The sequence below is a fragment of the Microcella alkalica genome (genome assembly GCF_014595885.1).
Classification (GTDB): Bacteria; Actinomycetota; Actinomycetes; order Actinomycetales; family Microbacteriaceae; genus Microcella; species Microcella alkaliphila_B.
Genome location: NZ_JABUKC010000002.1, coordinates 1 through 54,649, shown reverse-complemented (window position 1 = coordinate 54,649; position 54,649 = coordinate 1). Strand labels below are relative to the sequence as shown.

At 71.8% G+C, this 54,649-nt stretch carries 52 protein-coding genes and 2 tRNA genes (1 of these 54 cut by a window edge); 25 read left to right on the top strand and 29 right to left on the bottom strand.

The window, feature by feature from the left end:
* Together tig and ID804_RS04815 are read right to left on the bottom strand one after the other, a co-directional pair.
* Positions 1–540 carry the beginning of a trigger factor gene (gene tig, locus ID804_RS04820; protein WP_169077866.1) on the bottom strand. It extends 813 nt beyond the left edge of the window, so the window shows 540 of its 1,353 coding nt (coding positions 1–540); the start codon lies at positions 538–540; its stop codon lies off the left edge, out of view.
* 37 nt (positions 541–577) lie between these two features.
* Positions 578–655, bottom strand: a tRNA-Pro gene (locus ID804_RS04815).
* Positions 656–815: 160 nt separating this feature from the next.
* Between ID804_RS04815 and ID804_RS04810 the strand changes: the two genes are divergently transcribed.
* A tRNA-Gly gene (locus ID804_RS04810) sits at positions 816–886 on the top strand.
* 188 nt (positions 887–1,074) lie between these two features.
* On the opposite strand, the gene ID804_RS04805 is transcribed toward ID804_RS04810, so the two are convergent.
* The gene (locus ID804_RS04805; protein ID WP_169077865.1) at positions 1,075–2,628 is read right to left on the bottom strand and encodes a hypothetical protein; all 1,554 of its coding nucleotides are present in this window, start codon (positions 2,626–2,628) and stop codon (positions 1,075–1,077) included.
* A gap of 48 nt (positions 2,629–2,676) precedes the next feature.
* Complete coding sequence (locus tag ID804_RS04800; protein WP_169077864.1) at positions 2,677–3,216, bottom strand: RNA polymerase sigma factor; 540 nt, start codon at positions 3,214–3,216, stop codon at positions 2,677–2,679.
* A gap of 113 nt (positions 3,217–3,329) precedes the next feature.
* Between ID804_RS04800 and ID804_RS04795 the strand changes: the two genes are divergently transcribed.
* Entirely contained in the window at positions 3,330–7,163 is a 3,834-nt protein-coding gene (locus tag ID804_RS04795) for an SCO7613 C-terminal domain-containing membrane protein (RefSeq protein WP_169077863.1), read from the top strand.
* 123 nt (positions 7,164–7,286) lie between these two features.
* The gene (locus ID804_RS04790) at positions 7,287–7,775 is read left to right on the top strand and encodes a Dps family protein (RefSeq protein WP_169077862.1); all 489 of its coding nucleotides are present in this window, start codon (positions 7,287–7,289) and stop codon (positions 7,773–7,775) included.
* Between the two features lie 80 nt (positions 7,776–7,855).
* Here ID804_RS04790 and ID804_RS04785 read toward each other — a convergent pair whose 3' ends face one another.
* From ID804_RS04785 to ID804_RS04770, 4 genes are read right to left on the bottom strand one after another with little or no spacing between them, the layout of a single operon-like run.
* On the bottom strand, positions 7,856–9,343 hold the full coding sequence (locus ID804_RS04785) for an amidohydrolase (RefSeq protein ID WP_169077861.1): 1,488 nt from the start codon (positions 9,341–9,343) through the stop codon (positions 7,856–7,858).
* A complete protein-coding gene (locus ID804_RS04780) occupies positions 9,324–9,959 on the bottom strand; it encodes an FMN-binding negative transcriptional regulator (RefSeq protein ID WP_169077860.1) in 636 nt (211 codons plus the stop codon). The genes ID804_RS04785 and ID804_RS04780 overlap by 20 nt, the downstream gene beginning before the upstream one ends.
* Positions 9,960–9,968: 9 nt before the next feature.
* Positions 9,969–10,982, bottom strand: a complete 1,014-nt coding sequence (locus ID804_RS04775; protein ID WP_169077859.1) for an Fpg/Nei family DNA glycosylase — start codon at positions 10,980–10,982, stop codon at positions 9,969–9,971.
* A gap of 3 nt (positions 10,983–10,985) precedes the next feature.
* Positions 10,986–11,471 (bottom strand): ribose-5-phosphate isomerase, encoded by a 486-nt coding sequence (locus ID804_RS04770; protein ID WP_169077858.1) that lies wholly within the window; start codon positions 11,469–11,471, stop codon positions 10,986–10,988.
* Positions 11,472–11,572: 101 nt separating this feature from the next.
* Between ID804_RS04770 and ID804_RS04765 the strand changes: the two genes are divergently transcribed.
* Complete coding sequence (locus tag ID804_RS04765; RefSeq protein ID WP_169077857.1) at positions 11,573–12,349, top strand: SDR family oxidoreductase; 777 nt, start codon at positions 11,573–11,575, stop codon at positions 12,347–12,349.
* Between the two features lie 36 nt (positions 12,350–12,385).
* On the opposite strand, the gene ID804_RS04760 is transcribed toward ID804_RS04765, so the two are convergent.
* Both ID804_RS04760 and ID804_RS04755 read right to left on the bottom strand, forming a co-directional pair.
* On the bottom strand, positions 12,386–12,733 hold the full coding sequence (locus ID804_RS04760) for a cupin domain-containing protein (RefSeq protein WP_169077856.1): 348 nt from the start codon (positions 12,731–12,733) through the stop codon (positions 12,386–12,388).
* Positions 12,730–14,151, bottom strand: a complete 1,422-nt coding sequence (locus tag ID804_RS04755) for an NAD(P)/FAD-dependent oxidoreductase (RefSeq protein ID WP_169077855.1) — start codon at positions 14,149–14,151, stop codon at positions 12,730–12,732. Before ID804_RS04755 ends, ID804_RS04760 begins: the two co-directional genes overlap by 4 nt.
* A 74-nt stretch (positions 14,152–14,225) precedes the next feature.
* Between ID804_RS04755 and ID804_RS04750 the strand changes: the two genes are divergently transcribed.
* The 6 genes from ID804_RS04750 (at position 14,226) to ID804_RS04725 (ending at position 20,927) form a co-directional block, all read left to right on the top strand.
* Positions 14,226–16,124 carry an alpha-amylase family protein gene (locus tag ID804_RS04750; protein ID WP_223158984.1) on the top strand — a complete coding sequence of 633 codons (1,899 nt, stop codon included), beginning with the start codon at positions 14,226–14,228 and terminating at the stop codon, positions 16,122–16,124.
* Positions 16,125–16,169: 45 nt separating this feature from the next.
* Positions 16,170–16,421, top strand: a complete 252-nt coding sequence (locus ID804_RS04745) for a type II toxin-antitoxin system Phd/YefM family antitoxin (protein ID WP_188219161.1) — start codon at positions 16,170–16,172, stop codon at positions 16,419–16,421.
* Positions 16,418–16,807: a type II toxin-antitoxin system VapC family toxin gene (locus ID804_RS04740; protein ID WP_169077852.1), complete on the top strand. Its 390-nt coding sequence runs from the start codon at positions 16,418–16,420 to the stop codon at positions 16,805–16,807. Before ID804_RS04745 ends, ID804_RS04740 begins: the two co-directional genes overlap by 4 nt.
* A 101-nt stretch (positions 16,808–16,908) precedes the next feature.
* Positions 16,909–19,452: an aminopeptidase N gene (gene pepN / locus ID804_RS04735; RefSeq protein WP_169077851.1), complete on the top strand. Its 2,544-nt coding sequence runs from the start codon at positions 16,909–16,911 to the stop codon at positions 19,450–19,452.
* A gap of 66 nt (positions 19,453–19,518) precedes the next feature.
* The gene (locus ID804_RS04730) at positions 19,519–20,514 is read left to right on the top strand and encodes a mechanosensitive ion channel family protein (protein ID WP_169077850.1); all 996 of its coding nucleotides are present in this window, start codon (positions 19,519–19,521) and stop codon (positions 20,512–20,514) included.
* Positions 20,514–20,927, top strand: coding sequence for a globin (locus tag ID804_RS04725; protein ID WP_169077849.1), 414 nt, complete (start codon positions 20,514–20,516; stop codon positions 20,925–20,927). The genes ID804_RS04730 and ID804_RS04725 overlap by 1 nt, the downstream gene beginning before the upstream one ends.
* A 176-nt stretch (positions 20,928–21,103) precedes the next feature.
* On the opposite strand, the gene ID804_RS04720 is transcribed toward ID804_RS04725, so the two are convergent.
* The 5 genes from ID804_RS04720 to ID804_RS04700 all read right to left on the bottom strand — a co-directional run bounded on the left by ID804_RS04720 (position 21,104) and on the right by ID804_RS04700 (position 27,387).
* A complete protein-coding gene (locus ID804_RS04720; protein WP_317451177.1) occupies positions 21,104–21,949 on the bottom strand; it encodes an HpcH/HpaI aldolase/citrate lyase family protein in 846 nt (281 codons plus the stop codon).
* Entirely contained in the window at positions 21,946–22,410 is a 465-nt protein-coding gene (locus tag ID804_RS04715) for a MaoC family dehydratase (RefSeq protein ID WP_317451220.1), read from the bottom strand. The genes ID804_RS04720 and ID804_RS04715 overlap by 4 nt, the downstream gene beginning before the upstream one ends.
* 68 nt (positions 22,411–22,478) lie before the next feature.
* Positions 22,479–23,627 (bottom strand): acyl-CoA dehydrogenase family protein, encoded by a 1,149-nt coding sequence (locus ID804_RS04710; protein WP_169077847.1) that lies wholly within the window; start codon positions 23,625–23,627, stop codon positions 22,479–22,481.
* Complete coding sequence (locus ID804_RS04705) at positions 23,624–25,846, bottom strand: ATP-binding protein (RefSeq protein WP_169077846.1); 2,223 nt, start codon at positions 25,844–25,846, stop codon at positions 23,624–23,626. Before ID804_RS04705 ends, ID804_RS04710 begins: the two co-directional genes overlap by 4 nt.
* A gap of 5 nt (positions 25,847–25,851) precedes the next feature.
* Positions 25,852–27,387: a carboxyl transferase domain-containing protein gene (locus ID804_RS04700; protein WP_223158998.1), complete on the bottom strand. Its 1,536-nt coding sequence runs from the start codon at positions 27,385–27,387 to the stop codon at positions 25,852–25,854.
* 187 nt (positions 27,388–27,574) lie between these two features.
* Here ID804_RS04700 and ID804_RS04695 point away from each other — a divergent pair, with 187 nt between their 5' ends.
* Positions 27,575–28,201, top strand: a complete 627-nt coding sequence (locus ID804_RS04695; protein ID WP_188219160.1) for a TetR/AcrR family transcriptional regulator — start codon at positions 27,575–27,577, stop codon at positions 28,199–28,201.
* A 57-nt stretch (positions 28,202–28,258) separates the two neighbouring features.
* Here ID804_RS04695 and ID804_RS04690 read toward each other — a convergent pair whose 3' ends face one another.
* The 4 genes from ID804_RS04690 to ID804_RS04675 all read right to left on the bottom strand — a co-directional run bounded on the left by ID804_RS04690 (position 28,259) and on the right by ID804_RS04675 (position 32,684).
* Positions 28,259–29,638: a dihydrolipoamide acetyltransferase family protein gene (locus ID804_RS04690; protein WP_169077844.1), complete on the bottom strand. Its 1,380-nt coding sequence runs from the start codon at positions 29,636–29,638 to the stop codon at positions 28,259–28,261.
* Positions 29,635–30,648: an alpha-ketoacid dehydrogenase subunit beta gene (locus tag ID804_RS04685; protein WP_169077843.1), complete on the bottom strand. Its 1,014-nt coding sequence runs from the start codon at positions 30,646–30,648 to the stop codon at positions 29,635–29,637. The genes ID804_RS04690 and ID804_RS04685 overlap by 4 nt, the downstream gene beginning before the upstream one ends.
* Positions 30,645–31,781 (bottom strand): pyruvate dehydrogenase (acetyl-transferring) E1 component subunit alpha, encoded by a 1,137-nt coding sequence (pdhA, locus tag ID804_RS04680; protein ID WP_169077842.1) that lies wholly within the window; start codon positions 31,779–31,781, stop codon positions 30,645–30,647. Before pdhA ends, ID804_RS04685 begins: the two co-directional genes overlap by 4 nt.
* A gap of 234 nt (positions 31,782–32,015) precedes the next feature.
* The gene (locus tag ID804_RS04675) at positions 32,016–32,684 is read right to left on the bottom strand and encodes a DUF8185 domain-containing protein (RefSeq protein ID WP_169077841.1); all 669 of its coding nucleotides are present in this window, start codon (positions 32,682–32,684) and stop codon (positions 32,016–32,018) included.
* Between the two features lie 94 nt (positions 32,685–32,778).
* On the opposite strand from ID804_RS04675, the gene ID804_RS04670 reads away from it, so the two are divergent.
* Complete coding sequence (locus ID804_RS04670) at positions 32,779–33,627, top strand: acyl-CoA thioesterase (RefSeq protein WP_169078674.1); 849 nt, start codon at positions 32,779–32,781, stop codon at positions 33,625–33,627.
* Positions 33,628–33,680: 53 nt separating this feature from the next.
* Here ID804_RS04670 and ID804_RS04665 read toward each other — a convergent pair whose 3' ends face one another.
* Both ID804_RS04665 and ID804_RS04660 read right to left on the bottom strand, forming a co-directional pair.
* The gene (locus tag ID804_RS04665; RefSeq protein WP_169077840.1) at positions 33,681–34,658 is read right to left on the bottom strand and encodes a permease prefix domain 1-containing protein; all 978 of its coding nucleotides are present in this window, start codon (positions 34,656–34,658) and stop codon (positions 33,681–33,683) included.
* Between the two features lie 2 nt (positions 34,659–34,660).
* Positions 34,661–35,008 (bottom strand): PadR family transcriptional regulator, encoded by a 348-nt coding sequence (locus tag ID804_RS04660; protein ID WP_169077839.1) that lies wholly within the window; start codon positions 35,006–35,008, stop codon positions 34,661–34,663.
* Positions 35,009–35,024: 16 nt separating this feature from the next.
* Between ID804_RS04660 and ID804_RS04655 the strand changes: the two genes are divergently transcribed.
* On the top strand, positions 35,025–35,915 hold the full coding sequence (locus ID804_RS04655; RefSeq protein WP_188219159.1) for a glycoside hydrolase family 16 protein: 891 nt from the start codon (positions 35,025–35,027) through the stop codon (positions 35,913–35,915).
* 20 nt (positions 35,916–35,935) lie between these two features.
* Here the strand turns inward: ID804_RS04655 and ID804_RS04650 are convergent, their stop codons facing one another.
* The 3 genes from ID804_RS04650 to ID804_RS04640 all read right to left on the bottom strand — a co-directional run bounded on the left by ID804_RS04650 (position 35,936) and on the right by ID804_RS04640 (position 39,028).
* Positions 35,936–36,388 (bottom strand): nuclear transport factor 2 family protein, encoded by a 453-nt coding sequence (locus ID804_RS04650; RefSeq protein ID WP_317451175.1) that lies wholly within the window; start codon positions 36,386–36,388, stop codon positions 35,936–35,938.
* Complete coding sequence (speB, locus tag ID804_RS04645) at positions 36,385–37,362, bottom strand: agmatinase (RefSeq protein ID WP_317451174.1); 978 nt, start codon at positions 37,360–37,362, stop codon at positions 36,385–36,387. The genes ID804_RS04650 and speB overlap by 4 nt, the downstream gene beginning before the upstream one ends.
* A 103-nt stretch (positions 37,363–37,465) precedes the next feature.
* Positions 37,466–39,028 carry a purine-cytosine permease family protein gene (locus ID804_RS04640; protein ID WP_169077837.1) on the bottom strand — a complete coding sequence of 521 codons (1,563 nt, stop codon included), beginning with the start codon at positions 39,026–39,028 and terminating at the stop codon, positions 37,466–37,468.
* Positions 39,029–39,112: 84 nt separating this feature from the next.
* Here ID804_RS04640 and ID804_RS04635 point away from each other — a divergent pair, with 84 nt between their 5' ends.
* On the top strand, positions 39,113–39,778 hold the full coding sequence (locus ID804_RS04635) for a cyclase family protein (RefSeq protein ID WP_169077836.1): 666 nt from the start codon (positions 39,113–39,115) through the stop codon (positions 39,776–39,778).
* 54 nt (positions 39,779–39,832) lie between these two features.
* Positions 39,833–40,381: a helix-turn-helix domain-containing protein gene (locus tag ID804_RS04630; RefSeq protein ID WP_211161023.1), complete on the top strand. Its 549-nt coding sequence runs from the start codon at positions 39,833–39,835 to the stop codon at positions 40,379–40,381.
* A 57-nt stretch (positions 40,382–40,438) separates the two neighbouring features.
* Here the strand turns inward: ID804_RS04630 and ID804_RS04625 are convergent, their stop codons facing one another.
* From ID804_RS04625 to ID804_RS04610, 4 genes are read right to left on the bottom strand one after another with little or no spacing between them, the layout of a single operon-like run.
* Positions 40,439–40,903, bottom strand: a complete 465-nt coding sequence (locus ID804_RS04625; protein ID WP_169077834.1) for an acyl-CoA thioesterase — start codon at positions 40,901–40,903, stop codon at positions 40,439–40,441.
* On the bottom strand, positions 40,900–42,201 hold the full coding sequence (locus ID804_RS04620) for a DUF2254 domain-containing protein (RefSeq protein WP_223158995.1): 1,302 nt from the start codon (positions 42,199–42,201) through the stop codon (positions 40,900–40,902). Before ID804_RS04620 ends, ID804_RS04625 begins: the two co-directional genes overlap by 4 nt.
* Before the next feature lie 57 nt (positions 42,202–42,258).
* Positions 42,259–43,941 (bottom strand): energy-dependent translational throttle protein EttA, encoded by a 1,683-nt coding sequence (gene ettA / locus ID804_RS04615; protein ID WP_169077832.1) that lies wholly within the window; start codon positions 43,939–43,941, stop codon positions 42,259–42,261.
* A gap of 4 nt (positions 43,942–43,945) precedes the next feature.
* On the bottom strand, positions 43,946–44,398 hold the full coding sequence (locus tag ID804_RS04610) for a DUF6993 domain-containing protein (protein WP_169077831.1): 453 nt from the start codon (positions 44,396–44,398) through the stop codon (positions 43,946–43,948).
* A 363-nt stretch (positions 44,399–44,761) separates the two neighbouring features.
* Between ID804_RS04610 and ID804_RS04605 the strand changes: the two genes are divergently transcribed.
* From ID804_RS04605 to ID804_RS04590, 4 genes are read left to right on the top strand one after another with little or no spacing between them, the layout of a single operon-like run.
* Positions 44,762–46,159, top strand: a complete 1,398-nt coding sequence (locus tag ID804_RS04605; RefSeq protein ID WP_169077830.1) for a hypothetical protein — start codon at positions 44,762–44,764, stop codon at positions 46,157–46,159.
* A 10-nt stretch (positions 46,160–46,169) separates the two neighbouring features.
* Positions 46,170–46,553 carry a response regulator gene (locus ID804_RS04600; RefSeq protein WP_169077829.1) on the top strand — a complete coding sequence of 128 codons (384 nt, stop codon included), beginning with the start codon at positions 46,170–46,172 and terminating at the stop codon, positions 46,551–46,553.
* Complete coding sequence (locus tag ID804_RS04595; protein ID WP_169077828.1) at positions 46,550–49,246, top strand: hybrid sensor histidine kinase/response regulator; 2,697 nt, start codon at positions 46,550–46,552, stop codon at positions 49,244–49,246. The genes ID804_RS04600 and ID804_RS04595 overlap by 4 nt, the downstream gene beginning before the upstream one ends.
* A complete protein-coding gene (locus ID804_RS04590; protein ID WP_169077827.1) occupies positions 49,243–49,884 on the top strand; it encodes a response regulator in 642 nt (213 codons plus the stop codon). The genes ID804_RS04595 and ID804_RS04590 overlap by 4 nt, the downstream gene beginning before the upstream one ends.
* Positions 49,885–49,958: 74 nt before the next feature.
* On the opposite strand, the gene ID804_RS04585 is transcribed toward ID804_RS04590, so the two are convergent.
* Positions 49,959–50,432 (bottom strand): single-stranded DNA-binding protein, encoded by a 474-nt coding sequence (locus tag ID804_RS04585; protein ID WP_169078667.1) that lies wholly within the window; start codon positions 50,430–50,432, stop codon positions 49,959–49,961.
* Between ID804_RS04585 and ID804_RS04580 the strand changes: the two genes are divergently transcribed.
* The 6 genes from ID804_RS04580 to ID804_RS04555 all read left to right on the top strand — a co-directional run bounded on the left by ID804_RS04580 (position 50,423) and on the right by ID804_RS04555 (position 54,580).
* A complete protein-coding gene (locus ID804_RS04580; RefSeq protein ID WP_169077826.1) occupies positions 50,423–51,781 on the top strand; it encodes a recombinase family protein in 1,359 nt (452 codons plus the stop codon). The genes ID804_RS04585 and ID804_RS04580 overlap by 10 nt on opposite strands.
* 69 nt (positions 51,782–51,850) lie before the next feature.
* Positions 51,851–52,354: a hypothetical protein gene (locus tag ID804_RS04575; protein WP_169077825.1), complete on the top strand. Its 504-nt coding sequence runs from the start codon at positions 51,851–51,853 to the stop codon at positions 52,352–52,354.
* Between the two features lie 103 nt (positions 52,355–52,457).
* The gene (locus ID804_RS04570; protein WP_169077824.1) at positions 52,458–52,736 is read left to right on the top strand and encodes a hypothetical protein; all 279 of its coding nucleotides are present in this window, start codon (positions 52,458–52,460) and stop codon (positions 52,734–52,736) included.
* A gap of 268 nt (positions 52,737–53,004) precedes the next feature.
* Positions 53,005–53,319: a hypothetical protein gene (locus ID804_RS04565; RefSeq protein ID WP_169077823.1), complete on the top strand. Its 315-nt coding sequence runs from the start codon at positions 53,005–53,007 to the stop codon at positions 53,317–53,319.
* Positions 53,289–53,612, top strand: a complete 324-nt coding sequence (locus ID804_RS04560; protein ID WP_169077822.1) for a hypothetical protein — start codon at positions 53,289–53,291, stop codon at positions 53,610–53,612. Before ID804_RS04565 ends, ID804_RS04560 begins: the two co-directional genes overlap by 31 nt.
* A complete protein-coding gene (locus ID804_RS04555; RefSeq protein WP_169077821.1) occupies positions 53,609–54,580 on the top strand; it encodes an AAA family ATPase in 972 nt (323 codons plus the stop codon). The genes ID804_RS04560 and ID804_RS04555 overlap by 4 nt, the downstream gene beginning before the upstream one ends.
* Positions 54,581–54,649: the final 69 nt, after the last annotated feature.

Below are 54,649 nucleotides of genomic sequence, written 5' to 3'. Positions count from 1 at the left end.
GCCGCCGACGGTGGCGACGAGGTCGACCTGCACGAAGTCGCCGCTCTTGGCGGGGCGGTCGACGGTGACGAGCGTGCCGAAGCGGCTGCGCAGGTTCTCGAGCTCGGCCTGCACCTCCTCGTCGGTCACCTCGGCGGCGTCGACGGTGAGCTCGATGCCCTCGTAGGCGGGGATCTCGAACTCGGGGCGGACATCCACCTCGATCTCGACCTTGAGGTCGCCGGAGAAGTCCTTCTCGCTCGGCCACTCGGTCACGTCGGCCGAGGGGCGGCCGAGCGTGCGCAGCTTGTTCTGCTGCACCGCGTCGCGGAAGAACGTGTCCAGACCCTCGCTGACGGCGTGGTTGATGACCTCGCCGCGGCCGACGCGCTGGTCGATGATGGGCGGCGGCACCTTGCCCTTGCGGAAGCCCGGGATGTTCACCGACTCGGCGATGTGCTTGTACGCGTGCTGGATGCTGGGCTTGAGCTCGTCGGGCGTCACCGTGATGGCGATCTTGACCCGCGTGGCGCTGAGCTTCTCAACCGTGGACTGGACCAATTGGGGTTTCTCCTGAAGGTTCTGGGGCTGGTGGGTCTGGTCGGGGCGACAGGATTTGAACCTGCGGCCTCCCGCTCCCAAAGCGGGCGCTCTAGCCAAGCTGAGCTACGCCCCGATGACTGGCGACCATCGACCAGTTGGGCGGAAGACGCGAGGTCGAACGCAAAACGGCCTCGGCAAGTCTAGCCGAGGCCCGGGCGCGCGCCGCCGGGCCCGCCGGGGCGGCCGAGCCGATGCGATACGCTGGCACCCGCACGCGGCCGGAACGGCCTCGTGGGGATGTAGCTCAATGGTAGAGCCTCAGTCTTCCAAACTGATGGTGCGGGTTCGATTCCCGTCATCCCCTCTGTACTAGTGGGTTGGCCGCCACTCCTGCGGCGATCGCCCCGTTGCAGCGGATCGAACGCCCAGGCCCCGGCCGACGCCGACTGCGCTCGGGCTCGACGCGAGCCAGGGCCCGCACACCACACGGTTCACGGCACAGCACACGCTCGGCGGCGCAGTGTGTGCCCGAAACGGTGGTGCGTGCGGCGCTTACTCCTCCGCGGGCAGGGGCATCGGCTCGATGCGGTAGTCGATCGGCTCGGGCAGGGCGATGACGCCCTCGACGAGGGAGACGACCGAGCTCCACCAGCCCTCCTCCATCGGGTAGGCGTAGCCGGGGACGAGCCAGGCGTTCCCCTCCGAGTCCCACATGAGCAGCAGCGTCGCCTCGGCCTCGTCGAGCGTCACGACCTCGACCTCGGGCGTCGGCAGCGGTTCCGGCGTGGGCTCGACGATGGGCTCGCTCGGGTCGATCGGGCTCGGGTCGACCGGCGGCTCGCTCGGCTCGGCCGGCTCCGTGGGGTCCACGGGCGCAGGGTCGGTCGGCGCCGGGTCGATAGGCGCAGGCTCGGCGGGCTGCTCGGGCGCGCTCGGCTGCTGCGGGTCGACGGGCTCGACCGGCGCGGGCTGCGGCTCGATCGCACCGCCCTCAGTGCCGGCGGATCCGTCGACGCCGCCCTCGGGCATCCCCTCGCTCGTGACCGCGCCGTCGCGCGCCATCTCGGCGATGCCGACCATGCCGCCCTGGTAATCGGGGCCGGCGGCGCCGAACCAGCGGCCGTCGGCGAGGCGGGAAACCGCGTCGCGCTCCGAGACGGTGCCGAAGTCGCCTCGGTCGACGACCTCGACCGCGTGGCCGTAGGCCCACGCGATCTCGCCCGTCGGGCCCCACGCGATCGACCAGTCGAGCGCGGTGGTGACGCCGTCGACGACGAGGTTCGCGCTCGCGACCGTCTGCCAATCGTCGGCGGTTACGCGGATGCTCGATGCCTCGACGTCGAGTCCGGTGGCGGCGAGCAGGTCGGCGGCCTGGCCGCGCGCCTCATCCTCGCTCGGCATGACGCCGTCGGCGGGCTGCTCGGGCTCGCACTGCTCGGTGATCGGCTGGTCGGCGGGGGCCTCCGCCGAGCCGTCGGCGGGCTCCTCGCCGGTCGAACCGGGGGCGCTGCACGACCACCAGCCGCTCGCGGCGGGGTCGTTGTACCACCAGCTCGCGGTGCCGGCCCAGGTGATCGTGAGCGCGGGTGCCGTGCCGTCCTCCGGGCCGACGACGTACGAGGGGTACGCGTCGTCGTAGTAGCTGGAGCGCTCGGCGTCGCCGGTGAGCCCGAAGACGTCGGCGAGCTCGGCGAGCGTGCCTTCCGGCGTGCCGCGGCGCTCGAGGGCGTAGACGCCGCCCGAGCCGCCGCTGGAGCCGAGGCCGTCACCGGCGACGTACTCGTACTGCTTCCACACGCCGATGCGGAGGTCGGACGACTCGGCGGCGGCGCCGAGCGTCGCCTGCTCGGTCGCGCCCGCCGCGGTGAACAGCGGCGCTCGGGTCTGCCACGGCTGGGCGACGACGAGCGCGCCCGCCGTGACGGCGGCGACCGCGGCGACCGACGCACCGGAGGCCCGCAGCACACGACCGTGGTTGATGAGGCGGGGGGCGCGGCGCGTGGGCGCCTCGGTCACGAGGGACTCGGACAGGGCCGGGGCGTTCTCGCCCCCGGCCACGGCGCGGCGCAGCCGGGCCTCGACGTCGTCGTGCGGAGTGCTGTTCATACCCGGTCTATGTCGAGCCGGGGTCGTATCTTTCGCGCGCGGTCGCGATCAGCCCGCTGTGCCGCCCCGGGCATCCCCCGGCGTCTCGTCGGCATCGCGCGCCTGCGCGCGCTCGAGCGCCTCGGCGAGCGCCTTCTTCGCCCGATGCAGGCGCACGCTCACGGCGTTGGGCGTGATCGCGAGGGCGACGGCGATCGCGCTCACCGGGATGTCTTCGAGCACGGCGAGGGCGAGCACCTCGCGGTCGCGGGGGCGCAGCTCCTCCCACGCCCGGGCGAGGGCGAGGTCGCCGAGCACGATGTCCTCCGTGCTCGGGGCGGAGTCGGGCGCGGCGAGGATTGCGAGCGCGCTGAGCCGCGAGGCGGCGCGACGCCGGTGGTTGGCGACGAGGTAGCTGGCGATGCGGTACAGCCACGGCAGCTCTTCGCCCTCGGTCACGGCGGCCCGCTTGCGCCAGGCGATCGCGAACACGTCGGCGGCGAGGTCGTCGACGGCGTCGCGCTCGACGCGGCGCGCGAGGTAGGCGCTCACGGCCGGCAGGTAGCGGGAGTAGACGGCCGCGAACTCGTCGGCGGTCGCGGGGGGCATGGGCACAGTCTGCCGCGGCGGATGCTCCTCCCCAGGCTTTGCGCGGCGCGGCGATTCACAGCCCCTGCGCCGGGCACCGCGGCCGGGTGGTGCCGCGCCACTAGGTTGACCGCATGAGTGCCGCCCCGCCCGTGCCCCCGAGCGCCGCCACCCCCCAGCCCGCGGAGCCCGCCTCGTCGCCCGTCGACGCCGACCGCGAGCGGCGCGACCTCGACGTGCGATGGGCCGGTCGCGTCGTCTTCCCGCGCTCCCCCGCCGAGCTGCGCTCCACCTCGATGTGCCCCGCGTGCCAGGCACCGCTGCGCGACGCCCGCTGCCCGCGCTGCGCGCTCGACCTCACGCACGCGGCCGCGATCGAGCTCGCCGAGGTCTCGCAGCGCGCCGCCGATCTTCTGGATGCCCGCGTCGCCCTCATCGGCCGCATCCGCCGAGAGACCACGGCAGCGACCGCGGCCTCGGCCGCGACGGCGAGTACCGACTCGGCTCCCTCCGGGCAGCCCGCCGCCGCGACGACGACCGATCCCGCGCTCGCGCCCGCTCTCGCGCCGCCCATAGTCGCGGCCCCCGTCGCCTCGCGCTCGGGCCGATCGGGGGTGCAGGTCGCCCTCACAGTGGTGGGCATCAGCTTGCTGGCGGTGTTCGCGATCTTCGGCGTGGTCTACGCCTTCGTCACGTTCGGCGAGGGCGTGCGCTTCACGATCATCGCCGCGGGCACCGCCGCGACCCTCGCCGCCGCAGCCATGCTCGCGCGGCGCGGCCTCACGGCGACAGCGGAGGGCGTGGCGCTGCTCGGCACGCTCGTGCTCGTGCTCGACGCCTGGGCGCTCCGAGCGAGCGACGCCGCGGGGCTCGGCGCGCCGAGCGAGTCGGCCTACTGGGGCGTCGCGCTCGCCGTCATCGGCGTCGTGTGCGGCGCATGGTCGCGCTGGGGGCGCCTGGGCGGCCCGGCGCTCGCCGCCGTTGCGCTCGCGCCGCTGGGCACCGCGCTGCTGGTCGGCGACGCCACGACGTCGCTCGACGCCGCGATGGGCTCGACCTTCGTGCCGGCGGCGAGCACCGCCCTCGGAGCAGCGGCGGCGATCGCCGTCGCTGCGGCCCACCCGCTCCTGCGCCGCCCGCAGCGACCCGGGCTGGCGCTCGTCGTCGCGGCCGTCGCGACCGCCGTCGCCGGGTTGCTCGCGATCATCGGGCTGGGCACTCTCACGGCGGCGCTCGGCTCCGCCGCGGCACCGACGGTGCTGCTCGCGGCCGTGCTCGCCGTCACCCTCGCGCTGCACGTCGTCGTGCTCGGTCGTGCGGCCGAGGATGACACGACCGTGCCGCAGGAGGATCTGCCCGTGCACGCGCGCGTCGTGCCCGCCACCGCACGCGTGCATCGGGTGCTCGCGGCGATCGTCGCGGGCCTCGCTGTCGTCGTCGCCGTGCTCGGCTCCCTGCTGGGCTCCGCCCGGTGGGAGGAGCCGTCGGTGGCGCTCGCGGTGCCCCTGCTGCTCGCCGTGCTGCTCGTCGTCGTGCTGGAGCCCCGCAGCGCGAGCAGCGAGGCCCTGGCCGGTCGCACGGTCGGTGCTCCGATCGTGCGCGCGGGCGCGCTGCGTGCGGCGCTGCTCACCGCCGCGGCGCTCGCGGCGATCGCGGGAGGGGTGGCCGGGGTCGTGGCGCTCGGCGCCCCCCTGGAGGCCGCCCTCGCGAGCACCACGCCGTTCGCGATCGGGGTCGACAGCACGATCGTGCAGCCTGAGCCGGGCGTCGTCATCGCGATCGCCGCGCTCGCCCTCGCGGCGGGCGTGCTCGCGGCCGGCTGGGCCGCTCGAGGCCGCCTCCGCGAGCGAGCGCGCGGCCTGGCACCGCTGCTCGGCGCCCTGCTGGTGATCGCCGTACCGCTGCTCGAGACGTGGTGGGCGGTCGTGGCCGCCTCCAGCACGCTCGCCCTGCTCGCCGCGGTCGCCCTCCATCGCGTGGTGCACCTGCCGGGGCGCGACGATCGTCGCGCGCTCGTCGCCGGCCTGTCCCCGGTCGCCGTCGGGGGCGCCGTGCTCTCGCTGCTCGTGGCTCCGGCGGTCGCCGGTGCGTGGATCATCGGCGTCGCCGTGGCGCTCATCACGATCGCTGTCTGCCGCGCGCTCCCGGCGCGCCGCCCCGTGCGCGCCGTCGCCGTGGCGCTCGGCGGGGGCATCGTCATCGCCAGCGCCTGGCCCGCGCACGCCGACCTCGCCGCGGCGGCGGTGTCGGTCTCGATCGGCTCGCTCGTGGTCGCTCTCGCGGCGCTCGTCGTGCTCGTCTCCGCCCTCGGCGCGCTCGTGCCCCAGGAACGCCGGGCGGCGTCCGCCGTGGCGCTCGTCGCGGGCACGCTGGGCGTGGCAGCGCTCGGTGGAGGGATGCCCGACGCCGTGCCGATCGACGCCGCCGCGCGCACCGCGGGGGCCATCGCGCAGGTCATCGCGAGTGCACTCGCCCTGATCGCCCTGGTCGCGGTCGTGCTCCGCGCTCGACGGAGCGACCGGGCGGTGTCGGCGGGCTCCGACGATCGGCGGGTCGAGGCGCTCCTCGCCGCGACGCTCCTCGGGCCTGCGGCGGTGCTGCTCGCCCTCTCCTCGCTCTCCGCCGCTGACAGACTGCCCCGCGGCACCGGCGAGGTGGTCCCGGCGCTCGCGCTCGTCGCCGTCGCCGGCGCCTCCCTCACCGCGGCACTGCGCCCGACGGCCCCGACGGCCCCGACGGCCCCGTCGCCGGGTGCGCTCCGTCGCGCCGCGGATGCCGGAGTCGGGGTCACGCTCCTGCTCGTCGTGGCCTCCGCCGTCGGTGCGGGGCTCAGCGACCCCGGGTTCGGCACGGTGCCGAACCCGCTGCTGCCGCTCGTGCTACTAGCTGCGGCCGTGGCCGTGCTGCTCATCGCCGTCAGTCGCGACGGGCTCGTGGGCTCCGGGTCGCGGCGTCGGCGCCTCGGCTGGGTCGCGCTGGCGCTCGGCGTCGCGGCCCTGTGGGCGCAGCTCGTGCGCGAGGCGGTGCGCGAACCCGAGCCCTTCGCGCTGCCCGTGGCCGGGGCGCTGCTGCTGCTCGCGGCGTGGATCGCTCGGTCGGGCCGCGGGGCGCGCGGAGCATCCGCGCTCGTCGGCGGAGGACTCGTGCTCGCGGGCGTGCCGATCGCGCTCGCGAGTGGCGACCAGCCGCTGCTGCGCGGCGCGGTCGCGGCGGTGGTCGCGGGTGGGCTCGCCCTGCTCGCCGCACACCGGCGCGCGAACCTCGAGCGCCTGCCGGGCAGCGCGCTCGCGGTCGCGGGAGCGACGCTGGCCACCCTCGCCGCCCTCACCATCGCGCAGACCACCGCGCTCGTGGGGTCACCGGTCGGCACCGACGAGCAAGTGCGCGCCGTGCTGCTCGTCGTCGTGCTCGCAGACGTCGGTCTCGGAGCGTGGTTCGCGGCACGCAGCCGCGAGGCGTGGATCGTGACCGCGGGCGGCGTGGGGCTCGCCGCGCTCGCGGCGGGCGCGCTCGGCATCGCGGGCATCGTCGACCCCGTCGAGCTGCTCAGCCTGCCGCTCGCCCTGGCCCTGCTCGCGATCGGCACGCTCGCGCTCGAGCGCGACGACCACACCCGCAGCGGCCGCTGGCTCGGGCCCGGGCTCATCGCCCTGCTCGTGCCCTCGCTGCTCGCCGTCGAGCGCGACCCCGAGCTGTGGCGCGTCGTCGCGCTCGGCATCGTCGCGACCGCCGCCTTCGTCGGCGGCGTCGTGCGTCGGCTGCGCGCGCCCGTGCTCATCGGCGGCAGCGTCCTGCTCGTGCACCTCGTCGTGCAGAGCTGGCCGCTGCTGCGCACGATCGGCGAGAGCGTCGAGTGGTGGCTGTGGCTGGGGCTCGCCGGCATCGCCGTCGTCGCGATCGCCGCCCGGTACGAGCGCCGACTGCAGGATGCCCGGGCCCTCGTGCGCCGCATCCGCGACCTGCGCTGATCCAGCTCGTCACCTGGGAGCCGCGTGGGAGTCCGCTCCACGAGCGGAGCCACCGGCCTAGCGTGGAGGCGGTGCCCACGAGCGCGCCGACCCCACCGACCGACGAAGCGAAAGGACCACGCCATGACCGACGTGACCTCGGCCCCCGAAGCGACCACCGACCCCGACATGGTCTCGGGCGTCGCCCAGTACCTCTCCCCCGTCGTCGTCGACCTCAACGCGCTCGCGCTCGAAGGCAAGCAGGCCCACTGGCACGTGCGCGGGCCCAACTTCATCGGCGTGCACGAGCTGCTCGACACCCTCGTCGACCACGCTCGCGAATACGGCGACACCGCCGCCGAGCGCATCGTCTCGCTCGGGCTGCCGCTCGACGCCCGCACCCGCACGATCGCCAAGAAGACCAGCGTGCCGCAGGTGCGCGAAGGCTTCGCCCGCAGCGAGGACTTCATCGCCGACGTCATCGCCTGCATCGACGCCGCGCTCGTCAGCCTGCGCGCCGCGATCGAGGGCCTCGAGGAGATCGACCCCGTGAGCCAGGATCTCGCTATCGCCATCACCGCCGACCTCGAGAAGGACCGCTGGTTCCTGTTCTCGCACATCGCGGAGGCCTGAGCCGGGCATCCGACGCCTCGTACCATCGCGAAGGGCCGCGCACCGAACGGTGCGCGGCCCTTCCGCGTGCGCAGCGAGCGCTAGGAGCGCGCGAGCTGCGGCAGCGCGGCGTGCGTCACACGGCCGCCGAGCAGCGTGAGGGCGACGGGCATCGCGCGCAGGGCATCCCCCGACGCCGTCAGCGGGTCGGACTCGACCGCCACCAGGTCGGCGCGCTCGCCGACCGCGACGAGCGTGCGGGTGGAGGCGGCGAGCGCCTCCGCGGGCGTGATCGCCTGCTCGCCGTGGAACGGCTCGCGGCCGTCGCGCGAGCGCGAGGTCGCTGCCGCGATCGCCACCCACGGGTCGAGCGGCGCGACGGGAGCGTCGGAGCCGAGCACGATGCGCGCGCCGGCGTCGAGCAGCGAGCGCAGCGCGAAGGCGCGGCGGGTGCGGCCCGGCCAGTAGCGCTCGGCAACGTCGCGGTCGTCCATCGCGTGCTCCGGCTGCACGCTCGCCGTCACACCGAGCGCCGCGAAGCGCGCAAGGTCGGAGTCGTGCAGCAGCTGAGCGTGCTCGATGCGGCCGCCGCGGCCGAGCTTCTGGAAGACGTCGAGCGCGACCTTGTTCGCGCCGTCGCCGATCGCGTGCACCGCGAGCTCGAACCCGGCCTCCGAGGCGCGGGCCAGCAGCGGGTGCAGTTCGCACGGCGGCACCGTGAGCAGCCCGTACGGGTGCTCGGTCTCATCCGGGTACGGGTCGCAGCAGTAAGCGGTGCGCGTGTTGAGCGAGCCGTCGGTGATGACCTTGAGCGGGCCGACCGACACCGTGTCGCTCACGACCGCGCCCGAGCGCAGCCCCTGCTCGATCGCGCGGTCGAGGTGCTGCGGGTAGACGCCGAACTCCACGCGCAGGGCGTCGAAGCCGCCTGCGACGCGGCGGCGCCAGTCGTCGAGATTCCAGCGCATCTCGAGGTCGACGACGCCGACCACGCCGCGCGCCGCGGCCTCGCGCGCCGCCTCGGCGACCCACGCATCGAGCACCTCGTCGGGAGCACCGTCGAGCTGGCGCGTGACCGCGAAGGCGGCCTCCTCGCGCAGCAGCCCGGAGGCGCGCGCGGCCTCGAGCTCGGCCGGCGCGACGTCGGCGCCGTAGCGCGAGAGGGCGCTCGTGTTCAGCCAGGCGCAGTGCACGTCGGCGCTCACGAGCACCACCGGGTGCTCCGGGGCGGCAGCGTCGAGCAGGGCGGCGGTGGGCGCATCGGGCCACAGGCCGTCGCGGAACCCGGCGCCGACGATCGTCTCGCCCGGCGCAGCCACGGCAGCGGCATCCGCCACCCGATCGGCGGCCTCGCGCGCGCTCGACGCCGTCGAGAGGTCGACCCGGCGGCGGTGCTGCGCCCACTGCGTGAGGTGCACGTGCTCGTCCCACAGGCCCGGCAGCAGCCAGCGGCCCTCGAGGTCGACGACGCCGTCACCCGGCGCGATCGTGCCGGCCGGGTGGATGCCCGTGATGACGCCGTCACCGATCGTCACGTCGATCGGCGCGTGGCCCCCCAGCGGGCGGGCGTCACGGATGGCGCGGATCATGCAGTCTCCTCATTTCGCGGGCGAGAGCGGGGCTCGCGTAGGCCCCGTCGCCCTCGAGCTCGCCGACGATGCGGTCGACGACCTCGGGCTTCTTGTTCTGGCTGAGCTTCGCGCGCGCGTCGAACCGGGTCACGCGCAGGCGGATGCCCACCGTGCCCTTCGCGACGCGCGCACTGTACTCGGGGTCGAGGTGCAGCCCGCGCGGAGCATCCACGTGCTGCTCGAAGTGGTCGGTGAGCCGCGAGAGCACCCGCAGGTTCTCGTCGTCGCTCAGGATCTCGGGCGTGCCGTACAGATGGGCGGTGACGTGGTTCCACGTCGGCACGATGTCGCCCTCGGCGTACCACGACGACGAGATGTAGCCGTGCGGCCCCTGCACGATCACGAGCACCTCGTGCTCGCCGAGCTCGTGCAGCTGCTCGTCGGGGCGCCCCACGTGGCTGACGAGCACGATGTCGTCGCCCGTCGACGCCTCGTCGTCGAGCAGGAACGGGTAGTGCGACGCCACGAGCCCCCGCTCGGGCACGTGCGACACGATCGTCGCCCACGGGTGCTCGCGCACGAGGCGGCGCACCTCGTCGGGCTCGGTCATGAGGAAGTGGGGCGTGTGGCGCATGCGTGACCTCTACACCTGGCAGCTGGGGCAGTAGTAGAGCTTGCGGGCGGCGGCGAGCTCCATGACGATGTGCGTGCCGCACACCCGGCACGGCAGGCCCTCGCGCTTGTAGACCCAGTGCCGGTCGGCGCGGTTGCGCAGCGCGAGCCGGCGGGCCTCCTCGTCGAGGCCGTCCATGGTGAGCATCTGGCCGGTGTCGACACCGACGCCGAGCAGGTAGCGCCAGTCGCGCCAGAGGCCCCGGATCACGTCCTCCGGCAGGGTCGCGCCGAGCGCGTGCGGGTCGAGGCGCGCGCGGAACAGCAGCTCGGCTCGGTAAACGTTGCCGATGCCGCTCACGACCGACTGGTCCATGAGCAGCAGCCCGATGGGCACGCGGCGGCGACGGATGCGCTCGAGCATGCGCTCCTCACCCGCGTCGGCGTCGTCGACGAGCGGGTCGGGCCCGAGCTTGTCGATGACCTGCTGCACGCCGGCGGCGTCGAGCACCTCGCACGCGGTCGGGCCGCGCAGGTCGGCGACGGCGCGCTCGGTGAGCAGGCGCACGCGCACGGCGCCGACCGGCTCGGGCGGGAATCCCGCGAGCGCCAGGTCGTCGAGCTCGCTCTCGACCTCGGCCTCGGCCATCCGCAGCCGGGTGCGGCGGGGGGCGCCGATCGACGACAGCGACTCCTCGTGGGCGCCGACGACGGTCGTGGGGCCCGGGTCGTCGTCATCGGATGCTCCGCGCATCCCCGTCTGCCCCATGCGGCCGCGCGCCGCCCGCGTCGTCGCGTCACGGTGCACGTCGCCGCCGAAGTCCCACGCGCCGTAGATGCCGAGGTGGACCCGCAGCCACACCGCGTCGTCGAACTCAAGGAAGAGCTGCTTGCCGACCGCCTTCGCGTCGGTCATGACCCGGCCGTCCAGCAGCGCGGCGCCGTCGGCGAAGCGGCCCTGCGGCGAGGAGGCGCGCACCCGGTCGCCGACGAACGCGCGGCCGAACTGGCGCGCGATGCGGTGGACGGAGTGACCCTCGGGCACGGCTCAGACGATGTCGTGGCCGGCGATGCCGCCCGTCGTCTCGTACTCGGCGAGCTGGGCGATGCGGCGGGCGTGGCGCTCCTCGCCGGGGAACGGGGTGGCGAGGAAGACCTCGATGAAGCGCAGCACCTCGTCGACCGAGTGCTGGCGGGCGCCGATGGCCATGACGTTGGCGTCGTTGTGCTCGCGGGCGAGGGTCGCGGTCGCCTCGCTCCAGACGAGCGCCGCGCGGGCGCCGCGCACCTTGTTGGCCGCGATCTGCTCGCCGTTGCCGGAGCCGCCGAAGACGATGCCGAGCGCCTCGACGCCGGCGTCGAGGTCGCGCACGACGGCGCGGGCGGCGTTGATGCAGAAGCTCGGGTAGTCGTCGAGCGGGTCGTAGTCGGCGGGGCCGTGGTCGTGCACCTCGTGCCCGAGGCTCGCGACGTGCTCGCGCACCGTGCGGCTGAAGTCGAGACCGGCGTGATCGGTGGCGACGTGGATGCGCATGGGCTCGATTCTAGGCCCGCGCTAAGCGGGTCGAAGGTCCCTGGTCGGGCGCCCGCGGGCGGTGCGAAGCTGAGCGCAGATCCGATCACGAAGGAGTCATCATGACCCGCACCTACCTCGTCACGGGCTCGGCGAGCGGCATCGGCGCCGCGACCGCGCGAGCGCTCACCGACCAGGGCCACCGCGTCATCGGCGCAGACCTGCACGACGCCGACATCGAGGTCGACCTCACCACGCATGAGGGCCGCGAGACGCTCGTCGCACGGGCGCGCGAGCTCAGCGGCGGCACCCTCGACGCCGTCATCGCCAACGCGGGGCTGTCGAGCCCGTCGACGGCGACCGTCGCGGTCAACTACTTCGGCGCGCTCGCCACGCTCGAGGGCCTGCGCCCGCTCCTGGCCGGCTCGTCGGCGCCCCGCGCGGTCGCGACGGCGTCGATGGCGTCGCTGTTCCCCGTCGACGACGAGCTGCTGCAGGCGTGCCTCGCGCATGACGAGCCGGCCGCGCTGCACCGGGCGCAGCACCTCATCGACGCGGGCGCGGGCGGCCAGGTGTACGGCACGACGAAGCGCGCGCTGGCCCTGTGGATCCGCCGGAACGCTGCGAGCGCCGAGTGGGCCGGGGCGAGCATCCCGCTCAATGCGGTCGCCCCCGGCATCATCCGCACGCCGATGACGGCCGATCTGACGGCGACGGAGGAGGCGACGAAGGGCCTGCTCGAGATGGTGCCGATGCCGCTCAACGGCATCGCCGACGCGCGCGTCGTGGCCGACCTGCTGGTCTTTCTGACGAGCGAGGCGAACTCGCACCTGTGCGGTCAGGTGATCTTCGTCGACGGCGGCAGCGACGTCGTCATCCGCGGCGACTCCACCTGGTAGCGGCGATCGGGCGGGATGCTCGGGGCGCGCCGCGACTCAGGCGATGTAGATCTTCCGCAGCGTCTCGAGCACTTCCCACTCGGTCTCCTCGCCGTCCTCGAGGCGGCCGACCGAGCCGGGCAGCAGCTCGGTCTCCGAGCCGTCCTCGCGGCGAAGGATCGCCCGGCCGCGCAGCACGACGAAGACCTCCTCGACCTCGACGTCGGTGACGATGCCGGGGGTGAGCTCCCACACGCCGACCTCCCAGTCGTCGACCTCGGTGAGGGCGAGCGAGCCGACGTGGGGCTGGCCGTCGACGACCTGCTCGTCGTCGACGGGCTCGAGCTCGAGCTCGAGCGTGAGGGCCTGCAGCACCGTGGGCGCGTCGAGCGGCAGCGAGGTCATGAGTCGAACCCTAGCCCCACGGCGTCGAGCGTGCGCAGGAAGAGGTTGCGGCGCCCTTCGCGGTGGTCGGCTCGGTCGAGTGCCCAGCGCACCGACTGCACCGCGGGGAAGGTCGCCGGCTCGGGCGGGAACGGCAGCGGCATCTGGTTCACCATCGCCAGCGAGGTGCGCTCGGTCTCGAGCCCGGCGAGCTGGTCGAGCATGACGTTCGCCGCGAAGCGCGTCGCGGCGACGCCGAGGCCGGTGAAGCCCGCCGAGTAGGCCACGCGCCCGCTGTGTGCAGTCGCGTGGAACGCGCAGAACCTGCTCGAGGTGTCGATGACGCCGGCCCAGCGGTGCGTGAAGCGCAGGCCCTCCAGCTGCGGGAAGGTCGTGAAGAAGTGGCTCGCGAGCTTCTGGAACGAGGTGGGGCGATCGTCGTACTCGGGCCGGATGCGCCCGCCGTAGTGGTAGATCGCGTCGTAACCGCCCCAGAGGATGCGGTTGTCGGCCGAGAGCCGGTAGTAGTGGAACTGGTTGGCGGTGTCGGCGACGCCCTGCCGCCCCTGCCAGCCGATCGAGGCGAGCTGCTCGGTCGTGAGCGGCTCGGTCATGAGCACGTAGTCGTACACCGGCACGGTGTGCAGGCGGTAGCGCTTCAGCAGCGACGGGAAGGCGTTGGTCGCGAGTGCGACGCGCTCGGCGCGCACGACGCCGCCGGGCTTCGTCGACAGCAGCACGGCATCCGTCTCGGCGCGCAGCCCGGTCACGGGCGAGTGCTCGAAGACCTCGACGCCGGCCTCGAGGCACGCCCGCAGCAGCTCGCTCGCGAGCTTGCCGGGGTGGGCCAGCGCCGTATCGCGCGTCGACAGCAGGCCGCCCTGGTAGGTCGGTGAGGCGATCTCGCGCTGCATCGCGGCGGCGTCGTAGAAGCGCTCCGTGTCGCCGTCGTGCGCCTCGGCCAGCTCGCGCACCTGGTACGGCTCGGTGGCGACGGCGAACGAGCCGACGCGCTCGAAGTCGCACCGCCAGCCCTCGTCGTGCACGGTCGCCTCGATCTCGTCGAGGTTCTGCATGCCGAGGCGGTCGAGCGTCGCGAGCTCGTCGGGGAACCGCTGCTCGCCGTTCTTCGCCCCGTGCGTCAGCGTCGCCTCGACGAAGCCGCCGTTGCGTCCGGAGGCGGCCCAGCCGATGCGGCGGCCCTCGAGCAGCACTACGCGCGTCGACGGGTCGCGGCGCTTGGCGAGCAGGGCCGTCCAGAGCCCGGCGTAGCCGCCGCCGACGACCGCGAGATCGGCGTGCACCGTGGCGGTGAGCGCCGGCTGCGCGGAGCGGGTCGGCAGGTCGTCGAGCCAGAAGACCTCCAGGCGCGAGCCCTCCAGGGACTGCGCGACGACGCGCTCGTCGGGCCGCTGGCGTTCGAATACCGTGGTCGACATATCGTCATCGTGCCACACGTTGTCCAGATGGACAACAGTCGGGCGGCACGACCGAGCGCGAAGGGATGCCCGCGATGGAGCGAGCACTGCACGACACCCTGGCCACCGCCCGCCTCGCGAGCACGACCGACGCCGACTGGGCGGTGCTGGTCGGCAGGGTCGAGCGCGAGCTGCCGCGCCTGACGACCCTGTTCCGCCGCGTCTACGGCGAGAGCGAGCGCACCGAGCGCGAGCTCGCGCTGCTCGTGACCCAGCTCGCGACGAGCTGGCAGCAGCGCTCCCCCGAGCTGCGCGCCCTCGACGCCGCCCGCGAGGCCGATGCCGACTGGTTCCAGTCGAATCGGATGCTCGGCGGCGTCATCTACGTCGACCGCTACGCGACCGACCTCGAGGGCGTGCGCGCGCGCATCCCCTACTTCCAGGAGCTCGGGCTGACCTACCTGCACCTCATGCCGCTCTTCCTCGCACCGGAGGAGAACAGCGACGGCGGCTACGCGGTCTCGAGCTACCGCGAGGTCAGCCCTGCGCTCGGCGATATGGCGCAGCTCACCGCCCTCGCGGCAGAGCTGCGCGAGGCGGGCATCGCGCTCGTCGTCGACTTCATCTTCAACCACACCTCGAACGAGCACGAGTGGGCGCAGCGCGCGCTGGCGGGCGAGCGCGAGTTCGAGGACTACTACTGGGTCTTCGACGACCGCGAGATGCCCGACGCCTACGAGCGGACGGTGCGCGAGATCTTCCCCGACGACCACCCGGGCTCGTTCGTGCCCATGCCCGACTCCCCCGACGGCTCGCGCACCGGGCGGTGGATCTGGGCGACCTTCCACAGCTTCCAGTGGGACCTCAACTACTCCAACCCCGCCGTCTTCCGCGCCATGGCGGGCGAGATGCTCTTCCTCGCCAACCGCGGCGTCGACATCCTGCGCATGGACGCCGTGGCCTTCATCTGGAAGCAGCTCGGCACCGCCTGCGAGTCGCTGCCCGAGGCGCACCTGCTGATCCAGGCGTTCAACGCCGCGCTGCGCATCGCCGCCCCCGCCGTGCTGTTCAAGTCGGAGGCGATCGTGCACCCCGACGAGGTCATCCAGTACATCTCGCCCGAGGAGTGCCAGCTCAGCTACAACCCGCTGCAGATGGCGCTCATCTGGAACTCGCTCGCCACGCGCGACGGCCGCCTGCTGCAGCAGGCGCTCGAGCGCCGTCACGCGCTGCCCGCCGGCACGGCGTGGGTCAACTACGTGCGCAGCCACGACGACATCGGATGGACCTTCGCCGACGAGGACGCCGCCGAGCTCGGCATCGACGGCTACGAGCACCGGCGGTTCCTCAACGCGTTCTACGTGAACCGGTTCCCCGGCTCCTTCGCGCGCGGTGTGCCCTTCCAGGACAACCCGAAGACGGGCGACTGCCGCATCTCGGGCACCACGGCATCGCTCGCGGGGCTCGAAGCGGGCGATGCGGGGGCGATCGATCGCATCGTGCTGGCCCACAGCATCCCCCTCTCGACCGGTGGCGTGCCGCTGCTGTACCTCGGCGACGAGGTCGGCCAGCTCAACGACTACGGCTACCTCGAGAACCCCGCGCACCGCGACGACAGCCGCTGGGTCAACCGGCCGCCGTATCCCGCCGAGCGGTACGCGCAGCGCCACGACGCGACGACCGCGGCAGGGATGCTCTTCGCGCGCCTCACGCACCTGCTGGCCGTGCGGCGCGCCACGCCGGAGTTCGCCGGCAACCGCCTCATCGGTTTCGACGCCAAGAACCCCCACGTCATCGGGTATCAGCGGCCCGGCGTCGGCACGCGGGTGCTGTGCCTCGCCAACGTGGCCGACGAGCCGCAGACCGTGACGGCCCTCACGCTCTCGGGACTGCCGTCGAGCGGGCTCAGCCTCATCGACGGCGGCGCGATCGACCTGCGGCGCGACCTCGTGATCCCGGCGCACGGCATCGTCTGGATGCGCGTAGCCGCCTAAAGCCGATCGCAGTCAAACTGCTACGATTGCTACACCTAAGGAGACATGATGGTTGAGCGACTGGCACACCGCGATCTGCGCAATCGCAGCTCTGAGATCCTGCGCACCGTCGCGGCCGGGGGCACCTTCGAGATCACGAACCACGGCAAGGTGGTCGCTCTGCTCAGCCCCCCTGCTCCTGATGGCTCTCTTCGCATCCGCCGCGCGAGCAGCGCTCGACCTTTCCGAGAGATCCCGCGCATCCGAGCGGCCGAGAGCACGGCATCAGCACTCGAGGCGCTGCGCGACGAGGGATGAGGATTTACCTCGACACGTCGGCCGCCGCCAAGGTGCTCGTCGACGAAGCGGAGTCAGAGGCGTTGACCGCCTATCTCGACGATGTGCGCAGCAACACGGAGATCGTGTCGAGCGCCCTGCTCGAGACGGAGCTTCGTCGTCTGGCGGGGAGGCTGGGACTCGATCAATCGGCGGTCTCCGACCTTCTGACCCGCATCGATCTCATCGACCCGTCGCGCTCGATCTTCCACGAAGCGGGTGTTCTGCCCGGCCCGACCCTCCGCAGCCTGGACGCCCTGCACCTCGCGACCGCGCTCCGTATCGAAGCGGATGTCGTCGTGGCCTACGACCTCCGACTGCTCGACGCTGCGCGCGACCTCGGGCTCGCCATCGACTCCCCTGCCTGAACGAGCGGGCCGCATCTGCACTGCGCCCGGCTGGGCCGAATAGGCTGATCCCGCCCAGCCACGAGCTGAGCATTCCCCTGTGTGCCGAAGGAGGCCCCACTGTGCCCGGAGAGAACCTGACCCGCGCCGAAGCCCAGGAGCGCTCGTCGCTCGTCGCGACCGAGAGCTACGACATCGCGCTCGATCTGACCACGGGGCCGGAGGTGTTCCGGTCGACGTCGACCGTCGTCTTCACCGCCACCCCCGGCGCGAGCACGTTCATCGACGCGATCACCCGCACGGTGCACAGCGTCACGCTCAACGGCGTCGAGCTCGACGCGGCCGCCATCGCCGACGGCACGCGCATCCAGCTCGACGGCCTCGCCGAGCGCAACGAGCTCACGGTCGTCGCCGACCACGAGTACACGAACACCGGCGAGGGCCTGCACCGCTTCGTTGACCCGGTCGACGGCGAGGTGTACCTGTACTCGCAGTTCGAGGTGCCCGACAGCCGCCGCGTGTTCGCGGTGTTCGAGCAGCCCGACCTCAAGGCGACCTTCCGCTTCACGGTGACGGCGCCGGCCTCGTGGGTCGTCGTGTCGAACTCGCCCGTCGAGTCGCGCACCGAGGAGGGCGACGCGGCCACGACCGTGTTCGCCACGACCAAGCGCATCTCCAGCTACATCACCGCGATCGTCGCCGGCCCGTACCAGAGCGTGCACTCCGAGCTCACGAGCGCCGACGGCCGCACCATCCCGCTCGGCATCTTCGCCCGCGCCTCGCTCTTCGAGTACCTCGACGCCGACTACATCTTCGACATCACCCGCAAGGGCTTCGAATACTTCGAGTCGAAGTTCGGCGTGGCTTACCCGTTCGAGAAGTACGACCAGCTCTTCGTGCCCGAGTTCAACGCCGGCGCCATGGAGAACGCGGGCGCCGTGACCTTCACCGAGACCTACGTCTTCCGCTCGAAGGTCACCGACGCGATCAAGGAGCGCCGCGTCGTCACGATCCTCCACGAGCTCGCCCACATGTGGTTCGGCGACCTCGTGACGATGAAGTGGTGGAACGACCTGTGGCTCAACGAGTCGTTCGCCGAGTGGGCGTCGACGATCGCCACGGCCGAGGCCACCGAGTGGCACGAGGCGTGGACGACCTTCCAGGCGATGGAGAAGAGCTGGGCGTACCGCCAGGACCAGCTGCCCTCGACGCACCCCGTCGTCGCGACGATCAACGACCTCGAGGACGTGCAGGTCAACTTCGACGGCATCACCTACGCCAAGGGCGGCAGCGTGCTCAAGCAGCTCGTCGCGTGGGTCGGTGAGGAGGCGTTCTTCGCGGGCGTCTCGGCGTACTTCCGCAAGCACGCCTGGGGCAACACCGAGCTGCGCGACCTGCTCGCCGAGCTCGAGGCCGCGAGCGGCCGCGAGCTGACGTCGTGGAGCGAGAAGTGGCTCGAGACGGCGGGCGTCAACACGCTGCGCCCCGAGCTCTCGGTCGATGACTCGGGAGTCATCACGTCGTTCGCCGTGCTGCAGAGCGCGCCGGCCGACTACCCGACGATCCGCCCGCACCGCATGGCGATCGGCTTCTACGACCTGGTGGATGGTGCGCTGACGCGCACGCACCGCCTCGAGCTCGACGTCGACGGCGAGCGCACCGACGTGCCCGAACTCGTGGGCCGGAGCCGCCCCGCGCTCATCCTGCTCAACGACGACGACCTCGCGTACGCGAAGATCCGCCTCGACGAGGTCTCGCTCGCGACGGCGATCGAGCACCTCGCGGCGATCGAGTCGCCGTTGGCCCGCGCGATCGTGTGGGGCTCGGTGTGGGATGCGACGCGCGACGCCGAGTCGAAGCCGAGCGACTACGTGCGCCTCGTGCTGGGCAACATCGCGACCGAGACGGAGTCGACGACGCTGCGCACGACGCTCACGCAGCTCACGACCGTCGCGCGCCTCTACGTCGACCCGGCACGCCGCGAGCAGACGATCGTGGAGGTCGCCGACGCGCTGTGGGCGCTCGCCCAGGGCGCCGAGCCCGGCAGCGACGCGCAGTTCCAGTTCGTGAAGTTCTTCGCGAACATGGCGGCGACCTCGTCGCACGCCGAGGTCCTCGCCGGGCTGCGCGACGGCTCGATCACCCTCGAGGGCCTGGCGGTCGACACCGACCTGGAGTGGGAGCTGCTGGAGGGCCTCGCGCTCGTCGGCGCGATCACCCCCGCCGACGTCGATGCGGCGCTCGAGCGTGACAACACCTCGAACGGCCAGCAGGCTGCGGCGCGCGCCCGGGCGGCGTTCCCCGACGAGGCGAGCAAGGCAGCGACGGTCGAGCACCTGCTCACCGACGACTCGGTGCCGAACGCGATCGTGCGCATGGCGACGATGGGCTTCCAGCACGTCAACGACCCCGCGAGCCTCGAGGGCCTCGTGGGCCGCTACTTCGACGCGCTCGTCGAGGTGTGGGAGTCGCGCAGCTACAAGATCGCCGAGTATCTGATCCTCGGCCTCTACCCGACGCCGCTCGCGTCGCTGCGCCTCGTCGACGCGACCCGGGCCTGGCTCGACGCGAACGCCGACCAGCCGGCTGCGCTGCGTCGCATGGTGTCGGAGAACCTCGCCGGCGTCGAGCGCGCGCTCGCCGCGCAGGAGCGCGATCGGGCGTAGCGCACTCCGGTGCGACGACGGCCCCTGCTGAGCGACTCGGCAGGGGCCGTCGCTACGCTGGTGCGGATGGATTCCTTCGACTGGTCAGCCCTCGGCGACGGCATCTACGCCTTCTACCTGACGTGGAGGGTGCCGCTGCGCATCCTCGCCGTCATCATCGGCGCCGCACTGCTGCGCCTCGTGCTCAAGGCGTCGATCAAGCGCGTCGTCGATCGCGTCGTGAACGGCGTCAAGAAGGCGCAGGCGGTGGAGCACACCGTCGAGCTCAGCGCCTCTCCGCTCATGGCGGTGCGCGTCGTGCAGCGCACCCGCACGATCGGCTCGGTGCTCAACAATCTCGTGACGTGGGCGATCGTCTCGGTCGCGATCGTGCTCGTGCTGAGCGAGCTGCAGTTCTCGGTGACGGCGCTCATCGCGAGCGCGGGCGTGCTCGGCGCGGCCCTCGGCTTCGGCGCGCAGAACGTCGTGAAGGACATGCTCAACGGCTTGTTCATGGTGTTCGAGGATCAGCTCGGCGTCGGCGACATCGTCGACCTCGTGACGACGCAGGGGCCGGTCTCGGGCGTGGTCGAGCTCGTGGGCGTGCGCGTGACGCAAGTGCGCGACGTGAACGGCACGCTCTGGTACGTGCGCAACGGCGAGATCGCGAACGTCGGCAACAAGTCGCAGGGCTGGGCGCGGGTCATCCTCGACATCCCCGCCCCGTACACGAGCGACATCGACGCGGTCGAGAAGACGATGCTCGACACGGCGCAGGGCCTCGCCGACGACGCTACCTGGCGACGCAAGATCCTCGAGAAGCCGGAGGTGTGGGGCATCGAGTCGATCTCGGCCGAGGCGCTTGTCATCCGGCTCGTCATGAAGGTGCGGTCGGGTGACCAGTTCGACATCGCGCGCGAGTTGCGGCGCCGCATGAAGCTCTCGCTCGACGAGCTCGGCGTGACGCTGCCGGCGCTCAACCGCCTCGTGCTCGACGGTCTCGACGCGAAGGACGCGCAGGGCCGCAAGCCCTCGGGGAAGCCTGCCGGCAAGCCGGCGGCAGAGGCGAAGGCGGGCGACTGATGCCCGATCTCACGCTGGGGCCCACGGGCGGACCGACGGACCCGATGTTCGCGCAGGTCGGCGGCCATGCGACGTTCGAGCGGCTCGTGCGCCGATTCTACGACGGCATCGAGTCCGACCCGGTGCTGCGCCCGATGTACCCCGACGACGACATGGAGGGCGCCGTCTGGCGCCTGACGGCCTTCCTCGAGCAGTACTGGGGCGGCCCGACGACGTACAGCGAGCAGCGCGGGCACCCCCGCCTGCGCATGCGCCACATGCCGTTCAAGGTCAACCCAGACGCGCGCGACCGCTGGCTGACGCACATGCGCACGGCGCTCGACGAGCTCGCCCTGCCGCCGCTGCACGAGGAGGCGATCTGGGATCACCTCGAGCGCGCCGCGTACGCGATGGTGAACACGTTCGAGGAGTAGGGCGGTCGAGCAGCACTGACGGCGGGCGACGGCTGAGTCGCCGAGTCGTTGCCTTGCAGAACTCCGGAGAGGGCGAATCGCGCTCACGCACTCCGGACTTCTGCAAGCGGCGCGGGAGGCACACAGCATGGTCGCCGAAACGACCACCGGGAACGGCTGCCGGACGGAACCGGCGCCTACTCCCCCGCGCGCTGCAGCACCCGCCGCGCGTGACGCAGCACCGGCTCGTCGACCATGCGGCCCTCGAAGGCGAAGACTCCCGCGGCTCCCGCCTCGACCGCGGCGGCGAGCACACCGCGCGCCCACGCCACCTCCGACGGCGAGGGCCGGTACCCGGCCCTGATCGTCTCGACCTGGCCCGGGTGGATGCACGCCGTCGCCGCGAAACCCTGCGCCACCGCATCGCGCGCCTCCTCCTCGAGGCCGGCCAGGTCGGCGATGTCGAGGTGCACGGCGTCGATCGCCGCCTTGCCGTGACCGCCGGCGGCGAGCAGCACGCGCGCCCGCGCCTGCCGGGCGACGTCGCGGTAGCGGCCGTCGGGGCCTCGGCTCGAGGTGCCGCCGAGCGATGCCACCAGGTCCTCCGCGCCCCACATGAGGGCGACGACCGAGCGCTCCGCGGCGAGCTCCTCTGCGGCGAGCACGCCCGCCGCGGTCTCGATGAGCGCGACGATCGAGCATCCTGTCTCAGCGGCCAGCGACGCCGCATCGGCGGCGCGCTCCGCCTTCGGCAGCATGAGGATGCGGTACGGCGTCGCCGAGACCGCCTCCACATCGAGCGGGTGGTCGGCCGTGCCGCGCGCGTTCACTCGCACGATCGCGCGGGTCGGGTCGAGATCGGAGGCGAGCAGCGCCTCGCGCGCGCGCTCCCTGTCGTCGGCGGCGACGGCATCCTCGAGGTCGACGATGACCGCATCGGCACGGTCGGCCGCCTTCGCGAAGCGCTCGGGGCGGTCACCCGGCACGAACAGGATCGCCGGGCCGAGCGCGAAGCCCCCCACCGAGCCGGCTGGCGCGCTCACGGCGCCGCGCCCTCGCACCAGACGAGCGTCGAGCGCGTCGCGGTCGCGACGACGACGCCCTCCTGGTTGCGGCCCGTGTGGCGGAGGGTCACGATGCCCTGCCCGGGCCGCGAGCCCGAGAGCCGCTTCGCCTCGACGAGCGTCTCGCTGTAGAGGGTGTCGCCGTGCCGCATCGGGTGCGGGAAGGCGACCTCGGTGAAGCCGAGGTTGGCGACGATCGTGCCCTGCGTGAGCTGGGCGACGGATGCCCCCACGAGGGTCGAGAGCGTCAGCATCGAGTTCACCAGCCGCTCGCCGAAGGGCTGCTCGGCCGACCACGCCGCGTCGAGGTGCAGCGACTGCGTGTTCATCGTCAGGGTCGTGAAGAGCACGTTGTCGGCCTCGGTGAGCGTGCGGCCCGGGGCGTGGACGTAGGTCGCGCCGACCTCGAACTCGTCGAACCAGAGGCCGCGCTGCACGATGCGACGGCCGCTCGGCTCGCCGCCGCCGGGAGCGGGCGCCGCGCCTGCGCCGGGCGCATCCGCCCCGCTCACGCGAACCCCAGCTCGCGCGCGATGATCATCAGCTGTACCTCGGTCGTGCCCTCGCCGACCTCGATGACCTTCGAGTCGCGGTAGTGCCGCGCCACGCGGTACTCGTTCATGAAGCCGTACCCCCCGAAGATCTGGGTCGCGTCGCGGGCGTTCGCCATCGCCGCCTCGCTCGCCACCATCTTGGCGATGCTCGCCTGCTTCTTGAAGGGTTTGCCGCCCACGAGCCGGAACGCGGCGTCGTAGGTCGCGAGCCGCGCCTGGTGCACGCGGGCCTCCATGCGCGCCAGGGTGAACGCGATGTGCTGGTTCGCGCCGATCGGGCGGCCGAACACCTTCCGGCTCTTCGCGTACGCGATCGCCTCGTCGAGGCAGCCCTGCGCTGCGCCCGTGCCGAGCGCGGCGAAGGCGACGCGGCCCTCGTCGAGCGTCTCGATGAAGTTCGCGTAGCCGCGGCCGCGCTCGCCCAGCAGGTGATCCTCCGGCACGCGCGCGCCCTGGAAGGTGAGCGGGTGCGTGTCGGAGGCGTGCCAGCCGACCTTGTCGTATGCGGGCTCGACGGTGAAGCCGGGCGTGCCGGTCGGGACGAGGATCGCGCTGAGCTCGGCCTTGCCGTTCTCGTCGTGCCCCGTGACCGCGGTGACCGTCACGAGCTCGGTGATGGGCGTGCCCGAGTTGGTGATGAACTGCTTCGAGCCGTCGATGACCCACTCGCCGCCCTCGAGCCGCGCCGTCGTGCGGGTCGCGCCCGCGTCGGAGCCCGCCTCAGCCTCGGTGAGCCCGAACCCGGCGAGCGCCTCGCCCGAGGTCAGGCGCGGCAGCCAGCGCTGCTTCTGCTCCTCCGTGCCGCTGCGGTAGATCGGCATCGCCCCGAGCCCGACGCCGGCCTCGAGGGTGACGGCGATCGACTGGTCGACGCGGGCGAGCTCCTCGATCGCGAGGCACAGCTCGACGTAGGTGCCGCCCTGCCCGCCGTACTCCTCCGGGAACGGCAGCCCGAACAGCCCCATCTCGCCCATCTGCCGCACGACGTCCACGGGCAGCGTCTTCGTGCGGTCGGCCTCGTACGCGACGGGGTCGACGACCTCGTTCGCGAACTCGCGCACCATGCTCTGCAGCTCGAGCTGGTCGTCGTCGAAGTCGATCATGCGGGGGCTCCTTCGTGGGGGGCGGATGCTGGCAACTCGGGCTCGATGCGCGCGACGACCTGCCCCTGCCGCACCTGGTCGCCGACGGCGACCTCGAGGCGCAGCACGCCGGCGTGCGGGGCGAGCACGGCGTGCTCCATCTTCATGGCCTCGACGGTGACGACCGGCTGGCCGGGTGCGACGTGCTCGCCGTCGGCGGCGCCGAGCGCGACGACGGCGCCGGGCATCGTGGCGCGCAGCTCGGGGCTCGCGGCGGCGCCCGACCCGCCGTGCGCGCGGCCCGAGGCGCGCGCCGCCTCGCGGACGGCGCGGTCGACGAGCCGCAGCGCGATCGCGACCCCCGCGTCGGCGGCCGTCGGCTGCAGCCAGAGCGTCTCGCCGTCGCGGGCGACCGCGAAGCTCGAGGCCGCGCCATCCAGGTGCACCGTGACGACGTCGGCACCGGGCGCGTCGACCGCGCCGGCCGTCAGGGGGCTGACGTGGCTCGCCCCGATGCCGTCACCGTGCGAATGCGACGACGACGTGCGGAGCGCCGCACGTGCGTGTCGCACCGGCACGTCCGCGCCGGCGGGCGAGCCGCTCCCCGGCAGCACGAGCTGCGCGGCGTCGGGCGACCCGCTCACGAGCACGACGGGCGGCTCGGCGTCGGGCCCTGCGGCGAGGTCGGCGAGCTCGTAGCGCACGGGGCGGTGCGTGCCGAGGCGCCATCCGCTGGGGGTGCGCCAGAGCTCGCTCGCGGCTCCGGCTCGCGGGGTCGCGGCGGCGAGCTCGTGGCGGCGCGCGTGCTCGAGCAGGGCCGCGGCGGCGAGCGCCGCGGCATCCGCCGCCGACGCCTCGAGGGCGAGCGCGCCCGCAGCGGGCACGATGCGCTCGATGAGCGAGGTCTCGAGCCGGCCCGCACGCACGTCGGGGTCGGCGAGCACCTGCCGCAGGTACGCGCGGTTGGTGCGCAGCCCGAGCACGCGGGTGTCGGCGAGCGCCGCGTCCAGTCGCGCGAGGGCCGTCTCGCGGTCGGGCCCGTGCGCGATGATCTTCGCGAGCATGGGGTCGTAGTCGGCGGTCACCTCGAGGCCCTCGACGAGCGCCGAGTCGACGCGCACGCCGAGCCCGCTCGCCTCGACGAGCCCCCGCACCGTGCCGGTCGAGGGCAGGAACCCGGCGGCCGGATCCTCCGCGTAGAGGCGCGCCTCGATCGCCCAGCCGTCGAGGGCGAGCGGCGGCAGCGACAGTTCCTGCCCCGCGGCGATGCGCAGCTGCTGCTCGACGAGGTCGACGCCCGTGACGAGCTCGGTCACCGGATGCTCGACCTGCAGGCGCGTGTTCATCTCCATGAAGAAGAACTCGTCGGGGCGCGCGTCGCTCACGAGGAACTCGACCGTGCCCGCGCCCTCGTAGTCGACGCTGCGGGCCACCTCGCACGCGGCCTCGCCGATCGCGGCGCGCGTCGCCGCATCGAGCAGCGGCGAGGGAGCCTCCTCGATGATCTTCTGGTGCCGGCGCTGCAGCGAGCACTCGCGCTCGCCCAGGTGCACCGTCGTGCCGTGGCGGTCGGCGAGCACCTGCACCTCGATGTGCCGGGGCGCGGTGATGTAGCGCTCGAGCAGCAGCGCGTCGTCGCCGAAGGCCTTGAGAGCGACGCGGCGGGCACCCGCGAGGGCCTCGGGCAGGGCATCCGCCTCGTGCACGACCGTCATGCCCTTGCCGCCGCCGCCCGCCGAGGGCTTGATGATGAGCGGGAAGCCGACCTCGGCGGCGGTAGCGATGAGATCGGCGTCCGTCATCCCGGGCTCACCCGCGCCCGGGATCGTCGGGACGCCCCGAGATGCGACGTGCGCCTTCGCCCGCATCTTGTCGCCCATGACCTCGAGCGCGCGCGGGCTTGGCCCGACGAACACGATGCCGGCCTCGGCGCACGCGGCGGCGAGCTCGGCGTTCTCGCTGAGGAACCCGTAGCCCGGGTGCACGGCCTCGGCACCGCTGCGGAGGGCGGCGTCGACGATGGCCTCGACGCTCAAGTAGCTCTCGGCGGCGGGGGCCGGGCCGATGCGCAGGGCGAGATCCGCGAGCGCGACGTGGCGGGCATCCGCGTCGGCGTCGCTGAAGACCGCGATCGAGCGGATGCCCAGCTCACGCAGCGTGCGGATGATGCGGCACGCGATCTCGCCGCGATTCGCGACGAGCACCGAGCGGAAGGGGCGTGGCAGGTCGTGGCTGGTCATCGCGCTCACATCCGGAAGAGGCCGAAGGCCGGGTCGGGCAGCGGCGCGCGGCTGCAGACGTCGAGGGCGAGGCCGAGCACGGTGCGGGTGTCGGCGGGGTCGATGATGCCGTCGTCCCACAGGCGCGCGGTCGAGACGTAGGGGCTGCCCTCGGCCTCGTACTGGGCGCGGATGGGCGCCTCGAAGGCCTCCTGCTCCTCGGCGCTCCACGCGTCGCCGAGCTGCTCGCGGCGCACCGTGCCGAGCACCGCGGCGGCCTGCTGCCCGCCCATGACCGAGATGCGGGCGTTGGGCCACATCCAGAGGAAGCGCGGCGAGTAGGCCCGGCCGCACATCGAGTAGTTGCCGGCGCCGAACGAGCCGCCGATGACGACCGTGAGCTTCGGCACGCGCGTCGTCGCGACCGCCGTGACCATCTTCGCGCCGTGCTTGGCGATGCCGCCCGCCTCGGCGTCGCGGCCGACCATGAAGCCCGAGATGTTCTGGAGGAACAGCAGCGGCACGCCGCGCTGGTCACACAGCTCGATGAAGTGGGCGCCCTTCGCCGCCGACTCGCTGAACAGCACCCCGTTGTTGGCGACGATGCCGACCGGGTGGCCGTGGATGCGCGCGAAGCCCGTCACGAGCGTGTCGCCGTACTCGCGCTTGAACTCGTGGAACTCGCTCGCGTCGACGAGCCGCGCGATGACCTCGCGCACGTCGTAGGGCGTCTGCACGTCAGGCGGGATCACGTCGTAGAGCGAGCTCTCGTCGACGGCGGGCGGGATGCTCTCGCCGACCTCCCACGCGGGCGCCGCGGCCGGCGGCACCGTGGCGAGGATGTCGCGCACGATCGCCAGCGCGTGATGGTCGTCGTCGGCGAGGTGGTCGACGACGCCCGAGACGCGCGCGTGGGTGTCGCCGCCCCCGAGCTCCTCCGCGCTCACGACCTCGCCGATCGCCGCCTTCACGAGCGGCGGCCCGCCGAGGAAGATCGTGCCCTGGTTGCGCACGATGACCGTCTCGTCGCTCATCGCGGGCACGTACGCGCCGCCGGCCGTGCATGACCCCATGACCGAGGCGATCTGCGGGATGCCCGCCGCCGACATCCGCGCCTGGTTGAAGAAGATGCGCCCGAAGTGGTCGCGGTCGGGGAACACCTCGGCCTGCAGCGGCAGGTATGCACCGCCGGAGTCGACGAGGTACACGCACGGCAGCCGGTTCTCGAGCGCGACCTCCTGAGCCCGGAGGTGCTTCTTGACCGTCAGGGGGAAGTAGGTGCCGCCCTTGACCGTCGCATCGTTGCTGATGACGAGCACGTGGCGGCCGTGCACAAGGCCGATGCCTGCGATGACGCCCGCGCCGGGCGCCTCGCCGTCGTAGAGCCCGTGCGCGGCGAGCGGCGCGAGCTCGAGGAAGGGGCTGCCCTCGTCGAGCAGCGCGTCGATGCGCTCGCGCGGCAGCAGCTTGCCGCGGGCGACGTGCCGCTCGCGGCTGCGCTCGGGGCCGCCGAGGGCCGCGGTGGCGAGCGTGGTCTGCAGCTCCTCGACGAGGGCGCGCATCGCGGTGGCGTTCGGGCTGCTGCTCGCGCCTGCCGCGGGGATGCTCGTGCCGAGGGTCGCCATCGACCGCTCCTCCTCGTCTCGGGCTCGTGGCCCTGCTGCGATGGGGTGCCGCGCGGTCGTTCGGTTAACGCCCGCTCACCGGTTCAGGTTAGTCATCGTTCACCGGGCTGTCTACACTGGCGGCATGTCGATGACGGATGCGCGCGCCGCGGCCGCGCCCGAGCCGACGCCCGGCGGCGCGACGGCGCGCGACCGCGCGAAGGCCGAGCGTCGCGCGGCGCTGCTCTCGGCGGCCGCACGACTCTTCGCCGAGCGCGGATTCCCGCGCGTCTCGCTCGACGAGCTCGGCGCCGCCGCGGGCGTGAGCGGCCCCGCCGTCTACAAGCACTTCGTGAGCAAGCAGTCGGTGCTCGCGGCGATCCTCGTGGAGGCGAGTGAGGGTCTGCTCGCCGGCGGGCGCGCCGTGATCGGCGCTGCCGGGGCCGACGCCCGCGCGGCGCTCGAGGGCCTCGTCGCCTTTCACGTCGACTTCGCGCTCAGCAACGCCGACGTCATCCGCGTGCAGGATCACGACCTCGACTCGCTCGCCGACGACGACCGGCACGCGGTGCGCGCGCTGCAGCGGCAGTACGTCGAGCTGTGGGTCGACGTGCTCGCGCGGCTGCGTCCGGCGGAGGCGCGGGTCGCGCTGCGCACCCGCGCGCACGCGTGCTTCGGGCTCATCAACTCGACGCCGCACAGCTCGCGGGCGGGCGCGCGGGTGACGCGGAGCATCCTCGAAGCGATGGCGCTCGCCGCGCTGACCGCCTAGCCGCGCCGCGCCGGGCGGGCGGCACGCAGGCCCGCGCGCCGCCCCGCCCAGCCCGGCTCAGACGAGCGCGAGCACGCTCGCCGGGTCGTGCAGCACTCCCCCGATGTCGGTCAGGAACCGCGAACCCTGCTCGCCGTCGACCATGCGGTGGTCGAACGAGACGCTCAGCGTCATGACGTCGCGCAGAGCGATGCCGCCCTCGAACTCCCACGGCAGGCGCCGCACGGCCCCCATGGCGAGAATGGCCGCCTCGCCGGGGTTGATGATCGGGGTGCCCGCGTCGACGCCGAAGACGCCGATGTTGGTGATGGTGATCGTGCCGCCCGTGAGCCCCGACGGCGGCGTGCGGCCCTCGCGCGCCGTCACCGCCAGCTCACGGATCGCGTCGGCCAGCTGCGCCACCGTCATCGCGTGCGCGTCGCGGATGCTCGGCACGAGCAGCCCGCGCGGCGTCGCCACGGCGATGCCGAGGTGCACGTCGCGCAGCTCGACGATCTCGTTCGACGACTCGTCCCACCGCGCGTTGAGGCTCGGGTTGCGCGCGACGGCGAGGCACAGCGCCTTCGACACGAGCGCGAGCATCGACGCGCTCTGCCCGCGCGCCTTGAGCCGCGCGACGAGCTCGCTCGCGGCCGTCACGTCGACAGTGAGGAACTCGGTCACGTGCGGCGCCGTGAACGCGCTGCGCACCATCGCCTCAGCGGTCGCCTTGCGCACGCCCTTGACGGGGTGGCGCACCTCGGCGGGGCGGCCGTCGGCGCGCGCCGGCTCTGTCGACGACGATGCGGCGGATGCTCCGCCTCGCGCCCGCTCGACGAACCGGGTGACGTCGGCGCGCGTCACCTGGCCGCCCTCGCCCGTGCCGACGACCTGCGCGAGGTCGACGCCGAGGTCGTGGGCGAGCTTGCGCACGGGCGGCGTCGCGAGGGCGGCACCGCGCGCAGGAGCGGTGCCGACCTCGAGGCCGACGCTCGCCGCGCGGTCGGCGGCGGGGCGCCCGGGCAGGGTGCGCGGCTTGCGCGTGGGGCGGCGCCCCGACTCGACGGCGGGGCCGTAGCCGACGAGCACCGACTGGCGCTGCCCGGCGGGGGCGGCGTCGGCAGGCGCAGCCTCGGCGACCGGGTCGACGTGCGCCGGCGGCGCGGCCTCGACGGGCGCGGCGGGGGCGTCGGCGGCCGACGGGAGCGCAGCATCCGCCAGTACGTCGATCGACACGATCGGAGCGCCGACCTGCACGGTCGTGCCGGGCTCGGCGTGCAGGGCCGTGATGACGCCGGCGAACGGCGACGGCAGCTGCACGACGGCCTTCGCGGTCTCGACGTCGGCGAGCGGCTGGTTGAGCGTCACCCGGTCGCCGACGGCGACGAGCCACTCGACGATCTCGCTCTCGGTGAGGCCCTCACCGAGGTCGGGCAGGCGGAACTCGTGCACGGTCATCGCGCACCCCCGCTCGTGAGCAGGAGGTCGCGCGCGCTCGGGCGGCCGAGCGCCCGGTCGACGCCGTCGAGGATGCGGTCGAGGTCGGGCAGGAAGTGCTCCTCCGCTCGCGCGCTCGGGTACGGGGTGTCGAAGCCCGTCACGCGCGCCGGCGCCGCCTCGAGGTGCACGAAGCAGCGGTCGGTGATGCTCGCGGCGAGCTCGGCACCGAGGCCGCCGAACTGCGCGGCCTCGTGCGTGATGACGAGCCGGCCGGTCTTGCGCACGCTCGCCTCGACGGTGTCGAGGTCGAGCGGCGAGAGCGAGCGCAGGTCGATCACCTCGACCGAGACGCCCTCGTCGCTCGCGGCCACGGCAGCGTCGATCGCGGTCGCGACGAGCGGGCCGTAGGCGACGAGCGTCACGTCGGCGCCCTCGACGACGACGCGCGCGCGGTCGAAGGCGTGCTCGAACGACTCGTCGACCTCGCCCTTCGTCCAGTAGCGGCGCTTGGGCTCGAAGAACAGCACGGGGTCGTCGCACGCGATCGCTTGGCGCAGCATCGTGTGGGCGTCCTGCGGGGTCGAGCACGTCACGACGCGCAGCCCCGCGGTGTGCGCGAAGTACGCCTCGGGCGACTCGGAGTGGTGCTCGACGGCGCCGATGCCGCCGCCGAACGGCACGCGGATCGTGATCGGCATGCGCACCGCCCCGCGCGTGCGGTAGTGCAGTTTCGCCACCTGCGCGACGATCTGGTCGAAGGCCGGGTAGATGAAGCCGTCGAACTGGATCTCGCACACCGGCCGGAACCCCCGGTAGGCGAGCCCGATGGCCATGCCGATGATGCCGGATTCCGCGAGCGGCATATCCATGACGCGCTCACGCCCGAACTCCTGCTGCAGGCCGTCGGTGACGCGGAAGACGCCGCCGAGCTGGCCGATGTCCTCGCCCAGCAGCACGACGCGGTCGTCGTCGGCGAGGGCGCGTCGCAGCCCCGTGTTGAGCGCCTTCGCGAGGGTGAGCTGCGTCATTCCGCCGCCTCCTCGAGCTCGCCGATGCTGCGCAGATACGCCTGCTGTTCGGCCCGCTGCCGCTCGAGCCCGCGGTGCGGCTCGGCGTACACGTGGTCGAACACCGACAGCGGGGCGGGGTTCGGCAGCGCGAGACAGCCGGCGCGGAACTCCGCGGCGATCGCGTCGGCGTGCGCGGCGATGCGGGCCGACGTCTCGTCGGTGAGGATGCCCGCCTCGCGCAGGTGCGCCTCGAGCCGCTGGATCGGATCCTTTGCACTCCACGCCTCGCGCTCGAGCGGGTCGACGTAGCGCGTCGGGTCGTCAGAGGTCGTGTGCGGCCCCATGCGGTAGGTGACAGCCTCGATGAAGCTCGGGCCGTCGCCGCGGTGGGCGCGCTCGAGGGCGCGTCGGGTGGCGGCGAGCACGGCGAGCACGTCGTTGCCGTCGACGCGCATCGAGGGGATGCCGAAGCCGGGCGCGCGCTCCGCGATCGGGCGCTGCGCCTGCAGGCCCACGGGCTCCGAGATCGCCCAGTGGTTGTTCTGGCAGAAGAAGACCACGGGCGCGCCGAACGAAGCGGCGAAGACCATCGCCTCGTTGACGTCGCCCTGCGTCGTGGCGCCGTCGCCGAAGTAGGTGATCGTGGCGGTGTCGACGCCGTCGTGCCGGCATCCGACCGCGTAGCCGACGGCGTGCAGCGTCTGCGCGCCGATGACGATCTGGGGCGTGGCCATGTTGACGTCATAGGGGTTCCAGCCCGCCTGCGCCGTGCCGCGCCACACCTCGACGATCGCGGGCAGCTCGACGCCCCGGCAGTAGGCGACGCCGTTCTCGCGATAGCTCGAGAACACGAAGTCGTCGGCGCGCAGTGCGCGGGCCGAGCCCACCTGGGCGGCCTCCTGGCCGAGCAGCGGCGGCCACAGCCCGAGCTGGCCCTGACGCTGGAGGGCGGTCGCCTCGACGTCGATGCGGCGCACGACGATGAGGTCGTCGAGCAGCGCGAGCAGGTCGTCGCCGGTCAGGTCGGCGACGTACGGATCGTAGAGCGGGTCGGAGCGTCGTCGACCCTCCGGGTCGAGCAGCTGCACGAGCGCATCGGGAGGCGCGGGGAGCTCCGCCTCGAGTCGGTCGTCGGGCACCGTTGCACGCATCGCATCTCCGATCCGCCGCGCGCCGAGCGGGTGTGCCGGGCGCGGTCGATCCTCACAGCCGTCGGCCGGTGGGCCGCATGACTGACCCGGGCATCGTCGCCCGAGGTTGCCTCGACGGTAGACCACCCCTCTCGGAGTGCACAACATCGACCCGCCGGGGTGTGGAGAGCGCGCCGGGCACACCCGACGATCGGTGACGGATGCGCGGCCCGAGCCACTCGCAACGCCGCGGGCTCAGCGCCCGAGCGACCAGCCGGCCTGCTTCACGAGCACGTGCCCGCGCCGCGTCGTGAACCGCAGCCACGAGCCCGAGGCGTACTGCTGCAGGGCGTCGTCGCCGAGGAACCCGAGGCTCAGCGCGGCGAACGCCGCCCCGGCCGGGATGTGGTCGTGGCCCTCGATCGGCCGACCCCACACCTCGCTGCGCACGCGGTGCACGAGGTCGCTGCCGAGACCCTCCGGCACGGCCGTCGCGACCTCGTCGATGCCGGCGCGGGCCGCGGTTTCGAACAGCTGCGGGTCGAGCGGCTGCATGGCCTGCCACCCTCCCCTGGGCGGCGAGATCGCCGCCCAGACCACCGTGGCGACGGATGTGGGCAGGGCGATCGCGACGGGGCCCTCCCTCGCGGCGGCGAGCGCCGCATCCACCCTGGCCCGCAGCGAGCGGATGGGCACGACCTCGTCGATCGGGTCGCCCTCGGCGGCGAGCGTGCGCAGCCCGAGCACGGTCGGCGCGCGATCGAGCAGGCCCCTGGGGTGCAGCACCGCGACGTAGGCGGCGAGCACGCCGCCGTCGAGGATTAGGCGGATCGAGCCGTTCTCGTCGAGCCGCGCGGCCCGGCCCAGCAACGTCTGCAGGTCGGTCGCGGCGGGCGCGTCGGGAAGCGTGAGGATGCTCGACATCGCTCCCTAGACTACGGGCGTGACCGACGCCCCCGCCTCCGATCCCGCCGAGACCGACGCCGCTGAGACCGCCGCCCACGACCCCGTCGCCGCGATGCTGCAGGCGCTCGACCTCGCCGACACCGGCGCCCGCACCACGGAGGACATCTTCACCGCGCCGAGCCAGTGGATGCCGCAGGGCCGCGTCTTCGGCGGGCAGGTCATGGCGCAGTCGGTGCTCGCGGCGATCCGCACGGTCGAGGGCGACCGCTTCATCCACTCCATGCACGGCTACTTCCTGCGGCCGGGCGACGTGACCCAGCCGATCACCTTCTCGGTCGACCGCATCCACGACGGGCGGTCGTTCTCGACTCGGCGCACGCAGGCGTACCAGAAGGGGCTGCCGATCCTGTCGATGATCGCCTCCTTCCAGGATGTCGACCCGGGCCTCGAGCACCAGGCGACCATGCCGGAGGGCATCCCGCAGCCGGAGGAGCTGCCCAGCACGCGCGAGGTGCTCGAGCAGCTCGACCACCCGGTGGCGCGCTTCTGGGCGACCGAGCGGCCCTTCGACCTGCGGCACGCGCCCGGGCACCTGTACTTCGGCGGCGACCGCGAGCAGGTCGCGCACCAGGCGGTGTGGCTGCGCGCGCTCAGCCCGCTGCCCGACGACGAGAACCTGCACCGTGCGGCCCTCGCCTACGCGAGCGACTACTCGATCCTCGAGCCGATCCTGCGCCGGCACGGGCAGTCGTGGGCGACGCCGGGGCTGAAGATGGCGAGCCTCGACCACGCGATGTGGTGGCACCGCTTCGCCCGAGTCGACGAGTGGCTCTGCTACGTGCAGGAGTCGCCGAACGCAATCGGCGGCCGCGGACTGTCGATGGGTCGCATCTTCACGCGCGACGGGCAGCTCGTGGCGAGCGTCGCGCAGGAGGGCATGGTGCGGGTGCCGCAGAGCTGACGCGATGGCGGATGCTCCGCGCACGTCGCGGCGGAGCATCCGCCATCACGGGCTCAGGCTCCGCGCGCCGCGCGACCGGCCTTGATGACGCCGTCGACGCACTCCCACAGGGCGACGGCGCCGATCGCGATGGCAGCGACGACGGAGCCTTGCTGGCCGAGCGTGACGAGCCCCTCCGAGTCGGCGAGCCGCGCCGAGAACGCGGGATTCACGACGGAGTCGCTCACGATGAGCGCGATGAGCGGCACCGCCGAGGCGAGCGTGATGACGATGTTCGCGACGGCGAGGCCGAGGCTCCAGCGGCGGCGCTGGTAGAGCACGATCGAGAAGACGAGCTCGGCGGCGAGCACGACGACGAAGTAGGGCACCCAGAACGACCACAGGTCGGGGTGCAGGAACGGCACGGGCGCGCCGTCGTCGTCGCGGAAGACGGGCCAGGCCGTCTGCGCGGCCAGCAGGGCGACCAGCAGCACGAGCCCGAGCACGCCCCCGACGAGCACGTCGACCCCGACCTGCGGCTTGCCGTCGCCGGGCGGCAGGCTCTCGGGGCGCCAGGCGACGAGCGGGCGGTCGCCGGCACCCGTTCGCTCGATGATCGCGAAGACGGTCGTGACCCAGAAGGTGAGCCCGATGGCGACGCTCACGAGCGTGCCGGCGGTGCCGAGCACGATCTCGCCCGGGTCGTCGCCAGCGAGCGCGCGGGCGAGCACGAGCCCTCCGGCGGTGACGGGCAGCACGATGCTCAGCAGCACCGTCAGCAGGCGCCGCCAGTCGAGGTAGAGCGCAGGGCCGATGAGGTGCAGCGGCGTGCCGGCGTAGCCCGCGGCGAGGCGGTCGGGGTCGCCGAGGGCGACGAGGGCCTCGCGCTCGGCGGCCTCGGGCGCGAGCCCGGCCGCGGTGCGCGCCTCGATGTCGTCGGCGAGGGATGCCCGCAGCTCGGTCGCGACGTCGGCGCGGCTCTTCTCGGGCAGGCGCCGCACGACGGCGGCGATGTAGCGCTCGGTGAGGGTCGGGGTGGTCGTGGCGGTCATGCTCAGGCTCCTTCGGCGGCGAGACGCTCGAGGGCGTCGGTGAGGCGGCGGTGCTCGGCGAGCAGGCGCTCGGCGAGCGCCTCGCCCTGGGGGCTCGTGCGGTAGAACTTGCGCGGTCGGCTCTCGTCGGTGTTCCACTCGCTCGACAGCAGACCCTGCCCCTCGAGCCGGCGCAGCAGGGGGTAGAGGGTGTTGGCCTCGACGTCGACGCCGGCGCGCTCGAGGTGCTCGAGCAGCGCGTAGCCGTAGCCGGGCTCGCGCAGGGCGAGCAGGCTCGCGAGCACGACGGTGCCTCGGCGCAGCTCTTGCAGGTGCCCGGCGTCGAGGGCGGGCTCGTCGGTGGGGCTCATGTCGACACAGTACTGTGTGTCACACACTATCGTCAAGGGCACGATGTCGCGCGTCGCTCCGGAGCGCGATCGGTACCCTGACCCCGTGCGCCGCTCCCCCGACCTCCCTCACGCGAGGCTCGACCGCTCGCGCTTCGAGCTCGTCGTCAACGAGCGCTTCGTCGGCGCCGCGCTCGACCCGGCGCGGTGGCTGCCCGTGTACCTGCCGCACTGGAGCACGCCCGACCGCAGCGCCGCCCGCTACCGCCTCACCGACACGGGTCTCCAGCTGCGCGTCGACCACGACCAGCCGGCCTGGTCGCCCGAGTACGACGGCGAGCTGCGCGTCTCGAACCTGCAGACGGGGTCGTTCTCCGGCCCGGTCGGCAGCGACAGGGGCCAGCACCGGTTCCGCGACGGGCTCGTCGTGCGCACGGCGGTGCCCGAGCGCCGACTGTGGCAGCCGCGGTACGGGCTCGTCGAGGCGCGCATCCGGCCGAGCCTGCACCCGCGCGCCCTCACGGCGCTGTGGCTCATCGGGCACGAGGCCGAGCCCGAGCAGTCGGGCGAGCTCTGCGTCGTCGAGCTCTTCGGCGGCGAGATCGACGAGCTCGGCGCGACGAGCATCGGCGTGGGCGTGCATCCGTTCGGCGACGCCCGACTGCGCGACGAGTTCGCGCGCGTGCCGATCGCCGGCGACGCGCGGGGCTTCCGCACGTACTCGCTCGAGTGGATGCCCGGCGCGGCCCGCTGGTACGTCGACGACGTGCTCGTTGCCGAGGTCGACCAGTCGCCCGACTACCCCCTGCAGCTCATGCTCAACCTCTACGACCTCCCGCTCGAGGGCACGACTCGCGAGGCGGCGGGCTACCCCATGACGGCGAGTGTGGCGTGGGTGCGCGAGTGGCACCCGCGCGACGGGGCCTGACCGCCCCCGCGCCGCGAGCGCTAGGCGCGCGGCGACAGGTGCTCGTGCACGGCCACCCAGCGGCCGTCGCGGCGCGCGAAGACGATGGTCTCGCGCTCGGTGACGTCGTCGACCTGCCCGCCGAGCTCGATGCGCGAGTCGACCGCGTGCGTGAAGATCGCGGTGTCGCCGAGCAGCTGCACGCGGCGGTCGCTCGAGCGGCAGGCGTGCACGCGAAAGCCGTCCTCGCGCTCCCACTGCGCCCACAGCGCCTCGTACTCGGCGCGGCTCTCGAGCCGGCGGTCGGCGGTGTGGAAGACGAAGGTCGCGTCGTCGGCGAAACCGGCGAAGTAGGCCTCGGTGCGGTGGTGCGCGAAGTCGTCGACGATCGCGTCGGCCGCGGCGAGCACCTCGGCGGCGAGGGCCTCGTCAGCGCCGGTCGCCGCGGTCGGTGTCGCGTCGCTCCGGCTGATCGGGCCCGACACGCCGCTCACGACGCGCTCCGGCGCCGCGCCATCACGGTCAGCAGCTCGTACGCGACGTGCGCGGCGGCGATGCCCGTGATCTGCGCGTGGTCGTACGCGGGGGCGACTTCGACGATGTCGGCGCCGACGAGGTTCACGTCGGCGAAGCCGCGCAGCACCGCGAGCAGCTCGCGGCTCGTGAAGCCGCCTGCCTCGGGCGTGCCCGTGCCGGGCGCGAACGCGGGGTCGAGCACGTCGATGTCGATCGAGACGTACACGGGGCGGTCGCCGACGCGCGCCCGCATGCGCTCGATCACGCCCGACGCGCCGAGCGCGTCCATCTCGGTCGAGTGCACGATCTGGAAGCCGAGGTCGCCGTCGTCGGTGAGATCCTCCGCCGTGTACAGCGGTCCGCGGATGCCCACGTGCAGGCACGAGTCCTGCGCGAGCAGCCCCTCCTCCGAGGCACGGCGGAACGGCGTGCCGTGCGTGTAGTCGGCGCCGAAGTAGGTGTCCCACGTGTCGAGGTGCGCGTCGAAGTGCACGACCGCGATCGGCCCGTGCTGGGCGTGCATCGCCCGCAGCAGCGGCAGCGCGATCGTGTGGTCGCCGCCGAGGGTCAGCAGCTGCGCGCCGGCGTCGAGCACGCGCGTCGCCTCCGCCTCGATCGTCGCGAGCGCCTCGCCGATGTCGAAGGGGTTCACGCCGATGTCGCCGCCGTCGACGACCTGCTGCAGCGCGAACGGCTTGGCGTCCTGCGCGGGGTTGTAGGGCCGCAGCAGTCGCGACGACTCGCGAATGTGCGAGGGCCCGAATCGCGCCCCCGGCCGGTAGCTGACGCCCGTGTCGAACGGCACGCCGAGCACGACGACGTCGGCGCGCTCGACCTCGTCCCAGCGCGGCAGGCGCGCGAAGGTCGGGGCGCCGCCGTAGCGGGGCACCTGGGTCGCGTCGACCTGGCCGACGTTGCCGTTCTCGGTCACGCGGGGCGTGCGCTGCTCCACGGTGGGGCTCCTTCTTCGAGGTGGTTCGAGTCGGTGCGGGATGCCCGGGGCGACCGGGCAGGACGCCGGGGGCGGTCTGCGGGGCCGCCCCCGGGCATCCGGCTCAGCTCGCCCGGCGGGCGGCGGCCTTCGCGGCCGCCGAGCCGTGGTCGGTCTCGATCGGCTGCAGCGGCGCGCTCGACTCGCGCACCAGGCGCGTGCCCTGCGGGGGGTAGACGTACTCCGGCTCGGGGAAGAGCACGAGCGCGCCGAGGTACAGCACCGCCGCCGAGACGATCGCGACGAGCAGGCTGATGTCGACACCGCCGGCGACGCCATTGAGCGGCCCGACGATGACCGGCGGGTAGTAGGCGAAGAGCAGGCCGAGCACCGCCGAGGCGATCCAGGCGACCATGCCGCGCCAGTTGACGCCGCCGGTGAACCAGTAGCGCCCGCCGACCTGACCGCGGTTGAACACCTGCAGGTCGTCGCGCGAGAACGAGCCGCGACGCACGAAGTAGCCGATCGCCATGATGATCATCCACGGCGTCGTCGTGACGATGATCGCGCCGACGAAGGCGTTCACCGCGCCGAGCAGGTCGAAGAAGATGCGGCCCAGCAGGATGAACAGGAACGCGATCGTGCCGATGAAGATCGTCGCCTGCACGCGGCTGAAGCGCGGGAAGACCGACGAGAAGTCCAGGCCCGTGCCGTAGAGCGACGTCGAGCCGGTCGACAAGCCGCCGATGAACGCGACCGCCATGAGCAGCACCGCGTACCACAGCGGCGAGGTCTGGATGAGCGCGAAGACGTAGTCGGCCTCGCCGGCGACGAGGGTCGCCGTCGCCACGCCGAAGAGGAACGGGATGACCGTGAGGCCTTGGCCGAGCGCTGTCGCGCCGAAGAGCTTGCGCGCGGGCGTCGACGCGGGGATGTAGCGGCTCCAGTCACCGAGGAAGGCGCCGAACGAGACGGGGTTCGACATCACGATGAGCACCGAGAGCACGAACGTCGGCCAGAAGCTGCCGAGCGCGTAGGCCTCGGCGCCCGGGTCGTACGACGGGTCGAAGGTGCCGGCGAACGCGACGAAGGCGAGCAGGAACAGCACCGAGTTCGCGATGACCGCCGTCTTGTTGATGAGCAGCATGAACTGGTAGCCGTACACGACGACGACGATCACGATGAGGCCGATGAGCCCGTAGATGACTGTGCGCAGGCCGACCGAGTCGGGCACGCCGGCGAGCCGGTTGAGCGCGCCGACGAGGGCGTCGCCGCCGACCCAGACCGAGATCGAGTAGAAGGCGACGGCGGTCAGCAGCGACAGGAACGAGCCGACAACGCGACCGCGCACGCCGAAGAACGCGCCGGAGGAGACGGCGTTGTTGGTGCCGGTCTTCGGGCCGAACAGACCCATCGGCATGAGCACGAGGATGCCGAGGCCGAGGCCGACGAGGGTCGCGGCGACGGCCTGCCAGAACGACAGCCCGAGCAGGATCGGGAAGGTGCCGAGCAGCACCGTCGCGAACGTGTTGGCGCCGCCGAACTGGATGCGCATGAGGTCGACCCAGGTGGAGGTGCGGTCGGCGTCGGGCACCGTGTCGATGCCGCGCTGCTCCACCTCCGTCGCGCGCGGGCGCGGGTTGAGGGCGACGTCGGAGTGGTCGACAACGACTCTGTTGCCAGTCATGGGTGTGTCCTTCGACTCAGGGGCAGAGGATCGGGTGGGCCGACTCTAGCCCTGAGTATGCCAAATATGCAAAGGTTCTTGACCATGAGGATAGAGCGCGTCGTCGACCTCTCCGTGCCCGTCACCGAGAGCACCCAGGTGTACCCCGGCGACCCGACCGTCGCCTTCGCCCCGCACGCGACGATCGCCGCCGACGGGTTCAACCTGCTGTCAGTGCGCATGGGCTCGCAGAGCGGCACGCACGTCGACGCGCCGTACCACTTCGACGACTCCACGCCCCGCATCGACGAGCTTCCCCTTGAGCGCTTCGTCGGCGAGGGCGTGATCGTGGATGCCCGGGGCCTCGCCGCGCGCGGCCGCATCACGGTCGACCACCACGCCCCCGTGCTCGAGAAGCTCGAGCCCGGCCGCATCGTGCTCCTCCGCACCGACTGGAGCGAGCACTACGGCACCCCGACCTACTTCGAGCACCCGTTCCTCGACCGCGCGGCATGCGAGCTGCTGCTCGAGCGCGGCATCCGCACCATCGGCATCGACGCCATCAACCTCGACGAGACGCCCGACGACGAGCACCCCGGCGAGGGGTTCCCCTGCCACCACCTCATCGCCGAGGTCGGAGGCGTCATCATCGAGAACCTGACGAACCTCGGCCAGGTGCGCGCCGAGCATCCCCTCATCTCGGTGCTGCCGCTGCGGTTCATCGGGGCCGACGGCGCCCCCGTGCGCGCGGTCGCGATCGAGCACGGCTGAGCCGGGGCGGCCATGACGCCACCGGGTGTCAGCGGCGTGCGTCAGGATAGGAGCATGGCCAGCGACGTGAGGATCGGCGCCCGACTGCGAGCGGCGCGACTCGCGCGCGGGCTCACGCTCGAAGCCGTGGGCGCCGCCGCGGGCATCAGCCAGGGGTTCGTCAGCAAGCTCGAGCGCGACCAGGTCTCACCCTCCGTCGCCTCCCTCGTCGCGATCTGCGAGGCCGTCGGCCTCAAGGTCGGCGAGCTGTTCGAGCCGCCGCCGTCGCAGATCGTGCGTGCCGGCGAGGGCGCGCCCATCAACTTCGGCGGCGAGGGAGCGGAGGAGTTTCTGCTCACGCCGGGCACGCAGACCGACGTCGAGGTCATCCGCTCGATCATCGACCCCGGCGGCACCGCCGGAGACGACCTCTACAGCCTCGACTGCGACGTCGAGTTCGTCTACGTGCTGCGCGGGCGCCTCACGATCATCCTCGGCGACGACGAGCACGAGCTCGCCGCGGGCGACTCGATGACCTTCCGCGGCCGCGACCCGCACACCTGGCACAACGCCTCCGCCGAGGAGGGGTGCGAGGTGCTGTGGGTCCTCGCGCCGGCGACCTAGCCGCGCGGAGCATCCGCCGATTCGACGCCAGCCGCGACGACGGCAACCGCAGCCGCGTCAGCTCCGGCGACGGAAGGCCACGGGCTCCTCGATGTACGGACCCCACAGGGCGCGCTCGCGCTCGCTGATGCGCCGCGGCCTCCCGGTCTCCTGATCGACGAGGACGAGCGTCGACATCGCGCGGGCGAACACGGTGCGCGGCTCGACGCCGACCGGCGAGCAGACCTCGTAGCAGACGTCGAGGCTCGCCCCGCCGAGCGCGCCGATCCAGAGCTGCACGTCGAGCGGGTCGCGCAGGTGAGGGATCTGCGCGAGGTACTCGACCTCCTGCCGGGCGATGAGGCTCTGCGACCCCTCGTCGATGTGCAGCTCGGGCAGCGGGCTCGCCGACGCGCCGCGCCCGCGCCAGAAGACCTCGATGCGCGCCTCCTCGAGGAGCGTGAGCATCCGCGCGTTGTTGACGTGCCCGTAGGCGTCGAGATCGCTCCAGCGCAGCGCGATGGGGACGTGGATGCGGGTCATGCGGCTCCTGACTGCACGATGTCGGCGCGGCGGCGCTCGAGCGCGGCGGCGTCCTCCGGAAGCGTGCCGGGCCCGATCGCGGATCGCACGACGCGGTCGACCGCGCCGCGGTAGGCGGCTGAACGATCGGACGCCTCCTCTCGCGCGATGAGCCGCTCGAGCAGATCCAGCAGGCGGTGCGCGACGAGCGGCTGATCCGCGACGTACTGGCGGATGAGGTCCACGGCATCCACCGCGAGCGCGGAGAGCTCCCGCGGCGCGACGAGCACGCGCGGGGCATCCGCGTCGTCGAGGAGGACCCCGCGCGGGTCGGGGCGCCCGGCCGCGCTCGCCATCGCGATCGTTAGGGCGTCGATCGCGGTGACGGCCGTGATCGGGTCGTTCACGCCCGGGCTGAGCGCCCGGGCCGCGACGTCGACGAGCTGGCGGACCAGGTGCTCGGCGTCCTGCACGGGAGTCCGCTCGTCGTCGATCGAGACCGCCGCGACCACCGCCGCGTCCAGTCTCGCGGCGGCCTCCGGTCGGGTCGACGGCGCGGGCTCGGACGACACCCGCGCGATCGGATCCTCCGCGCACACGAGCGTGCCCGGCCGGACCAGCAGCTCGACGCGCGCGCCGGCGCGGGCCGCCGCCGCGACGAGGTGCCTATGGTCGATGCTCGCAACGTAGCCGCTCGTGCTGGCACGGACATCCCTGCCCTCGTCGATCGCCGCCCACCGGGACGCGAGGGCCCGCCGCGTCGAGGTCTGCTCGGGGTAGAGGTCGTCGAGGAGGGTGACGAGCTGGTCGCGCACCCCCGTCGCGAGGCGCGAGATCTGGATGCTCGCGCTGATGTGATGGATGAAGTACACGAGCGCGACGATCGAGACGACGGCGAGCACGATCGCGATGTTGACCGCGAGGTGCGGCACGAACTCCGAGTCATCGCCCGCCCGGACGTGCCGCACGACGAGCATCGCGAAGAGCGAGGTCGAGACGAGCAGGGCGAGCACGACCTGGTTGCCGCGATCGGCCATGAGACTGCGCACGAGGCGCGGCCCGTAGGCCGACGACGTGAGCGTGAGCACCGCGATCGTGATCGAGAACGTCGTCGCGGCCGCCGCGAGCATCGACGTCGCGATCGCGCTCAGGAGGCCCCGGCTGCCGTCGGGCCCCACCGCCGGGATGACGTCACCGATCGCGCTCGGCAGAGCCGGCTCGAGGGCCACGAGCGCCTCCGCGACGAGCAGCGCGAGGAGCAGCCCGATGCCCGGGACGAACCAGAACGAGTCGAGGACTCGCCGGATCCGGTAGCGCATTCCGTTCACGAGTCGCTCCGTTCTCGGCCCGTGCGGGCCGTTCGCCCCGGGTCGCGCTCAGTCGCGCGTGAGCTTGCGGTAGGTGACGCGGTGCGGGCGCGCGGCCTCCGCGCCGAGGCGCTCGATCTTATTCGCCTCGTAGGCCTCGAAGTTTCCCTCGAACCAGTACCAGTTCGCCGGGTCCTCCTCGGTGCCCTCGTAGGCGAGGATGTGCGTCGCGATGCGGTCGAGGAACCACCGGTCGTGCGTGATGACCACGGCGCAGCCGGGGAACTCCAGCAGCGCGTTCTCGAGCGACTGCAGCGTCTCGACGTCGAGGTCGTTCGTCGGCTCGTCGAGCAGCAGCAGGTTGCCGCCCTCCTTGAGCGTCAGCGCGAGGTTCAGGCGGTTGCGCTCACCGCCGGAGAGCACGCCGGCCTTCTTCTGCTGGTCGGGGCCCTTGAAGCCGAACTTCGACACGTAGGCGCGCGAGGGGATCTCCGTCTTGCCAACCGTGATGATGTCGAGGCCGTCGCTCACGACCTCCCACAGCGTCTTGTTCGGGTCGATGTTCGCCCGGCCCTGGTCGACATAGCTGATCTTGACCGTCTCGCCGACCTTGAGGTCGCCGCCGTCGAGCGGCTCGAGGCCGACGATCGTCTTGAACAGCGTGGTCTTGCCGACGCCGTTGGGGCCGATGACGCCGACGATGCCGTTCGGCGGCAGGCTGAACGACAGGCCGTCGATGAGCGTGCGGTCGCCGAAGCCCTTCTTGAGGTTCTTGGCCTCGATGACGATCGAGCCCAGGCGGGGCCCCGGCGGGATCTGGATCTCCTCGAAGTCGAGCTTGCGGGTCTTCTCCGCCTCCGCCGCCATCTCCTCGTAGCGGGCCAGTCGCGCCTTCGACTTCGCCTGGCGGCCCTTCGCGTTCGAGCGCACCCAGTCGAGCTCTTCGGCCAGGCGCTTGGCGAGCTTGGCGTCCTTCTTGCCCTGCACCTCCAGGCGCTCGGCCTTCTTCTCGAGGTAGGTCGAGTAGTTGCCCTCGTAGGGGTAGAGGCGGCCGCGGTCGACCTCGGCGATCCACTGGGCGACGTGGTCGAGGAAGTACCGGTCGTGCGTGATCGCGATCACGGCGCCGGGGTACTTCTGAAGGTGCTGCTCGAGCCACAGCACGCTCTCGGCGTCGAGGTGGTTGGTGGGCTCGTCGAGCAGCAGCAGGTCGGGCTTCTCGAGCAGGAGCTTGCAGAGCGCGACACGGCGCTTCTCGCCACCGCTCAGGTGGGTGATGCTGGCGTCGCCGGGCGGGCAGCGCAGGGCATCCATCGCCTGCTCCAGCTGGCTGTCGAGATCCCAGCCGTTCGCGGCGTCGATGGCCTCCTGCAGCACGCCCATCTCGGCCAGCAGCGTGTCGAAGTCGGCGTCGGGGTCGGCCATGGCGGCCGAGATCTCGTTGAAGCGCGTGATCTTGTCGTAGAGCTCGCGCACGCCGTCCTGCACGTTCTCGAGCACGGTCTTCGACTCGTCGAGCTCGGGCTCCTGCATGAGGATGCCGACCGTGTAGCCCTCGCTGAGGCGGGCCTCGCCGTTCGAGGGCTGGTCGAGGCCGGCCATGATCTTCAGGATCGTCGACTTGCCGGCGCCGTTCGGGCCCACCATGCCGATCTTGGCGCCCGGGTAGAACGACATCGTGACGTCATCGAGGATGAGCTTGTCGCCGACCGACTTGCGGGCACGGACCATGGAGTAGACGAATTCGGCCATTGCCTCAGTCTATTGAAGCGGTCGCCCCCACCAGGCACGCCCCCGTGGAGAGCACAGGCGCCGTCGTCGTCGTGAAGCCGTCGCCGTCGAACTGGCCGAGCACGCACTCCTGCCCGACGAGCACCGAGAACAGCAGCGAGTCGACCGGCAGCCCGATCGCCGTCTGATCGGCGGTCACCTGCACGGCGCTGAGCGGGATGCCCGCCGCGGTGAGCGCGTCGACCACCGAGCGACCGGCCGGGATGCCGCCGGCCGCGACGAGCGGCTGCAGCGCCGCCTTCACGATCGGGAGGTTCTCCTCCGCGGCGCCCTCCGGGGCGAAGGTCGGCGCGGGTTCGGGCGACGCGCTCGGTGCGGCCGAGGCGCTCGAGGTCGACGTCGGCGTCGGCGCCGGATCGGGGTCGGGCGACGGCGCGCACCCCGCGGCGAGCGCCGCGATCGCGAGGACGACCCCCATGGCCGCGGATGCCCTACCGAGGTTGCGCCGCATCCCACCTCTCCCTCCCGATGCCCCGGAGCGCTCGATGACGGGGCCACATGGGGCTTACATGACTCTCGTTCGCAATGCGAACAGAGCGCGATCGATGACGTTTGCGGGGGTCTCGCCCCCGCCGCACAATGGTGGCACGGAAAGCGAACGGGGTCGGGGGACCCCCGGGGGGCGCAGACCGGCGGCGGTGACCTCGCCCGTTCGGGTCGGGCTGGAGCACTGCGGAGCAAGCGGCCGCCACGGCTCATTCGGGTTGAGCCGGGGCGGCCGCTTCGACGTGTCCTGGGCGATCATGGGTTGGGGTCCTGCGCGGCGGGGCGGAGAGGCCGGATGACGCTGAACGAGGCACTCGGAGGTCGCTGGGCGACGCACTGGGGGTTGTGGCTCGCCTTCCTGCCGCCGAGCATCCTCATCATCGCGGTGCGCGAGTCGACGACCGAGTACCCGGCATGGTGGTGGCCGCTCGTCTCCGCGCTCCTGCAGCACTTCGCCGTCGGACTCATCGTGGTCGTCGGAGGCACCCTCCTCCGGCGGCGGTGGCCGCTGCTGCCCGTCACCGTGTTCCTGCTCCTGTGGTCGACGGCCTGCGTGGCGCGAGGGCTCATCGGCGCTGGCATCGCCGAGTCCGTGGCGGGGGTCCCCGGCGATGCCGCCTTCCGGATCGCGTCCTGGTTGCTCCTCATGCTCACGTGGGCACCGCTCGTCGTCTACGGTCTCGCGCAGTTCGAGCGCCGACGCGACCTCCTCACCGAGCTCGAGAGCGCGCGAAGCCAGCTCACGGCGAGCGTCGCGCGATTCGAGGAGGCGGAGGCGACGACGAGCACCCGCCTGGCGGAGGCACTGGGCGCGAGCGTGCTGCCCGTTCTCGACGACCTGCGGACCCGGCTCGGCTCCCTCCGTGGGGAGCTCGATCGTCGGTCGTTCGAGGAGGTCAGCGCGAGCCTCGCTCGGCTGCACGACGAGCTGCTGAGAGTGATCGACACCGCCGGTGGCGGGGAGTCGGCGCTGCCGTCGGTGAGGAACCGGGTGACGCTGCTGGAGATCTTCGACATCCCCTTCGGTCGGCCCTGGGCGAAGGCGGGGCTCGTCGTGCTTCTGACGCTCGCCCTCACGCTGCTGGATGCCTGGCGGATCTACGGAGGGGCGGCAGCGCTCGAGATCATCGTCGCCGCCTCCTCGGCGGGAGCAGTGTTCGGGGCGGTCCTCCATGCGGGCCGGACGATGCGCCGGGGTCGCGCGGCCGCCGCCTCGTCCGTGACCCTGGCGGCGGGCGGCGCGGCGGTCGCGCTCTGCGCGATCGTGCTGCTCGGTGCGGGGATCGACCCGGTCGCCGCACACGGAGTCGTCCTGCTCCCGGTCGTCAGCTCGGGCCTGCTGCTCTCCATCGTGGTCGTGGTCGCCGCCCTGCTACTCGCTCGCGCCAACGAGCACGACGAGTCGACGCTGCGCGTGGCGCGCGCGGACGTCGAGCGATGGGACGCTGCTCGTCGCGCGTCGATCGAACGAGAGCGCCGTCGACTCACCGACCTCCTCCACGGGCCCGTGCAGGGCAGGATCGCCGCGTGCGTCATGGCCTTCAACTTCCACGCCGACAGCGATCAGGAGACCCTCGCTGACGTCGCCGACCAGGTGCTCGAACATCTCGGCGCCGCCTCCCACGATCTCGCGACCATCGCTCGAGGGTTCCCCCCGAACGGAGGGGCCGCGTACTCCGGCACCCCGGCCTAGACTCGGTCGCATGGCTGACCCCGCAGCCCGTCCGATCGTCCTGGTCGCCGACGACGACCCGCTGGTGCGCACGGTGGTGCGCATGGCGCTGCAGGGCATGGGCGCGGACGTCGTCGAGGCGAGGAGCGCCGACGAGATCGCCGGACTGGACGCGTGGCTGGCCATCGCTGTGGCCGTGCTGGACGTCAACATGCCCGGTGCGGACGTGCTCTCGACCATCGCGCTCCTCCGGGGCCGTGACCCCGCTCCCAAAGTGCTCCTGGTGAGCGGCGAAGAGGCGCCGCGCGGCCGCGAGGAAGCGGACGCGTTCGCCCGCAAGCCGGTGGACCTGGCGAAGTTCGAGGAGCTTGTCTCGAGTCTGCTCGCACCGAGCGGGAGCGGGTCGGTGGCGTGAGCGCTCCCGGATCGCTCCCGCTCGCGCAGCTCGCGCGGGCCGTGGAGGCGCTCGGCGCCGCCTATCCGGATCCCGTCCTCCTCATCGCTCCCGACGGCACCGTGATCGGCGCCAGCGAGCCGATGGTTCGGCAGAGCGGCATCGACCGCGAGCGTCTCCTGGGCTCCCACTTCCTGCAGTGGGCCCTCCCCGAGGACCGCTCCATGATCGCCGACCAATTCGCCGCTGCGGCACAGGGCGCCGTGCGCCGCTTCCGGACGAGCGCCCGCGCCGACGCCATCCCTCGACGCGCTTCGGTCACCTACACCCCCGTCCTCGACGACGGAGACGTCACCGCGGTGCTCATGACGGCGTTCTCGATCGACCAGATGGAGGAGCGCGAGCGGGAGTACGCCGAAGCCGACAGCCTCCTCCGCATCGCCGGCGACCTCGCATCCTTCGGGGGTTTCTCGATCGATCGCGCGACGGAGTCCGTCCGCCTCTCGTCGCAGGCCAGGGCCGTGCTCAGCCTGGACAAGGATCAGACCCTGGATGTGGTCGACACGCTCGAGCTGTTCGCGCCGCTGAACCGCGAGGAGGTCGTGAGCGCCATCGAGCAGTGCTTCGAGCACGGCACGCCGATCGCGTTCCAGTCGCAGATCCGGAACGGGGAAGGCGTTTGCCAGTTCGTCCGGGTCGTCGCCGAAGCGGTGCGCGACAGGCAGGGCGCGATCACGGGGATCCACGGGGCGCTCTGGGACATCACGGACGCCGTGGAGGGCTTCGAGCGCGAGGCGGAACTGCGGGCGCGCCTGGACGAGACGCTCGACTCCATCGAGGATGGCTTCCTCTTCGTCGACGAGGCCTGGCGCATCGTGTACGCCAACCGGCGCACGGAGCTGCTGGCGGGCATCCCCTTCGCGGAGTTCGAAGGGCACAACCTCTGGGAGGCGTTCCCGCAGCTCGCCGACACCGAGCTCGAGCTCGCCTACCAGCGCGCGGTGCGCGACCGCGTCCGCACGACCACGCGGCAGTTCCACGCCCCGTCGGCGCGCTGGATCGACGCGACGGCCTACCCGACCCGCACGGGGCTCGCCCTCTACTTCCGCGACGTGACCGAGGACGAGCTGACTCGGCAGAAGGTCTCGATCGCGCAGAGACGCATCGCTGAACAGGCCGAGCTCATCGACGCCGTCAATGACGCGATCATCGTGCGGGGGCTGGACGGGGTGGTGCGCCACTGGAACCGGGCGGCGGAGACGATCTATGGGATTCCCGCGGAGGAGGCCATCGGTCAGGAGATCGGGGACCTGCTGGGCATCGCGTTCGCGCACTACGACGCGATCACCCTTCGCGAGGGGTACTACGCCGAGGAGGTGCCCCATCGCACCGAGGACGGCCGGTCGCTCGTCCTGGACTGCCGGTGGCAGCTGCTGCGCGCGGACGACGGCTCCCCCGACGCCATCCTCTCCGTCGACACCGACGTGACGGAGTGGCGGCGCGACGAGGATCTACGAGCCCGTGCCTCGCGGATGGAGAGCCTGGGGACGTTCGCTGGAGGGATCGCCCACGACCTCAACAACGTGCTCACGCCCATCCTCATGTCCACTCAGATGCTGCGATCGACGGAGCAGGATCCCTCGCGACGCGAGCTGCTGGACACCATGGAAGCCGCCGCGCATCGAGGGGCCGACATGATCCGACAGGTGCTCTCGTTCGCCCGCGGAGTCGACGGCAGACGCGAACGGGTCGCCGTCGAACAGCTGCTCGAGGAGATCCGTCGCTTCGCGGGCGAGATGCTGCCAGCCGAGATCCGGTTGGAGATCGAAGTCGAGGACGAGCTGCCCGACGTGCTCGGGGACAGCACGCAGCTGCTCCAGGTCCTCTCGAACCTGGTCACGAACGCCCGTGACGCCATGCCACGCGGGGGCAGACTCGACCTCAGCGCCTCTCTCCTCCATCTTGCCGACAGACTCTCGGCCGAGTCGTATCGGGTTCCTCCCGGCGAGTACCTGCTCATCGACGTCGTCGATTCCGGCGTGGGGATGCCCGCTCACGTCGTCGAGAAGATCTTCGAGCCCTTCTACACGACGAAGTCGGTCGGGAAGGGCACGGGACTCGGCCTGGCGAGCTCGCTCGCGATCGTGCGCAGCCACGGCGGCGCTCTCCGCGTCTATAGCGAGCTCGGTCGCGGCACCCGTTTCTCGATGCTGCTGCCCGCCGTCGCCCGCACCGATCGCTCGCCGACACGGGCGACCCCCTCCGCACGACCGATCTCGCGCGGTCGCGGCGAGCTCGTGCTCGTCGTCGACGACGATCAACCGATCCGCACGATCGCGGCTCGGACCCTCGAGGAGCATGGCTACCGGGTCCTCACGGCCGGTCACGGGCGTGAGGCTCTGACGATCATCGACGACCTGGGCGGTCGCCTCGACCTGGTGCTGACCGACATGATGATGCCGGTCATGGACGGCGCCGCGACGACCGCCGAGCTCGAGCAGCGATACCCGCACCTGCCCGTCATCGCGGCGAGCGGTCTGACATCGGAGGGCGGCGCCGAGCGCAGCGCGGGGATGGGCGTCGCGGCCTTCCTCCCGAAGCCCTACACGACCGAGCTCCTGCTGTCGACGGTGCGCGTTGTGCTTGACCACGCGCAGGCGCCCGCGCACCATGGCCCGGAGAGCAGTGCTGGCTCGAGAGGAGCGGATGGATGACGGTCGAGAGCAGGGCACTGCGGGTCGTGGTCGCCGATGACGACGTGTTCACCGTGTCGCTCGTGAGCGGCGGGCTCGCCGCCCGCGGCTTCGAGGTGTCGAGTGCGACGTCAGTCGCGGAGGCGCTGGCGGTCGTCGCGGAGACCGACCCGCACGCGCTCATCTCGGACCTGAACTTCGGGGCAGGCGAGTCCGGAGCCGACCTCCTCGCCGAGGTCGCCGAGGAGTACCCCTGGATCGGGATCGTCGTGCTCACCTCCCACCGCTCCCCCGAACTCGCCGTGCCCAATCCCCGGCGCATTCCGCCCGGGGTGGTCTACCTCGTCAAGTCGCAGCTCGGCGCGATCGACGACCTCATCGATGCGGTGCATCGCTCCATCAGCGGGCAGGCCGACGACGTCACGCGCGACGACGACGACGTGCCGACCGTCACGGCGGCCCAGGCCGACGTGCTGCGCCTGCTCGCCGAGGGGGCGTCGACGCGGGCCCTGGCCGAGCACCGCGGCACAACCGTCCGCGCCGTCGAGACCATGCTGACCAGACTGTTCGCCGCGCTCGGGCTCGACACTGGCGAGAGCGCGAACCCCAGGGTCGCTGCCGTCACCATGTGGCAGCGCGGCGGCATCCGCGTGCGCTGATCCGCTCGCGGCGCTGGGTGCGCCGACGTCGCGGCGCCCAGCCTCCGTGGGCGACGCGGCGCCGCGCGGCTCGCTCAGAACGGCGGTGCGGCGACGTCGTCGACGAGCTCGCGCGGGGCGAGCTGCGAGGCGTCGTCGGGCACGGCTGCCGCCTCGTCGGACTCCGGTCGGGCATCCGTCGCCGCGTCGTTGCCGTCGACGCCGTCGCCGCGACCGACGATGACGCTGCGGGTGAAGCTCGCTCGGCCCCAGGTCAGGTCGTGACCGACGGCCTCGGCGTCGATCTCGATGGTCGTGCCCGCCTTCTCACCGCTCGTCCAGTCGCGGATGCGCACGCGCCCGCACACGATGACGCGCTCGCCCTTGTGCACCGAGCTCGCGACGTGGGTGCCGAGCTGGCGGAAGCTCGTCACGGTGTACCAGTTGGTGTCGCCGTCGACCCACGCGTTCTTCGCGCGGTCGAAGCGACGCTGATTGCTCGCGAGCCGGAACGAGGTGATCGCGAGCCCCTCGGTAGTTGTGTGCCTACTATGTCCACATGCGAGCAGTCATCTACGTGAGGCAGAGCCTCGACCGCGCGGGCGAGGGTGTCGCCGTGGAGCGCCAGCTCGCCAAGTGTCGTGAACTCGCGAACGCGCGCGACCTCGAGGTGATTGACACAATCACGGAGAATGACACTTCCGCTAGCAAGGGCAGCCGTCCCGGTTTCGAGTCGATGATCGAACGGCTCGAGCGCGAGGAATTCAGTGTCATCGTCGTCTGGCACACCGACCGCCTCTACAGGCAGGTCAAAGACCTTGTGCGGCTCATGGACATGGCAGAGAAGCACCCGCTGCACATCATGACTGTCAGCGGCGGTGACCTCGACTTGAGCAACCCGACCGGGCGCATGTTTGCGACCATGACTGCCGGTGTTGCCCGGTATGAGATTGAGCACAAGTCCGAGCGGCAGATTGACGCGAACCGCAAGCGCGCCCTTCTCGGCGTTCGGCACGTATCGGCCCGCCCCTACGGATACGAGAAGTCGGACGCCGAGTGGAAGATCGTTGACTCAGAGGCGGCTGTATTACGCGAAACGGTGAACCGGTACATCGCCGGAGAAACGTTCTACTCAATCGCGAAAGATCTGAAAGCGCGCGGCGTGGTCGGGATGAACGGCAAGCCGTTCAGCTACCAGAACCTCACGTTGCGAGCTACAAACCCCGCTTTGGCCGGTGTGCGGCTCTACAAGGGCGAAACGGCGAACGAGGAGGGCCAGTGGCCGCCGATCATCGACAAGGCCACCTGGGAGCGTTTCAGCACCGCTCTAGCGGCTCGTCGTCACACGCAGGATTGGTCAAAGTCGCTCAAGTTTGTCGGATCGGGCTTGTACCGGTGCGGGGTGTGTGACGCGCCGGTCATGGTGACGCGTGATTTCAAGTCGGGCAACCCGGTGTATCAGTGTCACGACTATCACGTGCGGCGGCGGCTTGCTGCTGTTGACGAGCTTGTCGAAGCGGCTGTTGTTGCTCGCCTGTCGGCGGCTGATGCGGCGGCACTGTTGACGCCGACTGTTGATGAGGCGGCGCTCGCGTCAGAGGCGCAGGAATTGCGGGCGCGACTGGACGGGCTCGCGGAGTTGTTTGCCGACGGGCTTCTGTCCAAGGTCGCCGTGCAGGAACAGTCTTCAAGGCTGCGGGAGCGGCTCGCGACGATCCGCGCGAAGCTTGACTCAAGTAACCCGGCGCTGAACGCCGTTATTCAGTCGGCCGACATTTCAGGTTTCTGGCGTGACTCTATGACGCTCATGAACAAGCGGCGCATTATTGACGCTCTGTTCACGGTGCGAATCATGCCAACTAAACGGGGTGGACGTAATGAGTTCCGCCCGGAAGATGTGGTTATCGAATTCCGGTAACTACGAAGATGCCCCCGACCCGTTGCAGCGGATCGAGGGCGGTTCATCACAAATCAAGGGAGAAAAGCAATGAACACCAACCAGTTTACGTCCTACGCCGCGATGGTGCAGGCGGCGCAGTCCATCGAGCCCCGCAGCCCGATGCACCTCGAGATCATCGAGCACCTGCGCGACAACCCCGAGCGCGGATGGACGGCCGTCCGAGTCGCCGCGATCACCGACCCCGAGCTGCTGGGCCGCCTGTACCTCTCGACCGTCGCCCGCGTTTCGACCGACAAGCTGGTCGCCCCCGACTGGGCCGACCCCGAGCTGTCGTCGGTCGAGGAGCAGACCGGTGGGGAGAACTTGCCGGTCGGCGAGTGGGTGCGGAACGTGCACCAGGACGAGCACGTCACGATCTCGCGCATCAGGGAGGACGTGTACGACGTGGACGCGGACGAGGTGCGGGTCGGTGACGAGTCGGTTCTCATGTGGCTGACGGGGGAGGGTGTCGAGGTTGACGCGGCGGCTTTGCGTCGCATCGCGGCGAGCCTGTTGAACGCTGCTGACGAGATCGACAAGTTCTCGGCCTGATCATTCGCATGTCGGGGGTGCCTGAGACAATCGGGCACCCCCTCGAGCCGAAGGAACCGCAATGAGCATCCAAAGAGTGGCAGTGTGCGCGGCAAAGAGACACGTGCTCGCCTGGATCGAGGAGAAGCCCACCGGCAACCTTCTCGTGTGGCGGCAGGCGATCGTCACCCGCAAGAACCTGGATCGAAACGGCCTGACAATGAGCCGCGCTGCGGAACGCAAGCAGACGCCTGTTGAGGGGTTCCAGCACGAGGGCGAGTTCACTTCGGCCTTCGTGCTCTGCAAGAACTGCAACAAGTCACATCTGATCGACTTTGCGAAGGCGCTCGAAGCGTCACGTGCAACGGGCAAGCCGCTCGTGTGCGACTCGCTGCCCGATTAGCGGCGTGTCGCGTAGGAATGTCGGAGGTTATGCGTAACCTCTTCTCAGGCCCCGTCTAATGTAGGCGAAACCGATCCGTGCTGGCCGTGGATCCCTGGTAGGAATCCCCCGCTCTGAGAGTGTGCGGGATTCCTTGGCTCAAGGGATCTCCAATGGCCGACTGCACTGCCTACATCGAGCGCATCGTTTCGAGCGCTCCCCCTCTCACTGACTCGCAGCGTGAGGCGATTCTCGCCGCGTTCGCAGGCTTCAAGGGCGGTGATGCCTCTTGAACCGCCCGACGCACTCCACGCAGACCGGGCAGTACGAGACGGTAGAACAGCTCATCCGCTATGCCGCGAGCGAGTTCGAACGGGTCGGCGTCGAGTTCCGACCCTCGAAGGCGTCGAAGGTGATTCGGCGCGCATTCAGTCTGAACCCGGCGACGGTGCGCCGTCAGATTGACGCGTATATCGACCGTGAGCAGCACAAGGCGACCTGGCGCGGTTTCGAGCTGTTCAGCGCGACCGGATATGCCGACCCCACCGCCGCGCATGCCCTGGCAAACGTGGAGTGGGCTGGGCGAACGGCGGTGACCCGATGACCGCTGGCAACATCGTGCGAATCTCCCCCACCGCTGAGAAGTGGCTTCACGAGTGGGCCGACGCGCTCGCTGACGGCTCGAAGTCGCTCGCGCAGCTCCCGCCCGCCGTCACCACGCTTTACCTGCTCGGCTATGAGCAGGGGCGGGCAGCGACGCATCACGAGCTAGAGCACCGCATCGCCCGTCTGAGCTACGAGCGCGACACCTGGTACTTCGTCGCGAACAACCCCGGCAAGACGGCCGGCGACTTCATGAAGGCGCAGACCGATGCGCTGTGGGAGCAGGGCGAATGAGCGCGCCCACAATGTTCGGCGCTAAGTGGCTCATGGCGCAGGAGTTCCCCCCGCTTCAGTACGTCGTACCGGGCATCATCCCCGAAGGCATGAGCCTGCTCGTCGCCGCCCCGAAGATCGGCAAGTCATGGATGGTGCTCGGACTTGGACTTGCCCTCTCGCAGGGCGGTGACGCGTTCGGCGTGCTTCCGGTCGGCAAACCGCGCCCGGTGCTGTATCTCGCGCTTGAGGACGGCCCTCGGCGTTTGCAGTCCCGTCTTCGGTTCATGGGTGTCACGACAGTCGATGACCGGTTGCAGTTTCAGACGGCAATCGAGAACGGTCAGGTCGTCTCAACGATCAGCAGCTTCATCGACGCCTTCGACGGGCAAGATCCTGTCGTCATTCTCGACACACTCGGGAAGGTGATGCCGCCCGCAGGGAACGGCAATCAGTACGGCCACGACTATGCGGTGCTGTCGGCTCTCAAGAGCACCTGTGACGCCGTACCGGGTTCGTCGCTGCTCATCGTCCACCACACGCGCAAGAACGACGCAGGCGACTTCCTCGACGCCGTGAGCGGGACGCAGGGCATTGCCGGAGCTGCGGATTCCGTGCTTGTTCTGCGGCGCGAGCGGCACGAGAAGCGGGCAACCCTCCAAGTCACTTCGCGCGACGCTGTGGAGGGCGAGTACGCGCTCACGATGAGCGATGCGGGCGTGTGGACGCTCGACGGTGACTCGCTTGAGCAGGCGAAGACAAACGCTCGAATCGTGAAGGCGAACAAGAGCGTCGGGGAACCGATGCTCGAGCTGATCGAAACCGTGAGTCGCTACCCGGACGGCATCAGGTCTGAGGATCTGCGACACCTTCTGCCGGATCAGAAGAACCTCAACGAGTACCTACGTCGCGCTGTGGAGGCAGGACGTGTCGCTCGGCCGGAAAGTGTCAAGGCGGGTGAGACAGATTCCGTCAGGCGGTCTGTATGAGGGCCTCCTGTGAGGGCTGGTTGATCCAGGCGGCCTCGGGCAGCTTGGGCGCCTGGGGTCGGCGGTGGC

What these genes read in the sequence shown, in the direction of transcription:
- ID804_RS04590 (WP_169077827.1), top strand. Translation starts at nt 49,243, where the DNA reads ATGACGGTCGAGAGCAGGGCACTGCGGGTCGTGGTCGCCGATGACGAC.
- ID804_RS04665 (WP_169077840.1), bottom strand. Translation starts at nt 34,658, where the DNA reads ATGACCGCCACGACCACCCCGACCCTCACCGAGCGCTACATCGCCGCC.
- ID804_RS04755 (WP_169077855.1), bottom strand. Translation starts at nt 14,151, where the DNA reads ATGTCGACCACGGTATTCGAACGCCAGCGGCCCGACGAGCGCGTCGTC.
- ID804_RS04745 (WP_188219161.1), top strand. Translation starts at nt 16,170, where the DNA reads ATGATGGTTGAGCGACTGGCACACCGCGATCTGCGCAATCGCAGCTCT.
- ID804_RS04690 (WP_169077844.1), bottom strand. Translation starts at nt 29,638, where the DNA reads ATGACCGTGCACGAGTTCCGCCTGCCCGACCTCGGTGAGGGCCTCACC.
- ID804_RS04760 (WP_169077856.1), bottom strand. Translation starts at nt 12,733, where the DNA reads ATGACCTCGCTGCCGCTCGACGCGCCCACGGTGCTGCAGGCCCTCACG.
- ID804_RS04555 (WP_169077821.1), top strand. Translation starts at nt 53,609, where the DNA reads ATGAGCGCGCCCACAATGTTCGGCGCTAAGTGGCTCATGGCGCAGGAG.
- ID804_RS04800 (WP_169077864.1), bottom strand. Translation starts at nt 3,216, where the DNA reads ATGCCCCCCGCGACCGCCGACGAGTTCGCGGCCGTCTACTCCCGCTAC.
- ID804_RS04790 (WP_169077862.1), top strand. Translation starts at nt 7,287, where the DNA reads ATGACCGACGTGACCTCGGCCCCCGAAGCGACCACCGACCCCGACATG.
- ID804_RS04750 (WP_223158984.1), top strand. Translation starts at nt 14,226, where the DNA reads ATGGAGCGAGCACTGCACGACACCCTGGCCACCGCCCGCCTCGCGAGC.
- ID804_RS04620 (WP_223158995.1), bottom strand. Translation starts at nt 42,201, where the DNA reads ATGCGCTACCGGATCCGGCGAGTCCTCGACTCGTTCTGGTTCGTCCCG.
- ID804_RS04640 (WP_169077837.1), bottom strand. Translation starts at nt 39,028, where the DNA reads ATGACTGGCAACAGAGTCGTTGTCGACCACTCCGACGTCGCCCTCAAC.
- ID804_RS04725 (WP_169077849.1), top strand. Translation starts at nt 20,514, where the DNA reads ATGCCCGATCTCACGCTGGGGCCCACGGGCGGACCGACGGACCCGATG.
- ID804_RS04685 (WP_169077843.1), bottom strand. Translation starts at nt 30,648, where the DNA reads ATGACGCAGCTCACCCTCGCGAAGGCGCTCAACACGGGGCTGCGACGC.
- ID804_RS04675 (WP_169077841.1), bottom strand. Translation starts at nt 32,684, where the DNA reads ATGTCGAGCATCCTCACGCTTCCCGACGCGCCCGCCGCGACCGACCTG.
- ID804_RS04805 (WP_169077865.1), bottom strand. Translation starts at nt 2,628, where the DNA reads ATGAACAGCACTCCGCACGACGACGTCGAGGCCCGGCTGCGCCGCGCC.
- ID804_RS04730 (WP_169077850.1), top strand. Translation starts at nt 19,519, where the DNA reads ATGGATTCCTTCGACTGGTCAGCCCTCGGCGACGGCATCTACGCCTTC.
- ID804_RS04575 (WP_169077825.1), top strand. Translation starts at nt 51,851, where the DNA reads ATGAACACCAACCAGTTTACGTCCTACGCCGCGATGGTGCAGGCGGCG.
- ID804_RS04710 (WP_169077847.1), bottom strand. Translation starts at nt 23,627, where the DNA reads ATGATCGACTTCGACGACGACCAGCTCGAGCTGCAGAGCATGGTGCGC.
- ID804_RS04625 (WP_169077834.1), bottom strand. Translation starts at nt 40,903, where the DNA reads ATGACCCGCATCCACGTCCCCATCGCGCTGCGCTGGAGCGATCTCGAC.
- ettA (WP_169077832.1), bottom strand. Translation starts at nt 43,941, where the DNA reads ATGGCCGAATTCGTCTACTCCATGGTCCGTGCCCGCAAGTCGGTCGGC.
- ID804_RS04605 (WP_169077830.1), top strand. Translation starts at nt 44,762, where the DNA reads ATGACGCTGAACGAGGCACTCGGAGGTCGCTGGGCGACGCACTGGGGG.
- ID804_RS04740 (WP_169077852.1), top strand. Translation starts at nt 16,418, where the DNA reads ATGAGGATTTACCTCGACACGTCGGCCGCCGCCAAGGTGCTCGTCGAC.
- ID804_RS04700 (WP_223158998.1), bottom strand. Translation starts at nt 27,387, where the DNA reads ATGCGCGCCCTCGTCGAGGAGCTGCAGACCACGCTCGCCACCGCGGCC.
- ID804_RS04770 (WP_169077858.1), bottom strand. Translation starts at nt 11,471, where the DNA reads ATGCGCATCCACGTCGCCACCGATCACGCCGGTCTCGACTTCAGCCGC.
- ID804_RS04695 (WP_188219160.1), top strand. Translation starts at nt 27,575, where the DNA reads ATGTCGATGACGGATGCGCGCGCCGCGGCCGCGCCCGAGCCGACGCCC.
- ID804_RS04795 (WP_169077863.1), top strand. Translation starts at nt 3,330, where the DNA reads ATGAGTGCCGCCCCGCCCGTGCCCCCGAGCGCCGCCACCCCCCAGCCC.
- ID804_RS04630 (WP_211161023.1), top strand. Translation starts at nt 39,833, where the DNA reads ATGGCCAGCGACGTGAGGATCGGCGCCCGACTGCGAGCGGCGCGACTC.
- ID804_RS04780 (WP_169077860.1), bottom strand. Translation starts at nt 9,959, where the DNA reads ATGCGCCACACGCCCCACTTCCTCATGACCGAGCCCGACGAGGTGCGC.
- pdhA (WP_169077842.1), bottom strand. Translation starts at nt 31,781, where the DNA reads ATGCGTGCAACGGTGCCCGACGACCGACTCGAGGCGGAGCTCCCCGCG.
- ID804_RS04610 (WP_169077831.1), bottom strand. Translation starts at nt 44,398, where the DNA reads ATGGGGGTCGTCCTCGCGATCGCGGCGCTCGCCGCGGGGTGCGCGCCG.
- ID804_RS04670 (WP_169078674.1), top strand. Translation starts at nt 32,779, where the DNA reads ATGCTGCAGGCGCTCGACCTCGCCGACACCGGCGCCCGCACCACGGAG.
- ID804_RS04580 (WP_169077826.1), top strand. Translation starts at nt 50,423, where the DNA reads ATGCGAGCAGTCATCTACGTGAGGCAGAGCCTCGACCGCGCGGGCGAG.
- ID804_RS04785 (WP_169077861.1), bottom strand. Translation starts at nt 9,343, where the DNA reads ATGATCCGCGCCATCCGTGACGCCCGCCCGCTGGGGGGCCACGCGCCG.
- ID804_RS04635 (WP_169077836.1), top strand. Translation starts at nt 39,113, where the DNA reads ATGAGGATAGAGCGCGTCGTCGACCTCTCCGTGCCCGTCACCGAGAGC.
- ID804_RS04705 (WP_169077846.1), bottom strand. Translation starts at nt 25,846, where the DNA reads ATGACCAGCCACGACCTGCCACGCCCCTTCCGCTCGGTGCTCGTCGCG.
- ID804_RS04660 (WP_169077839.1), bottom strand. Translation starts at nt 35,008, where the DNA reads ATGAGCCCCACCGACGAGCCCGCCCTCGACGCCGGGCACCTGCAAGAG.
- ID804_RS04600 (WP_169077829.1), top strand. Translation starts at nt 46,170, where the DNA reads ATGGCTGACCCCGCAGCCCGTCCGATCGTCCTGGTCGCCGACGACGAC.
- ID804_RS04765 (WP_169077857.1), top strand. Translation starts at nt 11,573, where the DNA reads ATGACCCGCACCTACCTCGTCACGGGCTCGGCGAGCGGCATCGGCGCC.